52 protein-coding genes and 1 pseudogene (2 of these 53 cut by a window edge) are annotated in these 57,671 nt (G+C 42.3%); 19 read left to right on the top strand and 34 right to left on the bottom strand.

Annotated features, from left to right (window positions below; all coding sequences use genetic code 11):
• The 3 genes in view from H605_RS0112050 to H605_RS0112060 are tightly spaced (at most 38 nt apart) and all read right to left on the bottom strand, a layout consistent with a single transcriptional unit that may run on beyond the window.
• Nucleotides 1-1,642, bottom strand: partial view of an acyl-CoA dehydrogenase family protein gene (locus tag H605_RS0112050; protein WP_418346939.1) — the 5' portion only. The gene continues 158 nt to the left of window position 1, outside the view; 1,642 of the gene's 1,800 nt are visible here — the first part of the coding sequence; it begins with the start codon at nucleotides 1,640-1,642; its stop codon lies beyond the left edge, outside the window.
• 38 nt (nucleotides 1,643-1,680) lie between these two features.
• Nucleotides 1,681-2,856: an acetyl-CoA C-acetyltransferase gene (locus tag H605_RS0112055; protein ID WP_029054460.1), complete on the bottom strand. Its 1,176-nt coding sequence runs from the start codon at nucleotides 2,854-2,856 to the stop codon at nucleotides 1,681-1,683.
• A gap of 27 nt (nucleotides 2,857-2,883) precedes the next feature.
• Entirely contained in the window at nucleotides 2,884-5,307 is a 2,424-nt protein-coding gene (locus H605_RS0112060; protein ID WP_472548849.1) for a 3-hydroxyacyl-CoA dehydrogenase/enoyl-CoA hydratase family protein, read from the bottom strand.
• Nucleotides 5,308-5,475: 168 nt separating this feature from the next.
• On the opposite strand from H605_RS0112060, the gene H605_RS0112065 reads away from it, so the two are divergent.
• On the top strand, nucleotides 5,476-5,796 hold the full coding sequence (locus H605_RS0112065) for a thioredoxin family protein (RefSeq protein ID WP_029054462.1): 321 nt from the start codon (nucleotides 5,476-5,478) through the stop codon (nucleotides 5,794-5,796).
• Nucleotides 5,797-6,059: 263 nt separating this feature from the next.
• A complete protein-coding gene (locus tag H605_RS0112070) occupies nucleotides 6,060-6,575 on the top strand; it encodes a C39 family peptidase (protein ID WP_029054463.1) in 516 nt (171 codons plus the stop codon).
• Here H605_RS0112070 and H605_RS0112075 read toward each other — a convergent pair.
• Entirely contained in the window at nucleotides 6,564-7,451 is an 888-nt protein-coding gene (locus H605_RS0112075) for a 5'-3' exonuclease (RefSeq protein ID WP_029054464.1), read from the bottom strand. The genes H605_RS0112070 and H605_RS0112075 overlap by 12 nt on opposite strands.
• Before the next feature lie 116 nt (nucleotides 7,452-7,567).
• Between H605_RS0112075 and H605_RS0112080 the strand changes: the two genes are divergently transcribed.
• Nucleotides 7,568-8,101 (top strand): hypothetical protein, encoded by a 534-nt coding sequence (locus H605_RS0112080; protein WP_081657925.1) that lies wholly within the window; start codon nucleotides 7,568-7,570, stop codon nucleotides 8,099-8,101.
• Between the two features lie 40 nt (nucleotides 8,102-8,141).
• Complete coding sequence (locus H605_RS18685; protein ID WP_198040334.1) at nucleotides 8,142-8,621, top strand: hypothetical protein; 480 nt, start codon at nucleotides 8,142-8,144, stop codon at nucleotides 8,619-8,621.
• Nucleotides 8,622-8,980: 359 nt separating this feature from the next.
• Here H605_RS18685 and H605_RS0112090 read toward each other — a convergent pair whose 3' ends face one another.
• The 4 genes from H605_RS0112090 to H605_RS0112105 all read right to left on the bottom strand — a co-directional run bounded on the left by H605_RS0112090 (nucleotide 8,981) and on the right by H605_RS0112105 (nucleotide 12,458).
• Entirely contained in the window at nucleotides 8,981-9,667 is a 687-nt protein-coding gene (locus H605_RS0112090; RefSeq protein ID WP_029054467.1) for a DNA alkylation repair protein, read from the bottom strand.
• 24 nt (nucleotides 9,668-9,691) lie between these two features.
• On the bottom strand, nucleotides 9,692-10,105 hold the full coding sequence (locus H605_RS19740; RefSeq protein ID WP_051210569.1) for a CotY/CotZ family spore coat protein: 414 nt from the start codon (nucleotides 10,103-10,105) through the stop codon (nucleotides 9,692-9,694).
• Nucleotides 10,106-10,208: 103 nt separating this feature from the next.
• Nucleotides 10,209-11,228: a YheC/YheD family endospore coat-associated protein gene (locus H605_RS0112100; protein WP_029054468.1), complete on the bottom strand. Its 1,020-nt coding sequence runs from the start codon at nucleotides 11,226-11,228 to the stop codon at nucleotides 10,209-10,211.
• 6 nt (nucleotides 11,229-11,234) lie between these two features.
• Entirely contained in the window at nucleotides 11,235-12,458 is a 1,224-nt protein-coding gene (locus H605_RS0112105; protein WP_029054469.1) for an ATP-grasp domain-containing protein, read from the bottom strand.
• 312 nt (nucleotides 12,459-12,770) lie between these two features.
• Between H605_RS0112105 and H605_RS0112110 the strand changes: the two genes are divergently transcribed.
• From H605_RS0112110 to H605_RS17805, 3 genes are all read left to right on the top strand, one after another.
• A complete protein-coding gene (locus H605_RS0112110; RefSeq protein WP_029054470.1) occupies nucleotides 12,771-14,171 on the top strand; it encodes an FAD-binding oxidoreductase in 1,401 nt (466 codons plus the stop codon).
• Complete coding sequence (locus tag H605_RS0112115; RefSeq protein WP_029054471.1) at nucleotides 14,168-15,142, top strand: bile acid:sodium symporter family protein; 975 nt, start codon at nucleotides 14,168-14,170, stop codon at nucleotides 15,140-15,142. The genes H605_RS0112110 and H605_RS0112115 overlap by 4 nt, the downstream gene beginning before the upstream one ends.
• 182 nt (nucleotides 15,143-15,324) lie before the next feature.
• Nucleotides 15,325-16,461: a CapA family protein gene (locus H605_RS17805; RefSeq protein WP_051210570.1), complete on the top strand. Its 1,137-nt coding sequence runs from the start codon at nucleotides 15,325-15,327 to the stop codon at nucleotides 16,459-16,461.
• 75 nt (nucleotides 16,462-16,536) lie between these two features.
• On the opposite strand, the gene H605_RS0112125 is transcribed toward H605_RS17805, so the two are convergent.
• Nucleotides 16,537-17,109 (bottom strand): SCO family protein, encoded by a 573-nt coding sequence (locus H605_RS0112125; RefSeq protein ID WP_029054472.1) that lies wholly within the window; start codon nucleotides 17,107-17,109, stop codon nucleotides 16,537-16,539.
• Between the two features lie 347 nt (nucleotides 17,110-17,456).
• Between H605_RS0112125 and H605_RS17810 the strand changes: the two genes are divergently transcribed.
• Both H605_RS17810 and H605_RS0112135 read left to right on the top strand, forming a co-directional pair.
• The gene (locus H605_RS17810; protein WP_051210571.1) at nucleotides 17,457-18,086 is read left to right on the top strand and encodes a gluconate 2-dehydrogenase subunit 3 family protein; all 630 of its coding nucleotides are present in this window, start codon (nucleotides 17,457-17,459) and stop codon (nucleotides 18,084-18,086) included.
• A gap of 200 nt (nucleotides 18,087-18,286) precedes the next feature.
• Nucleotides 18,287-20,041, top strand: coding sequence for a GMC family oxidoreductase (locus H605_RS0112135; RefSeq protein WP_029054473.1), 1,755 nt, complete (start codon nucleotides 18,287-18,289; stop codon nucleotides 20,039-20,041).
• An 89-nt stretch (nucleotides 20,042-20,130) separates the two neighbouring features.
• Here H605_RS0112135 and H605_RS18425 read toward each other — a convergent pair whose 3' ends face one another.
• The 9 genes and pseudogenes from H605_RS18425 to H605_RS17825 form a co-directional block, all read right to left on the bottom strand.
• A complete protein-coding gene (locus H605_RS18425) occupies nucleotides 20,131-20,610 on the bottom strand; it encodes an OsmC family protein (RefSeq protein WP_051210572.1) in 480 nt (159 codons plus the stop codon).
• A gap of 548 nt (nucleotides 20,611-21,158) precedes the next feature.
• Nucleotides 21,159-21,551: a hypothetical protein gene (locus H605_RS0112145; RefSeq protein ID WP_029054474.1), complete on the bottom strand. Its 393-nt coding sequence runs from the start codon at nucleotides 21,549-21,551 to the stop codon at nucleotides 21,159-21,161.
• Nucleotides 21,552-22,001: 450 nt separating this feature from the next.
• Nucleotides 22,002-23,078: a S26 family signal peptidase gene (locus H605_RS0112150; protein WP_029054475.1), complete on the bottom strand. Its 1,077-nt coding sequence runs from the start codon at nucleotides 23,076-23,078 to the stop codon at nucleotides 22,002-22,004.
• Nucleotides 23,071-23,571 (bottom strand): sigma-70 family RNA polymerase sigma factor, encoded by a 501-nt coding sequence (locus H605_RS0112155; protein ID WP_029054476.1) that lies wholly within the window; start codon nucleotides 23,569-23,571, stop codon nucleotides 23,071-23,073. Before H605_RS0112155 ends, H605_RS0112150 begins: the two co-directional genes overlap by 8 nt.
• A 19-nt stretch (nucleotides 23,572-23,590) precedes the next feature.
• Nucleotides 23,591-24,880, bottom strand: a complete 1,290-nt coding sequence (locus H605_RS0112160; RefSeq protein ID WP_029054477.1) for a polysaccharide deacetylase family protein — start codon at nucleotides 24,878-24,880, stop codon at nucleotides 23,591-23,593.
• A 195-nt stretch (nucleotides 24,881-25,075) separates the two neighbouring features.
• Nucleotides 25,076-26,724, bottom strand: a pseudogene (locus H605_RS17820) (long-chain-fatty-acid--CoA ligase).
• 208 nt (nucleotides 26,725-26,932) lie between these two features.
• Entirely contained in the window at nucleotides 26,933-27,505 is a 573-nt protein-coding gene (locus tag H605_RS0112170; protein ID WP_051210573.1) for an SCO family protein, read from the bottom strand.
• A 72-nt stretch (nucleotides 27,506-27,577) separates the two neighbouring features.
• A complete protein-coding gene (locus H605_RS0112175) occupies nucleotides 27,578-29,338 on the bottom strand; it encodes a GMC family oxidoreductase (RefSeq protein ID WP_029054479.1) in 1,761 nt (586 codons plus the stop codon).
• A 23-nt stretch (nucleotides 29,339-29,361) separates the two neighbouring features.
• Nucleotides 29,362-30,141, bottom strand: a complete 780-nt coding sequence (locus tag H605_RS17825) for a gluconate 2-dehydrogenase subunit 3 family protein (RefSeq protein WP_051210574.1) — start codon at nucleotides 30,139-30,141, stop codon at nucleotides 29,362-29,364.
• 358 nt (nucleotides 30,142-30,499) lie between these two features.
• Here H605_RS17825 and H605_RS0112185 point away from each other — a divergent pair, with 358 nt between their 5' ends.
• Together H605_RS0112185 and H605_RS17830 are read left to right on the top strand one after the other, a co-directional pair.
• Complete coding sequence (locus H605_RS0112185; protein ID WP_029054480.1) at nucleotides 30,500-30,940, top strand: cell wall hydrolase; 441 nt, start codon at nucleotides 30,500-30,502, stop codon at nucleotides 30,938-30,940.
• Between the two features lie 169 nt (nucleotides 30,941-31,109).
• Nucleotides 31,110-33,695, top strand: a complete 2,586-nt coding sequence (locus tag H605_RS17830; RefSeq protein ID WP_051210575.1) for a CBS domain-containing protein — start codon at nucleotides 31,110-31,112, stop codon at nucleotides 33,693-33,695.
• Between the two features lie 161 nt (nucleotides 33,696-33,856).
• Here H605_RS17830 and H605_RS19245 read toward each other — a convergent pair whose 3' ends face one another.
• Both H605_RS19245 and H605_RS0112200 read right to left on the bottom strand, forming a co-directional pair.
• Nucleotides 33,857-35,191: a hypothetical protein gene (locus H605_RS19245; protein ID WP_029054481.1), complete on the bottom strand. Its 1,335-nt coding sequence runs from the start codon at nucleotides 35,189-35,191 to the stop codon at nucleotides 33,857-33,859.
• Between the two features lie 171 nt (nucleotides 35,192-35,362).
• The gene (locus H605_RS0112200; protein WP_029054482.1) at nucleotides 35,363-36,283 is read right to left on the bottom strand and encodes an HNH endonuclease; all 921 of its coding nucleotides are present in this window, start codon (nucleotides 36,281-36,283) and stop codon (nucleotides 35,363-35,365) included.
• Nucleotides 36,284-36,614: 331 nt separating this feature from the next.
• Here H605_RS0112200 and H605_RS0112205 point away from each other — a divergent pair, with 331 nt between their 5' ends.
• The 5 genes from H605_RS0112205 to H605_RS0112225 all read left to right on the top strand — a co-directional run bounded on the left by H605_RS0112205 (nucleotide 36,615) and on the right by H605_RS0112225 (nucleotide 39,896).
• Nucleotides 36,615-37,061, top strand: a complete 447-nt coding sequence (locus tag H605_RS0112205) for a LytTR family DNA-binding domain-containing protein (RefSeq protein ID WP_081657928.1) — start codon at nucleotides 36,615-36,617, stop codon at nucleotides 37,059-37,061.
• A gap of 10 nt (nucleotides 37,062-37,071) precedes the next feature.
• Nucleotides 37,072-37,494 carry a DUF3021 family protein gene (locus H605_RS0112210; protein WP_029054484.1) on the top strand — a complete coding sequence of 141 codons (423 nt, stop codon included), beginning with the start codon at nucleotides 37,072-37,074 and terminating at the stop codon, nucleotides 37,492-37,494.
• Nucleotides 37,478-38,389 (top strand): ABC transporter ATP-binding protein, encoded by a 912-nt coding sequence (locus H605_RS0112215; RefSeq protein ID WP_029054485.1) that lies wholly within the window; start codon nucleotides 37,478-37,480, stop codon nucleotides 38,387-38,389. Before H605_RS0112210 ends, H605_RS0112215 begins: the two co-directional genes overlap by 17 nt.
• A gap of 3 nt (nucleotides 38,390-38,392) precedes the next feature.
• A complete protein-coding gene (locus tag H605_RS0112220) occupies nucleotides 38,393-39,247 on the top strand; it encodes an ABC transporter permease (protein WP_029054486.1) in 855 nt (284 codons plus the stop codon).
• 97 nt (nucleotides 39,248-39,344) lie between these two features.
• Complete coding sequence (locus H605_RS0112225) at nucleotides 39,345-39,896, top strand: hypothetical protein (protein ID WP_029054487.1); 552 nt, start codon at nucleotides 39,345-39,347, stop codon at nucleotides 39,894-39,896.
• 248 nt (nucleotides 39,897-40,144) lie between these two features.
• Here the strand turns inward: H605_RS0112225 and sspO are convergent, their stop codons facing one another.
• From sspO to H605_RS0112250, 4 genes are all read right to left on the bottom strand, one after another.
• Nucleotides 40,145-40,300, bottom strand: a complete 156-nt coding sequence (sspO, locus tag H605_RS0112230; protein WP_029054488.1) for a small acid-soluble spore protein O — start codon at nucleotides 40,298-40,300, stop codon at nucleotides 40,145-40,147.
• Between the two features lie 998 nt (nucleotides 40,301-41,298).
• Nucleotides 41,299-42,876, bottom strand: coding sequence for an aminotransferase class V-fold PLP-dependent enzyme (locus H605_RS0112240; RefSeq protein WP_029054490.1), 1,578 nt, complete (start codon nucleotides 42,874-42,876; stop codon nucleotides 41,299-41,301).
• On the bottom strand, nucleotides 42,873-43,442 hold the full coding sequence (locus H605_RS0112245) for a glycerol-3-phosphate acyltransferase (protein WP_029054491.1): 570 nt from the start codon (nucleotides 43,440-43,442) through the stop codon (nucleotides 42,873-42,875). The genes H605_RS0112240 and H605_RS0112245 overlap by 4 nt, the downstream gene beginning before the upstream one ends.
• Nucleotides 43,443-43,601: 159 nt before the next feature.
• Complete coding sequence (locus H605_RS0112250; protein WP_029054492.1) at nucleotides 43,602-44,087, bottom strand: nucleoside deaminase; 486 nt, start codon at nucleotides 44,085-44,087, stop codon at nucleotides 43,602-43,604.
• Between the two features lie 176 nt (nucleotides 44,088-44,263).
• On the opposite strand from H605_RS0112250, the gene H605_RS0112255 reads away from it, so the two are divergent.
• On the top strand, nucleotides 44,264-45,397 hold the full coding sequence (locus tag H605_RS0112255) for an alcohol dehydrogenase catalytic domain-containing protein (RefSeq protein WP_029054493.1): 1,134 nt from the start codon (nucleotides 44,264-44,266) through the stop codon (nucleotides 45,395-45,397).
• Nucleotides 45,398-45,475: 78 nt separating this feature from the next.
• On the opposite strand, the gene H605_RS0112260 is transcribed toward H605_RS0112255, so the two are convergent.
• The 6 genes from H605_RS0112260 to H605_RS0112285 all read right to left on the bottom strand — a co-directional run bounded on the left by H605_RS0112260 (nucleotide 45,476) and on the right by H605_RS0112285 (nucleotide 52,103).
• Nucleotides 45,476-46,621: an acyl-CoA dehydrogenase family protein gene (locus H605_RS0112260; RefSeq protein ID WP_029054494.1), complete on the bottom strand. Its 1,146-nt coding sequence runs from the start codon at nucleotides 46,619-46,621 to the stop codon at nucleotides 45,476-45,478.
• Nucleotides 46,622-46,663: 42 nt separating this feature from the next.
• Entirely contained in the window at nucleotides 46,664-48,208 is a 1,545-nt protein-coding gene (locus tag H605_RS0112265) for a class I adenylate-forming enzyme family protein (RefSeq protein ID WP_037562000.1), read from the bottom strand.
• A gap of 115 nt (nucleotides 48,209-48,323) precedes the next feature.
• Nucleotides 48,324-49,445 (bottom strand): CaiB/BaiF CoA transferase family protein, encoded by a 1,122-nt coding sequence (locus H605_RS0112270; RefSeq protein WP_029054496.1) that lies wholly within the window; start codon nucleotides 49,443-49,445, stop codon nucleotides 48,324-48,326.
• Between the two features lie 42 nt (nucleotides 49,446-49,487).
• A complete protein-coding gene (locus H605_RS0112275) occupies nucleotides 49,488-50,639 on the bottom strand; it encodes a thiolase family protein (protein WP_029054497.1) in 1,152 nt (383 codons plus the stop codon).
• A 79-nt stretch (nucleotides 50,640-50,718) separates the two neighbouring features.
• Nucleotides 50,719-51,489 (bottom strand): 3-hydroxyacyl-CoA dehydrogenase, encoded by a 771-nt coding sequence (locus H605_RS0112280; protein WP_029054498.1) that lies wholly within the window; start codon nucleotides 51,487-51,489, stop codon nucleotides 50,719-50,721.
• 29 nt (nucleotides 51,490-51,518) lie between these two features.
• Nucleotides 51,519-52,103, bottom strand: coding sequence for a TetR/AcrR family transcriptional regulator (locus H605_RS0112285; RefSeq protein ID WP_029054499.1), 585 nt, complete (start codon nucleotides 52,101-52,103; stop codon nucleotides 51,519-51,521).
• A gap of 221 nt (nucleotides 52,104-52,324) precedes the next feature.
• Here H605_RS0112285 and H605_RS19145 point away from each other — a divergent pair, with 221 nt between their 5' ends.
• Nucleotides 52,325-52,498 (top strand): hypothetical protein, encoded by a 174-nt coding sequence (locus H605_RS19145; RefSeq protein ID WP_169535195.1) that lies wholly within the window; start codon nucleotides 52,325-52,327, stop codon nucleotides 52,496-52,498.
• A 261-nt stretch (nucleotides 52,499-52,759) separates the two neighbouring features.
• Entirely contained in the window at nucleotides 52,760-53,959 is a 1,200-nt protein-coding gene (locus H605_RS0112295) for a CynX/NimT family MFS transporter (RefSeq protein ID WP_029054500.1), read from the top strand.
• 100 nt (nucleotides 53,960-54,059) lie between these two features.
• Here H605_RS0112295 and H605_RS0112300 read toward each other — a convergent pair whose 3' ends face one another.
• The 4 genes from H605_RS0112300 to H605_RS0112315 all read right to left on the bottom strand — a co-directional run.
• Nucleotides 54,060-54,596 carry an Ltp family lipoprotein gene (locus H605_RS0112300; RefSeq protein ID WP_029054501.1) on the bottom strand — a complete coding sequence of 179 codons (537 nt, stop codon included), beginning with the start codon at nucleotides 54,594-54,596 and terminating at the stop codon, nucleotides 54,060-54,062.
• Nucleotides 54,597-54,835: 239 nt separating this feature from the next.
• A complete protein-coding gene (locus H605_RS0112305) occupies nucleotides 54,836-55,477 on the bottom strand; it encodes a metal-dependent hydrolase (RefSeq protein ID WP_029054502.1) in 642 nt (213 codons plus the stop codon).
• Nucleotides 55,478-55,627: 150 nt separating this feature from the next.
• The gene (locus H605_RS0112310; protein ID WP_029054503.1) at nucleotides 55,628-56,941 is read right to left on the bottom strand and encodes a short-chain fatty acid transporter; all 1,314 of its coding nucleotides are present in this window, start codon (nucleotides 56,939-56,941) and stop codon (nucleotides 55,628-55,630) included.
• A 211-nt stretch (nucleotides 56,942-57,152) separates the two neighbouring features.
• Nucleotides 57,153-57,671: the 3' end of an FAD-dependent oxidoreductase gene (locus tag H605_RS0112315; RefSeq protein WP_029054504.1), read on the bottom strand. The gene runs 1,140 nt beyond the window's last position; 519 of the gene's 1,659 nt are visible here — the last part of the coding sequence; its start codon lies off the right edge, out of view; its stop codon occupies nucleotides 57,153-57,155.

Here is a 57,671-nt window from a genome sequence, read left to right on the forward strand (position 1 = left end):
CCGCTTCGATACGTCCGAACGCTTCTTGACAGAAAATCTGTGTATAGAGAAGCTTCTGGTTCTCTTTTGCTTCACCATTCTTATTGATTGCCTTCTCCGTACGAAGCAATGCAGACTCCATACCGAATAGATCATTCGCAATATCTGCGATGTTTACAAGGATTTCCTGCTCCTGATCCAATTTCGTGCCGTAACGCTGTGCTGCAAGTCCTGCAACCAAGATACCGATCTTCTTCGCGTTCTTCACAAGCGCCTTCTCTTGAGCCAATGCCTCTTCGCCCACTTCTTCCGGCATAAGCATTAACAACTCTTCCTGCAATGCTTGTGCTTGTTGAAGCAACGGCAATTCGCCTTTCATTGCTTTCTTCAAGAACGTACCTGGAACGATCATACGGTTGATTTCATTCGTTCCTTCAAAGATACGGTTAATACGGGAGTCACGGTAGATACGCTCTACTTCGTACTCTGCCATGAAGCCGTAACCGCCGTGAATTTGAACGGCTTCATCGGAAATGTAATCCAACACTTCTGAACCTACTACTTTATTAATAGAACATTCAATTGCATATTCAGCAATGGAAGCCGCCACTTTTGCGCCATCTTTTTGCTCTTCAGGGCTCATCGCCGCGTTACGCTCTTCAAAGTACCCAACCGTACGATAGATCAAGCTTTCTGTTGCGTACAACTTAGATGCCATCGTACCGAACTTTTCTTTCGTTAAGTTGAATGAAGAAATCGGTGTGTCAAACTGCTTACGCTGATTCGCGTATTTGATAGCCAATTCAAGTGCCCGCTTTGATCCGCCAATCGTACCTACTCCAAGCTTGTAACGGCCGATGTTTAAGATGTTGAACGCGATCACGTGTCCGCGGCCAATCTCACCTAATAAGTTTTCAACCGGTACTTGTGCGTCTTCTAGAATCAACGTACGTGTAGAAGATGATTTGATACCCATTTTCTTCTCTTCCGGTCCTACTGAAACGCCTGGATATTCTTTTTCTACGATAAATGCCGTGAATTTGTCGCCATCTACTTTTGCGTAGACTACGAATACATCAGCAAATGCAGAGTTCGTGATCCACTGTTTTTCACCGTTTAGTACATAGTGTGTACCTGCAGCATTTAATTTAGCAGTGGTCTTCGCGCCTAGAGCGTCTGACCCTGAGCTTGGCTCTGTCAATGCATAAGCGGAGATTTTTGTTCCACTTGCAGAGTTCGGCAAGTACTTCATTTTTTGCTCATGGTTACCGAATAATACAATCGGCAATGTACCGATCCCTACGTGCGCACCGTGTGTAATCGAGAAGCCGCCTGCTACGGATAATTTTTCAGCAATCAATGCGGATGAAATTTTATCTAGTGCAAGTCCTTCATACTCTTCTGGAATATCTGCTGCTAGAAGACCTAGATCTCCTGCTTTCTTCAGCAATGTGACAGAGTTTTCGAATTCATGGTTCTCCAGCTTTTCAATCAACGGTGTTACATCATTTTTCACATACTCTTCCGTTGTTTTGGCGATCATCTTTTGCTCATCTGTAAAATCCTCAGGTGTGAAAACGCGACTAGCGTCCATATCCTCAGTTAAAAATGCTCCACCTTTTACGAATTCTGTCATAGTTGTTCCCTCCATAGCTTTAGTCATTGTATTTCCCCCTATTTGTTTGTATGTTTGATTTTATTTTATAGAACTTCGAATACTCCAGCTGCTCCCATTCCGCCACCGATACACATCGTGACGACACCGTACTTTTTGCCTTGGCGTTTCAATTCATTAATTAATTTCAAAGTCAAAATAGTTCCTGTCGCACCTAGTGGATGACCTGATGAAATGGCTCCCCCATTGACGTTCACTTTATCTGTATCCAATCCAAGTTCACGAATCACTGCAAGTGACTGAGATGCGAATGCTTCATTGAGCTCGAAAAGGTCGATGTCTTCAATAGATAGACCCGCTAGTTTCAACGCTTTAGGCACAGCGACAATCGGTCCAATCCCCATCACTTCCGGTGGCACGCCGCCTACTGCGAAAGAAAGGAATTTTGCCATGGGTTGTAAACCACGCTTTTCAGCGACTTCTCTATCCATTAATAAGACCATTCCTGCACCGTCAGATGTTTGTGACGCGTTTCCAGCTGTGACAGAACCTGTCGCTGCGAAAGCTGGACGTAATTTTCCGAGAATTTCAGTCGTCGTACCAGGACGTACGCCTTCATCCATTTCGAATAAAACCGTTTTTTCTTGATACTTACCGTCCTCATTGACAAAACGTCTCGTTACTTCAACTGGTACAATCTCATCGACAAATTTTTCTTCTTTAATCGCCGCTTCGGTACGTTTATGTGATTCCACTGCGAACGCATCCTGATCTTCACGGGAGATGCCATACTTTTGCGCCACTTGCTCCGCTGTATGTCCCATTCCCATATAGTATTGAGGCGCTTCTTCAGCGAGTTTAACGTTCGGACGAATCGTATTCCCCATCATCGGAACCATACTCATCGATTCGACGCCACCTGCTAAGATTGCTTCTGAGTGACCGAGCATGATACGCTCTGCCGCATAAGCGATCGACTGCAAACCGGATGAACAAAAGCGGTTGACCGTTACGGCAGGTGTCGTATCCGGTAATCCTGCTAGCGCGCCGATGTTACGCGCGACGTTCATTCCTTGTTCCGCTTCAGGCATGGCACAACCGATGATCAAGTCATCGATCGGCCCATCATAATTCCCCGCACGTTTTAATGTTTCCTTTATAGTCAACGCCCCAAGATCATCCGGACGGACAGTTGCCAAAGAACCTTTTCCTGCTTTTCCAATCGGTGTTCGAGCACCGGCTACAATTACTGCTTCGCGCATTCTGCTTCCTCCTTTAGCTATCTCTCATCAGTTACGTAACGGCTTACCCTTGACTAGCATATGCTGCATACGCTGTTGTGATTTCGGTTCTGCCACTAAACTTAAAAATGCTTCGCGTTCTAAATCAAGTAAGTATTGCTCATCGACACGTGTACCATATGGAATCTTTCCGCCAGACAGTACGTATGCGAGTTTCTTCGCAATTTTTAAATCATGTTCGCTAATGAATCCAGAACTGAACATCCCTTCAGCTGCAAGTAATAAGGTTGCATAGCCTGAATCGCCTGTTACAGGAACTTTCGCTCTCTTCGGCGCTACATAGCCCGCTTCAAATAATGACAAAGCAGCTTGTTTCGCGTCGTAGATTAGATGATCCGGATTGACACTAATGCCGTCTGCAAAGTCGAGGAAGTTGTTCTCTCTTGCTTCTTCAGCAGATGTCGACGTTTTCGCCATGGCGATCGATTCGAATACTTTATTCGCAATATGTTGATAATCAGTAGGTACACCGTTTGGCAAACCTTTCAGGTGCTTCTGATATAAGTTGACGTTACCGCCACCACCTGGAATCAAGCCTACCCCTACTTCAACGAGTCCCATATACGTTTCCATAGATGCCTGAATATGTGCAGCTGGAAGACAAACTTCTGCTCCGCCACCTAGCGTCATCTGGAATGGTGCCGCAACAACTGGCTTGCCACTATATTTAATCTTCAACATCGCGTTCTGGAATGAACGGATAACAAAGTCGAGTTCAAAGATATTATCATCTTGTGCTTCCATTAAAATCATGCCAAGGTTCGCACCGACACAGAAGTTTTTCCCCTGATTCCCGATTACAAGTCCTTTGAAGTTCCGCTCCACTTCATCTACCGCGATGTTGATCATCTGAATGATGTCCAGTCCGATCGCATTCGACTGCGAATGGAATTCTAGTAAAGCTATTCCATCTCCAAGGTCAATCAAGCTTGCGCCAGAGTTCTTCTTGATGACACCGTGCTTCTTCTTATACTGCTTCAAGTCGATCGCTTTCTCATTTACTTGCACAGCTTGATAGTCCGAGCCATCGAAGAAGTACGTATCGCCATTCTCTTCTTTATAGAAAGTTTCATAGCCTTTATCGAGCAATGACTGAACGAGTTCAGGGATTTCCTTGCCTTCTTCTTTCAGCATGTCCACAGACTTCTTCACGCCGATTGCGTCCCATATTTCAAACGGTCCTTGTGTCCAGCCGAAGCCCCATTTCATTGCGTTATCGATTGAAACGATATCGTCTGCAATTTCCCCATGAAGTTGTGCAGCATATAGCATCGTCGGTGTTAATGTATTCCACAAAATCTCGCCTGCACGATCTTTTGCATACAGTAACGTCTTCACTTTATTAGCTAGTCCTTTTTGCTGCTTTGCCATTTCTATTGAAGGCGCTTTCATTTTCTGCGTAGGAACATATTCAAATGTCTTCATATCCAATTCCATAATGTCTCGGCCTTTTTTCACATAGAAGCCTTGCTTTGCTTTCGCGCCGATCCAGCCATTATCGATCATTTTCGTGACGACCTCAGGTAGCTCAAATATTTTCTGTTCTTCACCCGTTGTCTGATCGTAGACGTTTTTCGCCACGTGCATATACGTATCCAGTCCCACGACATCTAATGTACGGAATGTTGCAGACGTCGGACGGCCGATTAATGTACCCGTAATCGAGTCGATTTCCCCGATTGTATAACCGCGTTCGAGCATTTCATGCAATGTTACTTGTAAACCATACGTTCCGATTCGGTTACCGATGAAGTTTGGAGTATCTTTCGCAATTACAACTCCCTTTCCTAAACGATCTTCACCGAACACTGTCATGAACTCTACAACTTCAGGTGATGTCGTTTCTGTAGGAATAATCTCAAGCAATTTCAAGTATCTTGGAGGATTGAAGAAATGTGTGCCAAGGAAGTGCTTCTGGAAATCTTCCGAACGTCCTTCTGTCATCGCTTCAATACTGATCCCCGATGTATTGGATGAAATGATGGTGCCTGGCTTTCGCACATTTTCAATCTTTTCATATAAACTCTTTTTAATATCCAGGTTTTCTACGACGACTTCAATGATCCAATCTACGTCTTTCAATTGATCCAAATGGTCCTCAAAGTTTCCTGGTGTAAGTAATGATAAGCTTTTCTTCGTTGTCAGAGGAGCCGGTTTCTGTTTTTGTAATTTCTCCAACGCTGTTGCCGCAAACTTATTGCGGAACATTGGATTGTCATACGTTAATCCTTTTGCCTCGTCATCTGCACTTAATTTCGGTGGTACGATATCTAGTAAAAGTACGGGAATACCAATATTCGCTAAGTGCGCTGCTATACCAGAACCCATAACTCCAGATCCTAAAACTGCCGCTTTTCTAATTTGATAAGTCACGTGCAATCCTCCCCTTAAGTTCTTTGAATGAACGCTCATTCATTTATAGAGTAAAAAAATATGCGTTGCCTATAATTGCTAGTATAAATCATTTGAAATTATTTCGCAATATTTATTTCATATTTAATCAGACTTTTTAAAATAAGCAATTTAATACCAAACATTCATGATTCATTGTACACTACATACTGAATGGAGGCGATAAAAATGAAAGAAATTAAATCAGCAACTGAGTTTGAAGAAATCATTGCGAGTGACCAGCCAGTACTTGTGAAATTCGAAGCAGGCTGGTGCCCAGACTGTAAGCGTATGGATATGTTTATTGATCCAATCGTTGAAAAATACGATACATACACATGGTATGAAGCGGATCGCGACGTTATTCCAGAAATTGCTGAGAAATATGAAGTGATGGGAATTCCAAGTCTGTTAGTCTTCCAAAATGGTGAGAAGCATGCACATCTGCATAGTGCGTTTGCAAAGTCCCCTGAACAAGTTGAGGAGTTTTTAGACGAAGTGAAGATCTAAAGATGAAATGTGAAAATGCTGAGAACCTAAAGGTTCTCAGCATTTGCTTTATTGAGCGGTTGTTGGGATGGGTTGAGCGGTTGAACGGAAAGTATGAGCGATTGAACCGCTAGATAGAGCGTATGCACAGCTGGATAGAGCACTTAGCGAGCTACATTGAGCGCAAAACAGAGTTCATAGAGCGCTTAAGCAACAAGTATGAGCGCCACACACCGCGCGCCCCCTACCAAACCACAATATGTTCCATAAAGGAGGAGTTCTGCATGTCCAAATACATAGAAGTACAAGGTAAATCGCAGTATGATAACGACATTGAACCAAGCTACCGTCCGTCGGCTTGCGGGCCTGTTACAGCGTATGTGTTGCTGCGCCATTTCTTACCTACCGAACAAATTCCTTCCATTAATGAGCTGTATCGAACATTAGGGAGTACGAAGATTGGTTTGCCTACTTGGCGCTTTGTTCGTAGGCTCAACAAAATGCTCGGCTCGCAATGGAATGTGAAAGTTTGTAACCTACAGCAGGCTATCGAGCAAATCGATGAAGACCGCCCTGTGGCTGTGAAGTTTGATAAATGGTTCAAGTTCAAGTGGCGTAGTCGTTTTTCATTCGATTATCACTGGGTCGTGATGGTTGGGTATGAGTATATAGAGAATCAACTACATATTCTCGTTCATGACCACGGTGGCAGAAATTGCGCGAGCCGTGTGCGCTCCATCCCCTATGAGCCGAATCATAAGATTTTGACGTTCGTTAAGATCGAATCGTTAAAACGGTGAAACAGGTAGTCCTTGTTTAGCAATCATGGAATAGCCTTGCTCTTCCATTACTTTGGCAGTTTCTTCAGTGAACTCCGGAATGAGCAAATCTTCTAGCGGATCATCGAGTTTGATATCACAATGAATCGTTGCGAGATCCCTTGAAATCATCAGCATCTCTTCTTCTGCATTCAGCTTCTTCTGCACACCTGCCGTTAGTTTTTCTCTCGCTGCGAGCACGCCATCGACCGAGCCATACTCCTGTATTAACTTCAATGCCGTCTTCGGACCAATCCCCTTCACTCCAGGGTATCCGTCGCTCGAATCTCCAGTGAATGCTTTCATATCAATGAATTGCTTAGGAGTAATCCCATACTCTTCTATAAAACGAGCTTCCGTGTATTCATCATACTGCGTGAAGCCTTTTTTCGTTAGCGCAATCGACACATCCGGCTTCAATAGCTGAAGTAAATCTTTATCGCCCGACACCACTGTCAATTTTGCTTCGTCTTTCCACGTTTCAATTAGCGAACCAATTAGATCATCCGCTTCCATGTTCTTGATTCCATAACTCTTCCACCCTAGTGTTTCCGATACTTCACGAGCCATATCGAACTGCGGAATTAATTCCGGTGCAGGTGCTGGGCGATGCGCTTTATAGTCTGCGAATAATTCATTACGAAATGTTTTCGATCCCATATCCCAGCACACCGCTAAATGTGTCGGTTGGAAAATCGAGATAGCACTCATCGTATGTCGCGCAAATCCTTGTACGCCATTCGTCGGTACATCCAATGCATTGCGGAAAAACTGCCCACTATGTGCCGTCGCAAAAAATGAACGGAACAACAACGCCATTCCATCCACTACTAAAATATGAGGTTTATTTTCATTCATTATATTCCACTTCCTTTATCTTTAGTTTAGCACAGCTATCGCATGAAGAGACAATAAGGTCAAATAACCAACAGACTGCATATGATAAAACGAACAATAAAAGGAGGCGTAATGAGTTGAATCCACAAGATGAATTTATGAGGTACCCGCAATATTCAGATCAATATTGGCAAGGTGCCGATCCACAAGGCTTCTCCACAGCACAATCGTTTTTCCCTTGGCAACCTTGGTTCCCAGGTATGCAGGGATCTCAAGGGTTCCCAGGTATGCAATGGTTTCCGAGTTTACCGGGCTTTCCTTCATCACCCAGCTTTCCACAGCAACCTAATTTCCCTGGACAGCAGCCAGGTCGACCTGGGTATCCAAGCTCACCAAATCAAGGCGGTCAGGCGGCTGCTCCAAATTCCCCGCCACCGAATCAAATCCCAAGCTATCCAGAATTTCAGGCGTTCGCGGTAGACCCTGGTGCCATCTCAGGTTGTTTGTATCGCTTTACGTATGTATGGACTTCACGACGTAATGGCTTTTGGTTTTATCCGACATTTGTCGGTCGACAATCCGTCGCAGGGTTTCAGTGGAATCCACGCAGATTCCGCTGGGAGTATATAGGCATTGATTTACAACGTATTGATCAGTTTCGTTGTGTGTGAAATTAGTAGAAATGAAGGAGTGATAGTTTGAGTCAGCAGGATGAAGGCATGTGGTATCCGAAGCTGCCTGACGGTTATCCAGGGCAGCAGTATGATGCACATCATCAACAGAGTCACTCGCAGCACGGCCAACAACAGCAAGGATGGCCAGGTGGATATCCAGGATACCCGCCACCCAATCAACAAAATCCGCAATGGCCACCTAGTTATCCGGGGCACCAACAAGGATATCCACCGCAACATCAACCCGGTTATCCAAGTCAGCCAGGTTATCCCGGTTACCCTCAACAACCCACTTATCCAGGGCATTCGGGGTATCCCGGACATCCTGGTCAGCACGGTCATCCCGGACATCATCAACAGCATGGACAGCATGGACAGCACGGTCATCACCAAGAACACCATCACCATGGGCAGCCAGGAGGTCAACCGCAGCAAAGTGCACCGACTTCCGCTCCTCCAAGCCAAATACCGAGCTATCCTGACACTCAACTACGCGCAGTTGATCCCGGCGGCATAGCAGGATGCTTGTACCGTTATACGTATGTATGGACTTCGCGAAACAAAGGGTTTTGGTATTACCCAACATTCGTTGGCAGAACCTCTATTGCTGGGTATCGATGGGACCCACGTCATTACCGCTGGGAGTATTATGGGTTGGACTTACAGAAAATAGATTCATTCAGATGTACGTGAAGTGAAATAGGATAGATGAAGACATTCTAAGAGAAACCTGATTTTTTGTCAGGTTTCTCTTGTTTTGACTACTTCGCTATCTGCACAATGACACTTTGAAAATATAGTAAAAAAGGCAAGTTTGCTATATGGTAAAATGTTATACACATAACCAAAAAGCCTAGTCATAAGACTAGGCTTTTGTTAACGCCTTTTCATACTCCGAATCACTTTTTTCATATCTTGCTCCACACGCGTCGACTCTGTGATTTTCTGTAACGCTTTATTATACGTAAACAAATCCAATGAATTCTCCTTAGCCAAATAATCCATTGTTTTATCAGGGAGCTTTACAAAACAAATAGACAACGCCCAAGCAACCGCCATTTTGACGTAGTATCCTTCATGTTGCACACGATCTAGCAAATCGAGTACTCTATCGATATAGTCGGGCTCACTATAATAAATAAGCAGCATAACAATTCCGAAGCGCAGTTCATACTCTTTCTCAGAATCCATATATGGTTGGAGGAATGACCAAACACGTTCTTTATTGTGCTTGGTCACTTTTAACCCCGAACAAAAACTATCGCAAACGGACCAATTATCTATTTTCGGGACAAATTTCGCTACATACATCAAAAGCTCTTCCAAGTCCGCTTTCACGTAACCTATGACCAAGCCTTGTAACATCACTTCTTCAAAATACTTATCATTCGCCGTCTGTAGATACACCCGCCAATCATCTTTCGCAATCTCTTTTGCGAGTTTACGGAGCTCTGGCATACGCACTCCAAGTATATGATCGACATTCGGAATGAGTGCTGATGAAAACTTCTGATAGTCGGAATCAATTCGTTCAACTAGTTGTCTTCTAATGGTCTTGTGCATATCGTATCACCTTTTAGTTTATATTTATTTTTTCGGCTCAACAGTAGGTAGTTTTTTATCAACTAGCTTAGGGGAAAATGGTGTGATTGCGCAAAAACAATTGATATTGACTATAATACAGCTTTTGGTCTTCTTGAGGGAGTACAATTCTTCGCAGGAGTCCACTGGATTTCCTTCCAAATCGACTGGCTCTAGTAAGGTTAAAGTTGCACAGCATGTATCTATATCGAGCTTTTCCAATCTAAAATACGGGGTCTTTATACAGTGATAATGGGCGCTGAATGGTTTGTGTAATTCACAATCATGAAGTGTAAAGGGGATCGTATCGTAGAGAGGAAACGAACAGACATATTGAAATCCATGACAAAATTTCCCCAACAACTCTTGCTCTTCCAACAATTTTTTCATCTCCACACATATCACACTTGGTTTATTCATTTATACCCTTCCCTTCTTATATACCTATCTACTATATATATGACAAGGCTGAAAGATGGGTTAGGTGCGGTCAAGCATTAATTAGAAATTATTGGAATACACATCAGGTAGTTTTATTCTGTTTCGCAACATACACTGCATAAGGAAGTAGGTTCTTTGCTACTTCAAAAACAATTTCGTCATTTCCCGGTCTCCAATTCACTTCGAATATCCAGAGCTTATTATTTTCATCGACACCAATATCAATCCCGAGCTCATCAAATTTCACATCGAATGTACTTTCAAATTCATTAGTGAATCGGTCAGCAAACTTTTCTAAAGTCTGCCTCATATTCCTTCGTTCATCACCAAATTCTCTTTCTAAAAACGACCTCAATACCCCCATACTACCACCACGTGAAATATTACTAGTCACTCGATCCATTGTGCCGATCCGAGGATAAATAAGCGAAATCATCCATTTACCCTCCCCGTCCTTTTGAACATGTAGTCTAAAATCATACGGATTTCCTTCTTTTGTTCGGCAGGATATATATGGCTGGACTAAATAGTCTGTCTCACTGATTATATCTTGAAGATCGGAAATAAGTTGTTTTCGATTAGTGGTTGTCTTCTCTGTGTCAACTATCTTATGAAACTGCTCGCCATCTTGCTCGATAAACCAAATCCCCCTTCCCTGACTGCCGGATACTGGTTTAATCATCACTTTTTTATATTTCGTCAATGCATTCAACACAATCTCAGGTTGTTCGACCCGTACGGATGGAATTAAATAATCCTCAAATTCCGGCATTTTACTGATCCTTCTATAAACACTCATTTTATTGCCAACAGAGTGTGAAGTAAAAGGGATTATATCACTTAATTTTGTGTATACGTCGATTTCCTCATCGGTTTTCATCGCACATGCATTGTAAATGACGTCTGGAAACAACAAGTCTTTTTGAATCCACTCGCCCTGTTCATATACATAACCTGAAATTACTTTCGTCTTAAAATTTACGTTACGTGGTGAAAAATAGTAAAAATTCACTCCTTCCATTTTAGCAACAGCTGCCCAAGCAAAAGCTTTCTTTACTTTGCTCGGGTGTTTCTTTGAATGCAACATCCCCACTGTAATCATCTGCGCTCACTCCTCATCCGTTTCTATATAAAACTTAATATTCTTCGCTGCCTGCAAGGCGTTTCGTTTCGCTTTTGATGCTGAATCACCGGAAGCTATGACATAGCCATATCGATTTCCCATCGAAATAGGTGGTGTCATGAATGTGCCTTTGCGCGGCTTCACGTAGACTTCCCGCACTCCTTCATACTTCATTGCATTATTTTTTCCTGTTACTTTCAACAACGTGCCATAAGCATTCACGGTAATATAGTGCGTATAAATATGATTTTCGTGCCTTCTTTTCAAATTTACTTCTTCACCTATAAATAGCTTCAATGTTTCTTCCATTAAATTAATTCCATACGCCTCTTCTATCATGCGATTCATGGCGCCACCCGATATTCTCGGATTCAACTCAATCAACTTCCAGGTATCCCTGACATATCGTAGTTCAAGGTGACAAGCTACATTTTTCGCTCCAAGATCCTTGCAAATGGATTCCACTGTTTTAAAAAGCTTGGCATATAAGCTTTTCTCTAATGATAGTTGAATATCATAACCTGTAATGATGAACTTCAGATCTTTTTGAATATCCTGTTTTATCACCGCAATTAAATGAAGCTTCCCATTCACTACTACTAATTCAACTAAATACTGCGGGCCATCCAAATACTCTTCAACCACAATTTGCTGGGCAGGATGGACTTTCAACATACTCTTCATAACACGCGTCATTTCCTCTTGATTATCAACTAGATACACATCTCTTGATGCCTTTGAAAGTGGCGACTTGATAATGAGAGGGAATATCTCTTGCTCGCTGATGAATTGTTTCAAATCTGTCGACGGTTCAAAAATGATAAATTTTGGTGTCGCTTCGTTTTTAGCTAATGCGGTTCTAGTTAACACTTTATCCTCCATTTTCAGGTAAGCATCAACGGAAATTTTTGAATAACAAAATTCATTCGCAAGATGGGCAGCCATCGATACAAATGGATCTACGAAACTGAAAATCCCTCTCAACTTCATTCCCGACTTCTTTAAATCATGAATCTGTTGTCGAACTATCTCTTCTGTTATGCCGTCAACGTGAATCATTTGTGTAACTTCCGGAAATTCCTCTCTTTGTTCGAGATACTTCTTATTCTGGGTTAACAACACCGTGGCATAGCCTATCCTTTCTGCAGCCTTTATGGCCTCCCTGCTCGAACCACTCTTCGTGGTTTCCACAAACAAAATAGTATCCATTTCACACTCTCCTTAGCTAAAGCCTGTTGATCATTTGTATGGGTTAATGAAAATACAAACAAAACAGTCACTTAATCTGGCGTTCTTCTATTCATATGAAAGGTTACAGCTAGTCAGATAGGCCTCGAACATGCGTAAGTATAGTTTTTATGCCTGTGAAACTTTGAATAAAAATAGTAAATTAAGCAAATGATCATTGAATTGTTCAGATTAGTAAGTATAATAGTATAATGTCCTGTAGAATAGTTTAAATATTCTAATCAGTAGAACTACTTTCAACAAAACTAATTCACCATTAAGGGGAGATCAACTATGACAGCGACTACTGAAAAAATCGTCCAGTCTTTACAGGAAGTTTTAACCAATGAACAAGTGACCATTAATGAAACCGTGCGTGAACTTCACGGCAAAGATGAGTCCTACCATACAATGAAATTACCTGATATCGTCGTATTCCCTTCTTGTACGGAAGATGTAAGCAAGATTATGCGCGTATCAAAGGAGCTAAATGTAGCTGTCATTCCATTCGGACTTGGCTCGAGCCTAGAAGGTAGTGTCATTCCGGATAATGGTGGAATCACCATCGACTTTTCAAACATGAATGCCATTCTAGACATACGTGCAGAAGATTTCCTCGTGACTGTACAGCCAGGTGTCACGCGGACTCAATTAAATAAAGAATTGAAGAAACATGGTTTGTTCTTCTCTGTTGACCCAGGGGCAGACGCGACACTTGGCGGCATGGCAGCAACGAATGCTAGCGGCACGACATCCGTTAAATACGGCGTGATGCGTGATCAAGTACGTGACCTTGAAGTAGTAACAGCAGACGGAACAGTCATACATACAGGAAATAAAGCGGCTAAGTCTGCATCTGGTCTTCATTTGAACGGATTATTCGTTGGTTCGGAAGGAACTCTAGGGTGCTTCACCGAGCTGACATTGCGCGTCTATGGTATTCCTGAATTTACAACTGCAGCTCGTGCTTCTTTCCCGACTGTCAAGGATGCAGTAGAAGCAGTTGTTTCGATCTTACAAGCAGGTGTTCCAATCGCGCGTGTTGAATTAGTCGATGAATCCTCGATGCGTCAAGTAAATATATTCAGCGAAACGAATTATCAAGAACAGCCGACACTATTCCTTGAGTTTCATGGCAATGAAGCGGGACTTCAACAAGACGTCGAATTTACGAAAGAAATCGTGGCGGATCACCACTGTGAACATATCGAATTCGAAACAGATAATGCGGAACGAAATCGCCTGTGGGAAGCACGCCACAATCTGGCATACGCTTATATCCACGGGAATCCTGGTAAAAAATTAATGGTTACAGACGTCTGTCTGCCGATTTCAGAACTAGCAGAAGCTGTCAATCATGCGCGCGAGGTAGTTGAGTCGCTTGACATGCCTGGAGGAATTGTCGGCCATGTAGGCGATGGCAACTTCCACGTCTTGCTGATGATAGATATGAATGATCCAGCAGAACTAGCGAAAGCTGATGAATTAAATGAAAAGATTGTTCACTACGCACTTGAACGTGGCGGGACTTGCACAGGAGAGCACGGCGTCGGAATTGGCAAACAGAAATACCAACAGCAGGAACATGGTCCTGCACTTCTCGTTATGCAGAAAATTAAACAGGCTCTTGATCCTGATCACTTGCTCAATCCAAATAAAATTTTTCACGTTGAATCCGAGGTGATCGAACTATGAAAGCACTCGAAGCAATCGGCTCTATCGCAGGAAAGTACTTTGCCTTTTGGGTCATCCTAGTCGCCTTGATCGCGTTCATGTTCCCTACTCCTTTTCTCGGATTAGGTGCATACATTACGATTTTACTCGGCGTTGTCATGTTTGGAATGGGATTGACGTTACGAGCAGTGGACTTCAAAATCATTTTGACAAATCCGCTACCCGTAATCATTGGTGTAGCGGCACAGTTTGTCGTTATGCCGTTGGTTGCATTCGGTCTTGCCTATTTATTGAAGCTGCCACCTGAACTAGCTGCCGGTCTGGTATTGCTTGGATCCGTTCCCGGGGGTACTGCTTCAAACGTTATGGTCTATCTAGCAAAAGGAAATCTCGCATTATCAGTTGCAATGACATCCCTTTCTACTTTATTGGCACCACTTGTCACGCCACTAGTATTACTATGGTTAGCTGGCCAATGGTTGCCAGTCGATGCGTTATCGATGTTCAAATCGATTGTACAAGTCATCATTATTCCGATTGCACTAGGTTTACTCATTCAACGATTCTTCCCTAGGGCGGTTGCCAAAAGTGTATCCATCGTCCCGATCATTTCGGTTGTCGCGATCCTTATTATTGTTGCTGCGGTCACTTCTGCAAATGCAGGCAACGTCGTGAGCTCAGGTTTCATCGTATTTATCGCTGTGTTCTTGCATAACGGTATCGGATTACTTCTCGGTTATTTGATTGCACTTGGACTTGGATTGAACGAAAACGACAGACGGGCCATTTCACTCGAAGTCGGTATGCAAAACTCAGGTCTTGGTGTAGCACTCGCTACTGCTCACTTCGGTCCACTTGCCGCACTACCAAGCGTATGGGGTGCGATCTGGCATAATATCTCTGGTCCAATACTTGCGACGATCTGGTCGAAGAAGCCGACTGCGAATGTCGAAGAACAGAAAGTCATGATTCAAGCAAAGACAAATTTATAATAAGAAGAAAACGTCAGACCTCGATATCCATGTCGAAGTTTGGCGTTTTATATACAAAAAAGTAGATTAAAATATTTTATTATGATTATTTGCAAATTTAATTGTTTACTATTCTCCTAGTGTGCTATCGTTAGTTTTGGAGATTTACAAAGAATAGTAATTGTAGATATGGAGAGATTAGCGTGAAGAAGAAATGGCTTGTTGCAACTTTGGCCTTTGTTTGGATTATAGGTGGCGTAATTTTATGGAACGAGTGGAATGACAGAGAACGTGCATTATCTGACAATGCGGATAGAAAAGCTCCGAAAGTGACTGCACAGGATTCGTCTAAAAAAGTGACTGAAGTAGAACCAGATCAAAAACTAGAAGAAACGATTATCAATACGGCGACAATCGGTATGGCTGGCGATGTATTATTGCATAATCCAATTTACACGTATCCTAACTTTGATTTTGCATTCGAAGCAGTAAAAGAGAAAATGGCAAGTATTGATTTTCTCTTGGCGAACCAGGAATCTATGCCTGGGGGTGCCGAACTTGGATTATCTACCTATCCAAAGTTCAACAGTCCAAAACACATACTACCCGCTTTACAAAATGTTGGCGTCGACATGGTTACATTCGCCAACAATCATACATTTGATAAAGGTGAAATAGGCGTACGCAAAGCGATTGAACATGCGCAAGAATACGGCATGCAGTATGTAGGCGCGTATGAATCATTTAAAGACCGCAAGACTCAACGGATTGTCGAAGTCAACGGTATCAAAATCGGAGTGCTCGCCTATACGTACGGCACAAATGTAGAACTAGACTTGCGTGGTAAAGAATACTTAGTTAACTACATCGATCGTGAACGGATGGAAAATGAAATTCAGCAAATGAAACCTATGGTAGACGTTACAATCGTATCTCTGCACTGGGGTCCTGAGTATCAACTGGAGACATCGGATGATCAAGCAGAACTTGCGCAATTCGTTTCGGATGCGGGTGCTGATGTACTATTCGGGCATCACCCACACGTCTTACAACGCTACGGAGAAGTGGGTAATACCAAAGTGTTCTTCTCACTTGGTAATTTCTATTCTGCCCAACCGTTCGACTATACGAACTTCGGTGGAATCGCAAGACTATCTGTAACGAAAGAACAAACAGGTGATCAAAAGACTGTAACTATCGAAGATCCACGCTTCTTACCGACTGGCGTCATTAAAGATCAAGAGAACCGATTTAAAGTTGTCCCTCTTCATGAAGCCAATTCAACCATTCATTACAATGAAGAATGGGTGGAAAACCATGTCGGTGTACCGAAATGGTAACTAGATAAAGCAAAATAACGCCTTTCTAATCACTTGATTAGAAAGGCGTTATGTATTTTATTGAATAACATTTTATTATTTACCTAACACTGTCTTGACATCCTCTATCAACAATTCATTCTCGGTCGCTGTTAGACCATCATACCTTTTCACAATTTCACCATCAGGATTAACTAAATAAAAATAATAGCTGTGCGCACGTTGATCTAATGCTCCACTTTCCAATATAGAAAGGAATGTGTTTTTAGACAATTCTTGAATGGTTTTAAAATCATAGCCCGTCAAAAAACTCATCGTACTAAGATCCGCTCCAAAATCTGCAGCATAATTCCTTAATACATCTGGTGTATCATTTTCAGGATCTATACCGAACGAGACAATACGGGGTTCCAAACCTTCTTCTTTTAATCTTTCTTGAACACCGACCATATTAGCGGTCGTTCTTGGGCATACTGTAATGCAGTTTGTATAGGAGAAGTAGGCAATCCACCAGTCGCCCTTTAAATCCTTCAAGCCAAGCGGTTCGTTATCCTGTGTAGTGAATTCAAAGTCTGGGATTGTTTCAGACATATTCGTTTCAATCTTCTTATTGCAGCCGCTTAGAATAAGAATTGTCGTAAATAAAATAACCGCAATTTTTACTTTCATTAAGATCCTCCCTCTTTAAGTATGTCGCAATAAATAAAGTGATGTTCTACAACTAACTTCTATCTATTATTGCTCATTTTTCATTCATTGATCTCATGTCTTGAATGATTGTATCATTTTTATTCCAACTTATCGTACTTGACCTGTTTAGTCGAATCAAATACATACCGACACTGTATCACAATCTACTACTTCTTCACTTACTATATCAAAAAAACTCAATAAAAAATGACAATTGAATATGTTGTAGTCTAAATATGATAAATAAAGGTAAGAATAAATAGGACGCTTTATGTGAAACTCACAATGTTCAGTAAAAAAGCTTTTACTTATAAGGAGGGGTTAGAGTGGCAGATCAGCAACCACCCAAAGACATAAATGGGAAACCGCAACACGAGCAAGATATGGGTCGAAGAATTTTTTTGAAAAACACTGGGCTTGTAGCGGGTGGACTCGTCGGTGGATCTCTTTTCGGAGGACTAATTTCTGGCGGTTTGGATAAGAAAAATGAGGAAACGCCTCAAAATGATAGCACTAAAGGTATCGAAGTAACACAAGCTCGTCAATTCTTCACGCGTCATCAAGATTTCAAAGTATTAAATGCAGCGACAGAAATAGTCTTCCCTGAGGACGAACTCGGTCCTGGTGCCATTAAGCTAGGAGTACCCTATTATATCGACAAACAACTAGCTGGACGCTGGGGCGTCAATGCATACGATTATCGACACGCTCCATACGCTATTGATTTAAAGGAAGTCGATCAAACGGCAGGACCAGGCGGTGAACAATCGATTTTGGATCGCGGCATGATTTTCTTGCTAGGACTACGTAAAATAGACGAAGAAAGTCAAAAGCGTTTCGACGTCACTTTTGACCAAGCAACCGAGGAGCAACAAATAGAAATCATGACGGACGTCGAGGCAAACAACGTGAAGATGAGAGGTGTAAAAGCTTCTGAGTTTTTCATTTTATTATAACAAGCGACATTAGAAGGCGCTTATTGTGATCCATTGTACGGAGGCAATATTAATATGGAAGGCTGGAAAATGAAAGAGTTTCCGGGCGCAGTGGCTTCCTACGCTAATTATATTGAATCAGACGAATTTGCCAAACTGGATCCCGTCAGTCTAAGAGATTACCAAGGGCACTAAAATAGAAACGGTGAGGAGGATATGCAATGGTAAAAAAACTTAAAAAAGTAGATGCAGTCATCGTGGGTTCAGGGTGGGTCGGTGGAATTGCGGCGGCTGAACTAACAAAAGCTGGATATAATGTGGTCATATTAGAACGAGGTAAAAATAAAAAGCATGAAGACTTTATCGGTACGAAAGACGAATTACGCTATTCTAAACGCTATGAACTCATGCAAGAATTGAATAAAGACACGATTACTTCACGTAACTCCATAAACAAAGAAGCCATACCGGTTCGGAATAATATGAACGCACGTCTCGGAAACCATACAGGAGGTGCAGGTGTTCACTGGAACGGAATGTCTTTCCGTTGGATGCCGTATGATTTCGAAATATATAGTAAGACTGTAGAGCGTTACGGTAAAGATAAAATCCCGAAAGAATCGACGATGCAAGATTGGGGCATTACATACGATGAGCTCGAGCCGTATTTTGATCAATATGAAAAAACAGCAGCCATCTCAGGTGAAGAAAACCCACTTGGTGCTTCACGTTCTGATAAGTATCCGAATCCACCAATGAAGGATACGCCGAATATTCGTCTGTTCACCAAGGCAGCAAAAGCACTCGGTTACCATCCATATCGCATCCCATCCGCTAATGCTTCACAAACATACACCAATCCAGACGGTGAAACGATCAACGGTTGCGTATACTGTGCCTTTTGCGAAGAATATGGTTGTGACTTTGGAGCGAAAGCAGATCCGATCGGTACGGTGCTCAAGACGGCACATAAAACGGGTAAGATGGAGATTCGTAATGACGCGTTCGTTAATCGAGTAAGCCACGACGGAAAGAAAGCGAACGGGTTAGTCTATACCGATACAACGACTGGTGAAGAATTCGAACAACCAGCAGATATCGTAGTACTTGCAGGTTTCGTCTTTACGAACACAAAGCTGTTGTTACATTCTAAAATTGGACAGCCCTACGACCCAAAAACAGGACAAGGTATGATCGGCAAGAACTTCACAGGCCACTTCAACAACTTGTCAACGTATATCGGTGCACGTGGATTCTTTGAAGATAAAAAATTCAACAACTTCATGGGTGCTGGCGGAATGGGTTCTTCAATTGGCGACTTCAGTGGAGACAATGAAGATCATACAAACCTCAACTACTTGCATGGCTATGAAGTACACTACAGTCAGCTTGGTTCACGACCTATTGCGAATAACGCAGTGCCATATGATACACCGGGTTGGGGTAAAGAATTTAAAAAGAATTCAATAAAATATTATAACCGCAACCTATTTATCACTGCACAGTCTGGCTTCTTGCCAAACAAAAATTCGTATATGGATTTAGATCCAACATATAAAGACGCACTAGGCAATCCACTTCTTCGTGTCACGGTGGAATATGCAAAACAAGACATCGAACGTGCGAAAGCAGGAGTCGCACGTTGTGAAGAGATCATGAAAGAAATGGGCGCAGACAAAATGAACGTCGATGTAGTAAAAGACGATACTGTATTCGACCATAAATTCTATACGGATCACTTCTTCGGTGGTGCGATCATGGGAGCTTCTCCTGAAAACTCTGTAGTCAACACCTACTCTCAAATGTGGGACATGGAAAACCTATTCGTTGTAGGCGGATCTTCATTCCCTCATACAGGTAACTACAACCCAACCGTTACGATTGGCGCATTCGCATATCGTGCAGCTGAAGGAATGATTAAGTTCTTAAAAGAAGGCGGCAATGTGGCGGTTACACCACTTGAAAAGAACGCTTAATTTTGGATAAATAAATATGCCATCACCTTATCTGAATGGACAAGGCGATGGCATATCTTTGGGTCTGAATAAATCTTTGCTCAATCATTTCACTTAATATGCAATGTAACGTCTTCCCTCAAACTAGAAAGGATCGGTGAACGTTCAATTGCAATAGCCGCGATCTCTGCCAGTTGTCCTTTATTCGTAGTAGACTCAGCAGATAACACGATCATCGGCTTCATAATACCGCTATTGCCGCTTTTAATCCCTAGAAATGGCGCTTTATCGCATACTCCAGTGAATACAATTTCCGCTCTGTCTACAGTCACTCCCTGATTATACGCTTCTAAATGGAATGTAACCCCGAAACTAGTAGTGGCCGCAGCGATTAATAATTCAATCGGCATGACTTGTTTTTCTCCTGGCTTTGCAATACCTTCCAGATTAATCTCCTGCAGGTCTTTCGTTTCGAGAAACATCATTTCCCCTACTACATACTGGCAAGTCCCCTGCCATTCACTGATTGCGAGTGACGGATCTTGCTCTATCAATTTCTTCATTTCATTCATAATTTTTGTAGTACTCATTTTCAATGCCTCCAGATTATCCTTATGGTGTCTATTATACATGTACAACATCTTTTTGCTAATTAGAGGCGTATTTCCGTTGCCACACACTTTTCTCATGGGAAAATTCATTTCTATTTCCAGCGTTAAGTACAGTACCTAAACTCATGATGTGTTGATCGTTAACCAATATCCTCTCTACCTATTGTATTACCCCCACCAAGACTGTAGCTTATCTCATGTGTCATAGACGTCTCCCCCTTTGCACACTATATAGAGTCAAAAAGAAAAAAGAATACAGGGTGTGGAAATATTTTTTTCCACACCTATTAATTTTTTTGATAGTTTGTTTAAGTTCTTAGGTTATTGCTAGTAACAAAACTGTCCCATAGAGTAGAACAAAACCCTCCATTGAGGCGACTATTTTTACCTACTCGTCGTTCCTATATGAACAGTCATACATCCTATTTTGCTAGTTGATAATTTTATCAATAAAAACAGTAGACAAATTTCATTAAAAGTTTGTCTACTGTTTTTATTTTTCTTTATTTTTTTATTATTTTTATACTTTATTTTTCAAACATACTCTCAATCAGATCTTCCATATCCTCTGCAGCATGCAGTTCTTTCGACTGAAGGGCATCCAGCTCACCGCTCTCCATCGCTTCCACGCTAAATTTCTCCGTCTTCTCTTCTACACAGTTGACGAATACTGTATAGGCTTCTTTCAGTTCATTGCCTTCCGTTTCAAACGCATTCGGTACTTCCAATGCATTCATATCGGCCAGAATCTGCTTGAACTCTTCTACTTTCTGCAACCATTGTTCTTTCATTGCTGGTATATCCAGCTCTTGTTTTGAAATGAATTCTTCGGAAATGCCTTCATACTCTTCTGACGCTATGATCAAGCGTTCGTGTAATCCAATGATTTTCTGTAAGTAATCTTTTCTGCTGAGTGCCATCGTATCATCTCCTTGTATGAGTATACATATTTAGTATTTCATCATGTAACTCCCAATGCAAGCAGAAGCGTATGAAGAATTTCTCTTACTTCTTGAAGATGAACTGTTTTCACTCACTACCCCTACAACAGACTGCGGATTCAAAATATATTTCCTGCGCGACGTAGAGTAGAACGGTCTTTTTATCTTTCAGTTAGACTCTACATAGAGCTTTATGTATAAACACCAGACCGACCCTATATAGATAGCGGTTGGTTGACGGCTTATGCAAAACAGCTGCCGGTCTGGTATCTTTCTATTTCTTACTTCGATCATGCTTCCCATTGTTCTTACGTAATCAAACCAGGCTGGCTCTATAAGCGAGCGGTTGGTTGACGGCTTGTGCTGAACAGGTGCCATCCTGGTTTGTGTGATAGTTTTGGCATCACCTCCTTTACAGCATATACTCCATTATTTTTCCACTATCCATTGTCCAGAGCTTGTATCCCTTCCCATAGTGAACACTTGCTCCACGACACCTTCACGTCCATATTGATAACGTATTTCCACTTTGTCATCAGCAATCGGAATAGCCTTACGATAAGCTGCTTCAAGGAATAGCTCTCCAATTCGGCTCGATTGTGCGAATACCGAAGACTCAGGTAGTTTCTCCAATCCCGTAAGCTGATCATATAAATATAGGTCAAAGTACTGTTCAGGTGTATAGTCGCTCTTGAGTTGATCTGTCAGATAATCTATATAGATCGATTCGGTTTTTTCTTCGGTTGCCACGCCAATCAGTTTGCCGTAAATCTTGTGTACAGGCGTAACAGTCGCCCCTTGTACAGTATCTTTTGCCGGGAAATGGTTCAATAATAAATATTCCCGAGCGTTCAACAGCTGATCATATCCTCCAGCAATTGTGACGTTTTGTTCCTTATACTGATCCATCAATTCGGATGATAACTGGTTACCGTTGACATTCAACTTGCCATCTTTCAATACCACACGATCTCCAGGGACTGCAACGACTTCATAATAGACACCTGTATACGTCGGTAAGTGACTATTCGTATTCGTAAATGTCCGTACGATGTCGCCTGGTTTATAAACGGAGGCATCGTACAGATCCGCCTTACGTTCTATAACTGGGTGATACGTATCTGGGCTCCACTGGAGTGAAAAGGATTCATCATCTACGTACAATAGACCGTCCACTTTCTTCACTACAGGTAATGAAGAAAATTCTTCGTAATCAACAGTAGATAACTGATCTTTCTTTTGTAAGGCAGAAATTAAAGCCATATCGTCAAGTGGATCATAAGGCGTACCCGGACCTTTGTCAGAAGATAGCTGATTGTCTGAAACTACATTAAACACTAGCAACAAGGTGACTACCGGCAGTGCCGCCGTGACTAGCAACGCTTGCCAAGAAAACTGTCGCCTTCGCGAAGGTTGAAGGTTTTCATGTACCCGCTGTTTGATTCGGCGCTCCTGTTCCGTTGTATCTCCCATCATCTGGTCCAGTTTTCGTTTAAAATCATTCATAGGTTTCTACCTCCTCTTCCGCAAAAAATCCTTTGAGTTGCAACTTCGCTCTTCGTAATCTCGTCTTGACAGTATTTTCATTGAGCTCAAGAAATTCTGCGATTTCTGCGACCGATTGCTCGTCATAATAATATAAAAGTAATGGCTCACGGTATTTCAATGGCAGCTGGAATAAATGCTTTTCAAGTGAAGCAAGTTGCTCTTGTTCCAACAATTGTTGCTCTGAGCTTTTGGTCGATACAAAAATCGTTTCGAACACTACGTCTTTTTTGTGCTTCCAGGAGCGTAAATAATCTTTTGCACGATTAGCGGTCATTTTGGTTAAATACGTTTTAATAGAAGCTTCATTACGGAATTGGTCACTTTTCTGGAAATACGTAACGAAGACTTCTTGCACGACGTCTTCCGCGGTCGACCAATTTTTCACGTATAAATAAGCGATTCGTACTAAATAACGCGAATGCTCATTCATGATTTGATCCATTTCATTCATTTGGGCTAATCACTCTCTTCTATGGCCATCTCATGTCTCCGTCAACATACGTTGCAAAATCCTTAAATGACCTTTTTTCTGTCATGCCAAAGCGGTTCACTTCATAATTAGACAATTCCATATTGGCATAACCTTCGACTGTTGTATAGCCGATCAGTAATCCTACTTCTTTAGCCGCCGCAATGAACTGTTCATTATATTGTCCATACGGGTAGGCAATAGAAACAGCTGAAGGTACGTGTTGTAAATTTGTCTGCAAGTCTTCGATAATTTCTTCTTCCGTATGTTCGAATACTAAACCTGCTCCGCTTTCTACACCTAGTTCATGCAGTGCACATGTATGGGCTTCGAACTGAAATACATCTTTCATTTCGTTTAAGTCTTCCACATTCAAATACTTCAGTAGTCCTCCACCATCAAATGCCGGACCGTCTTTTTCTCTATCGATACGGGCAGAAATAATATGTTGTGGCGATGTAAAGCCGTATTGTTTCAAGACGGGATAGGCATATTCTTTGGATGACAATAAACCATCATCGAATGTAATAACCAATGCTTTCTCCGGCACAATGAGTCGGCCCTCCAAGTAATCATACAACTGTTGTGAGGTCAATGTCGTAAATTGCTCATCTGCCAAATACGCCATCTGTTTTTCAAAGCTTTCGAGTGAAATCGTGCTCATCTCCGTCTTCATTTGTTTACGAGGTAATACTTGATGATAGAGCAGTACTGGGACTCCTTCATCCATCTTTACAGTCGACTTATGGATATACCCTGCCCGCTCACCCACTTTGATGAGATACCAGTCCTTTTCTTCCTGTATAACAGGGTAGCGATAGCCTTTTCTTAATTGGATCAAGACATCACTTTTACGGTTTGCTTCTGTATACACAGGTGTTTGTTGGGCAGTTTTCACAGCGCCCAGTCGTTCGTTATGTACAGGAACTTTCATCACGTTCTTTTCTACCTTTGCCTGACCTTTACGAATGAAAGCTGGCATCTTGCCTACTCGAATTTCGTAATATTCCTCATCTTCTCCTATGAGCGCAACCGCTTGATTGGCTTGCAGTTCGCCGATTCGGATGAGATTCTCTTGCTTCATATAAATGGGTTGGTCGTTTGTTAGCGTCAATACCTGTTCAAATTCTTTCTCTGTAATGAACGGTTTACTTTGTCTAGTTTCTGCAAAAGCTGTAGCTGATTGCTCATGGAACAATGGTACTTCATTTAAATTCCACTTCGCTTCATTTCCCATTATAAATAACAGTAAGCTTGCAAGTACTAGCACACAGCTATATATTTTCTTCATGTGAATCCCCCTATTGTCATTTGCGCACCCTACAGACGGAGGATTCCGGAAAAAGTTTCAAAAGTTTTTTAAAAGTTTTTAGGAGATGATCGTTCTCAATCAAAACTCGATCAACTTTTCTTGAATTCCTTTACTTTTTTACAATAAAAAGCACTCCTTCGCTCGTAGAAGAACGAAAGAATGCTAACCACTTGATTAATTCACTTTACGACCCGTTTTCCCTACCTTGTCCCAGTAATCGTCGCGTATTTGTACTTTCAAGATCTTTCCTGACGCTGTTTTTGGAAGTTCTTCCACAAACGTCACGCCTGTCACCGCTTTAAAATGCGCTAGATTCGACCTCGTGAAGTCCATAATATCTTGCTCAGTCGCTACTGCACCGCTCCGCAATACGATATACGCATGCGGTGTTTCTCCCCACTTCTCATGCGGCACGGCAATGACCGCAGCGTCTAGAACAGCAGGATGGTCATAAAGCACACCTTCGATTTCAATAGAAGAAATGTTTTCACCGCCACTGATGACGATGTCTTTCTTGCGGTCGACGATATTGACGTAGCCGTGCTCATCAATCGTCCCCATATCCCCCGTCATCATATAACCATCACGCAACACTTCGTCAGTCGCCTCTTTATTTTTCCAGTAGCCTTTCATGACACCATGACTACGGACTGTGATTTCACCTGTCTGCTGACCATTCTTGGCTACTTCTTCTCCATAGTCGTCAACTAAACGGACATCTACACCAATCATCGAATAGCCTGCTTTGGCTCTTAACTGAAGCTGCTCTTCATCTGTTAAATGTTGGACAGTTGAGCGAATCGTTGAGAACAAACTTAATGGTGAACTGTTAAATGTTGGACAGTTGAGCGAATCGTTGAGAACAAACTTAATGGTGAAGTTTCCGTCATGCCGTATACTTGAATAAACTCCCAACCAAGTTCTTTTTCGACCCGTGAAATGAATGACGGTGGCGGAGCGGAGCCTGCAACAATTACTCGAATCTTATGATTGAACGTCGGCTTATGCTCTTCGCAATACTGAAAAATCAAATTCAATACAGCCGGTGCCATATGCAAGATCGTGACTTTATACTTCTGAATCGCTTCGATAATAGTCTGCGGTGACGTTTTGCGTAAGCAAACTTGAGAAGCTCCGTTCGCCGTATAATAAAATGGTGATCCCCATCCGTTCACATGGAACATCGGAAGCACATGCAGCAGAACATCGTCATCGGTCACACGCAAATGATGCATGGCACTCATAGCATGCAAATAGTTGTTCCGGTGTGTTAGCATAACCCCTTTCGGATTACCTGTCGTGCCACTCGTATAAAGTAAACTGCACACATCATCTTCTTGCACATCTGCCCGGTCAAACGATTCCGTAGAGAATGATTCGAGCCACACGTCATAATCTACCGTTTCCTCGTCATCCTGCTTATGATGAACAATAATTTTCTCTACCGTATCGAGCGAGTGCTCAATCGGTTTGATAAGATGATATAAATCCTGATCAACAAATAATAACTTCGACTCGCTATGATTTAAAATGAATACATAATCCTCAGGCTTCAATCGTGTATTTAACGGCACCATGACGCCACCTACTTGATAGAGTCCATAAAATCCTTCAAGCATTTCAATAGAGTTTCCACATAAATACGCTACATGATTTCCTTTTTCAATACCCAAGTCACATAACCCGCGTGACAACTGATTCACTCGACCGTTTAACTGCTCGTATGTAAAAGAACGACCTTCTTCTCCAAAAATCGCTTCCTTACCCCCATACAACGTAACAGCACGATCTAGAAATTGCGTCAAAACTAATGGAACATTCATCTGCATACCTCCTCATTCTGTTCTATTACAATTGTATAGTAAACGCTTCCACTTTACTATATTTTCTAATATTTTAGTAGAAACATTCTTCTACCGGTATTTTCATCTATATAATCTGTAGGATGCTACAAGTTAATCCTACAAAACAGGCATTCATTTACTCTCTATCAGAGTAAAGAATGCCTGTTTAATTGCATAAACAAAAACTCTACTTCCCTAAAACTTTCTTCACATCCGCCACCAGCAAATTATTGTCTGTATCGCTCATACCGTTATACTGCTTGACGATCTCTCCGTCAGGATTAATTAAATAAAAGAAAAAGCTATGCGATCGCTGGTCAAGTGCTCCCTTTTCCAGAAAAGCGTTAAACGTATGAATCGATAGATCTTGAATTTCTTCAAAATCATAACCCGTTAAAAACGTCATCGTCTCTAGGTCAACACCATAGTCCTTTGCATATTCTCGTAAAACTTCTGGTGTATCATTTTCCGGATCAATGCTGAATGAAATAATACGAGGTGTTAAACCGTCATTTTTTAATTCTTCCTGAATACCTACCATATTAGCCGTCGTTCTCGGACAAACGGTCGTACAGTGCGTATAAGAGAAATAGGCAATCCACCAATCGCCTGTCAAATCATCCAAGCCCAGTGTATTCTCGTCTTGTGTAGTGTAGTCGAAATCTGGTATCTTCTCTGACATATTCGTTTCGATTGTATTATTACAGGCACTCAGAAAAAGAGCGGCTGCCAAAAGTATGAGGACGGATCGTATAGTCATAGGCATCTTTCCTCGCTTTAATATGTATGAAAGAAAGGAGAGAGGTTGTGATCCCTCTCTCCTCTTGTCAAATTATACTTTTGCTGTTTCCTCTTTTTTAACCAACTGGCCTCCGCCGTTCTCTAAGAACTTAATCATACCTTCTGCGGCACGATACGCTAGAGCGCCAACTGTTGCTGTAGGATTGGAGCTACCCATAAGTGGGAATGAAGAAGCCCCCACTACGAATAAATTATCCATATCCCATACTTGTGAGTAGTTATTTACAGCAGATGTCTCAGGATTGTCTCCCATCACTACACCGCCACCTGTATGGTCAGATAATGACGTCTTATCAAATTCCGTTTCCTCTGTAATTTCAGGAATATTGATATGATCTGCACCCATTTGCTCCAGTAACTCTTTTCCTCTTTGGTGAGCATATCTGACAATGTTGCGGTCTTGATCATGGAACTTGCTCGTGACACGCAGTAATGGATCGCCGAATATATCCGTATACGTCGGATCCAAGTCCATATAGTTTTCGCGCCAAGCGAGGGCACCGTTTTGTTGCTGAACGTCTATTCGACGGTTCGCATAGAAAATAGACTTATCCTTGAACTCTTTCCCCCAAGATGGAACACCTGCCGGGACATGGTTATTCGTAATCGGTCGGTCTCCTCTTTGAGACGTACGCAAACAGAAACCATGCAAGAAATCGAGTTTCGTATGATCGAGTTGCTCCACGTTGAAATCATCCATCGTCACGCCAAGTGCGCCGGTACCTGCATAGCGATTGAATTTCTTCTCATCGAAGAATCCACGTACACGCGTATGCGTCAAGTTCCGTTGGTGAGCAGTCAAATGGCTACCAATCACGCCTGTTCCATCTTTCGGATTATACGGCTTGCCAATTTCAGATAACAGCATAAGACGAGTATTCGTAAATGTAAATCCGGCAACAACGACTATATCTGCCGGTTGAATGAACTCTTCTCCAGTTTCCGTATCTACATATTTAATACCTACCGCTTTTCCGTTTTCATGGATAATCCGAACCGCATAGGAATTATTACGTAATTCATAATTACCGCTTTTATGTGCTGTAGCTAAAACCGTAGCAATTGGATCCGCTTTCGCCCCAAAGTCACAGCCAAACGCTTCACAAAACGCACAGTACACACATCCGTTGATCGTCTCTCCGTCCGGATTCGTATACGTCTCGGATATGTTAGCAGAAGCTATACGGTACGGATGATAGCCTAGTTCTTTTGCCGCTTTCGTAAAGGTACGAATGATATCCGTTTCTTTCATTGGGGGTGTCGGGTAATCATCCGAACGCTGACCAGGTCGCAATGGATCCGGTTCACCAGAAATACCAGCTGTTTTTTCAAACTGGTCGTAATACTTCTCTAGTTCATCATATGTAATACCCCAGTCTTGGAGTTGCATATCTTTTGGAATGATTTTTTCTCCATACTTTTCTACCGTCTTCGTATGCATTTCGAAATCCGTTGGCAGCCAACGATATACCATGCCGTTCCAGTGAACACCTGAACCACCAGTAGCTGTACCATTAATCGCATTCGTATCGTTACTTCGGTTAGGAGTCGCTGTCTCATCGAGCGTATTACGGATTGTCAACGTTTCTTTGTTCAACTCTTGGAACATGAGTTTCCGCACATCGTAGCGAAGTTCATCTTTTGCACCGACAAAATCTTCTCGCTTCTGCGCTTTCCCTCTTTCTAATCCAACTACCTTATATCCTTTTTTCGTTAATTCAGCTGCCGCAATTCCGCCTGCCCAGCCTGAACCTACGACGACTGCATCTACTTTATCTAATGTTTTTACCATTCTGTTCTCCCCTTTCCTATAAATTATTTAGGTTGATAGTCTGTCAGGCTCACTTGATCCATTTTCACGAACTGATCTTCTTCTATCATATGGGCATATGATGCGATAGCACCTGGATATTCTTTCATTTTCCAGCCTTTCATATCTCGATTGCCTCCATATAACGGATCACAATACGCACCTTCAAGTGTAGTAGAACGCAATAAATTAAAGAATCCTTTCGAACTAATGCCTTTGACTTCCACTTTGTCATCTGCAAAGTCCGTCATGATTTCTAATTGCTGATCTTCCGTCGCTTTAACGAAATTCGTATCAAATCGTTTTTGACTCTCGGCATCCATAGTACGTAACCCATTAATGAAAATCTGCCCGCGATCAAGACTAGAGTCAGAGGCTGCTGCTTTAGAACCTATAAAAGGACCTTGTCTGTAATCGCCTACATTGGATCCATAAGGACCTGCCAACTGTTTATCGATATAATAAGGAACGCCTAATTCAATCGCTCCTGGACCGTTATCATCCTCAGGGAAGATTCGCTCCACTGCCTGCTCTAAAATAGCAAAATCGGCAATACGCGTGAAGTACATACGCGCTTCTTCATATCGCTTTTCTTTACCGCTTCCTTTATCCGCAGCGGTATTCGAGTTACTATCATTTTTAGATCGACTGCTAAACAGACCACCTAGTAACGCACCACCGGCTACACCTCCGACAGCAATTCCTGTGTTTTTGACGAAACTGCGGCGTCCCGGATCCGTTACTTCATTTGTATTCTTCGGGTTGTTCGAATTATTATCAGCCATTAGCTTGTCCTCCTTTTTTATGTAAATAAGTCCACACTATACTAGCGATGCATACTGGAATATACTTGCAACCATTAGAATGGTATATGTGTATGCAATGAAGAGATCATTATGTATTTATTCGCAACGCTAGTAGATAAAAGAATATTCAACTCTCCAGTAAGTTGTAAGAAAAATACTTCATTAAGGAAATGTACTGTTCCATGCACAGTGTACGACCTTTGTCTGTATTTTTCAAACTATTAAACTTTACCCTGTTATTAGAGAAAATAACACTATGATTAGGTCGAGTGTAATTATTTTTTAAAACGTAACATCTCTGCCCCTTGTTCTCATACACTATAATGAGGTGAAAAATATGGCGAGAGTAAAATACAGAGATTCAGATGTCTCATTAATGGCTAGAATGATGAGAGCCGAAGCCGAGGCTGAAGGTAATCAAGGAATGTTATATGTCGGAAATGTCATCGTGAATCGTGCAGTAGCCGATTGCCTGGACTTCAATGATGTACGGTCCATATATGACGTGATTTTCCAAATACAAGGCAATAATTATTCATTCGAAGCGGTACAAAAAGGAAACTTATTCTATCAACGAGCGCGGGAATCTGAAAAAAGATTAGCTGAACGAACTCTCACTAACTGGCGACAACATCCTGCTCACTATGCACTATGGTACTTTAATCCATATGCCCCCTGCCCGCCTACTTGGTATGGTCAGCCATTTACCGGGCAATTTAAAAACCACTGTTTCTATGAACCGCAACCCGGAACGTGCGATAGTGTGTATATGGGATAAGACAGGTACCATTTACTAGTCTTAATTGAACATTCTGGTCGGGGATGATAAACTGGTGCTATGAAAACAATCGAACGTAATGAGTAACCACCTTCCACTTGGTCAGGGTAGAAGGTGGTTACTTTTTTATTAATTATAATGAGTAACTTTCACACAGGAGGTACTACTAGTGCAAATTATTACATCTCACGTCAATACCGACTTTGACGCACTTGCTTCGATGATCGCAGCCAAAAAACTGTATCCAGACGCACAACTAATTATTTCAGATAAGCTGGAAAGCCGCGTACAACGTTTTTTAAATATTTATCGAGACGTCTTCGACTTTGTCCCGAGCGCTCATGTGGACTGGGAACAAGTGACGGAAATGATTATCGTCGACGTTGCATCTTTATCTAGAATAGGCAAACTTCCTGACGATTTCGATGCATCTAAGCGAAAAATTATCGTCTATGATCATCACCAAAAAGGTGAAAATGACGTGCAGTATGATGAAGGTATCGTGGAATTAACTGGCGCTGCAGTCACTCTGCTTATTGAGGAAATACGTAAACAGAATATAGCTATCTCCAGTTTTGAAGCGTCATTATTCGGACTTGGTCTGTATACAGATACAGGGAAATTTACATATGCAAATACGACCGTGCGGGATATGAAGGCAGCGGCCTATTTACTTGAACAGGGAATGAGCCTAGAAATGGTCGGTAGTTTCGCGGAGGAGACGTTAACATCCGAACAGCAAGATTTATTGGATCGGCTACTTACCCATACGGAAATTCATGAAGTCGAGGGTCTGGAAATTGCGGTTAGTACGCATGAATTGGATCATTTCGTGAACGGCCTTGCCTTGATTACAACAAAGGTCTTAGGGGTTAAAGGAACGGATGCGGTGATAACCGTCGTGAAAATGAAGAATTCCGTATTCATAGTGGGTCGTGCAAGCTCAGAACGCATCACATTGCAACCCATTCTAAAAAAACTTGGTGGTGGCGGTCATCAACACGCCGGTTCCGCTACGGTGAAAAAAGGAGATAAAGAAGCGATTCTTGAAGATATCAATAGCAGTTTAGAAACAATGCTGCGACCAGCGATTACCGCAAAAGAGTTGATGACCACTCCCGTTAAAACACTGACACCCGATACAACGATCGAAGAAGCGGGGCGTCGCATGTATCGCTACGGACACTCGGGCTACCCGGTTGTCGAAAACAAAAAACTAGTCGGCATTATTACTAGACGAGATCTCGACAAAGGGAATCATCATGGACTCGGACATGCGCCTGTAAAAGCGTATATGACGACTAAAATGTACACGATAGGACCGGAAGCTTCACTCGAAGAAATTCAGGAACTCGTCATTGCACACAACATCGGTCGTTTGCCTGTCATCGAGGATGGAGAAATAGTCGGCATTGTGACTCGATCGAATATTATCCAAGTACTGTACAGCGATATGACGGCAGATAAAAAAGCACCAGATACGCCACCTTCTACTGAACTGATTAATAAAATGCAAAAGCAACTGTCGGGAGAAGCTTTCCAGCTGTTAAAAGAAATCGGAGAAACAGCGAGTCGCATCGACATGCCTGTCTATTTAATCGGTGGAATTGTTCGGGATATTTTATTGGACAGGCCGAATTTCGACATCGATATTGTGGCGGAAGGTAATGGAATCGAATTAGCGAACAGGTTAATGGAAACACACGGTGGCGACGTTTTGGAACATGAAAGCTTTGGCACAGCGACATGGAATACGCCATCCGGTTTGTCGATCGATCTCGTGTCGTCTCGACTCGAATATTACGAACAGCCTGCCGCTTTACCCGAGATTGAGACATCCGTTCTTGAGGATGATTTGCAGCGACGTGATTTCACGATCAACGCCATGGCCATCCGTCTCAATGCCGAAGCGTTCGGTGAATTGATTGATCCGTTTGGTGGACAGAATGATCTACGCGAGAAGAAAATCAAAATACTTCATAATATTAGTTTTGTCGAAGACCCTACTCGGATCTTCCGAGCTGTACGCTTTGAACAACGTTTCGGATTTTCGATGGACGAACAGACGGAAAAATTGGCTCTTGAGTCTATCGATAAAGTAATCCATTTGTCACCTCAACGTATTAACGAAGAGATGATCCGTTTATTTACCGAAGGCAGTCCGCAAGAAGTCATCCGACGTCTATTTGAACTGAATGTTTGGCAACAGTTCGGTGTACATGAAAAACAGTTGGATGCATCGGTCGCTACAGCTGAACATCTAGAACAGATTTACAACGAACAGGTGCGTAAGATTACGAATTTACAGATCGCTGAAAAACCTAGCTGGTTCAATTACTTTTTACTACCCTTCTATTGTAATGATAGCTTGTATGCCGCAGAGAAATTTACGTTGCGAAAAAACAGAAAAAAGTTATTGGAAGAAATTATGGCGTTGCAACGACATGAACAGTGGAATGAATTCACACAAATTGGCGACTATCATCTATTTTTACACGACTACTCCGATGAAGCTATTTTGTTTACCCTAGTGGCTGATCAAGTACCACATCAGGGATCCGTTATGGAGTATTTATATCATCGCAACAAACTACAAAACTATTTGAATGGCGGCGATTTAGTCAAAGCGGGACTCAAGCCAGGTCCAAATTTCTCTAAAATCTTGCTACACTTGGAAGTGAGTCAACTTAATGGAGATGTTTCTACAAAAGAGGAAGCCGATCAGTGGTTGGAAGAGTATGTATGTACGCTATAACCAATAAACACAGAACAGCCCACACTTTCAAAATGAAGTGTGAGCTGTTTTATTTTCATTATGTACTTTTCTAAAGCCAGAATAATTCCCCCAAAAAACACCTAGAAAGTTAAAGGGTCACTTTAACCTTCCAGATGTTCCTCATTTACTATCGGTTTGCTTTACTTCGAATCCGCTCTAAATCCTGCTTTATCATAACCGTATTTATCATAACCATTTCTATTGTAGCCTAACTTATTAAAGCCTTTTCGGTCATAGCGGTCTTCATCATAGCCCGACTTATCATACCCTTCATCATCTTGGTTCGTTCCATTTCGGTGGATACCTTGAGGAGTAAAGCCATTGCAGTCGAACCCTTTTGTATCATACTTCGTACCATTCGCATGCTTGCCATCCCGATTAAAACCATATCGATCATAGCCGAATCGGTTGTAGCCTTCTTTATTAAAACCATTTTTATCATAACCTTGCAAATTAAAACCTTTTTTATCATACCCTTGGCGATTTCGGCCATTCTTTCCGAAACCTTCTCGATCGACCCCTGCTTTATTAAAACCATCGCGATTATAGCCTTCACGATCCAAGCCATGTTTATTAAAACCTTGTGCATCATAGCCTTCCGAATCATAGCCAAGCGAATTTAAGCCTGATGCATCGTATCCTGCTCGGTCAAAGCCATCTCGATTGTAACCGTGCTGATCATAACCCGCTGCATCATACGTCTTCTCGCTAATATGTGCACCATCGCGTGTAAAGCCTTCACGATTGTATCCTCTTTTATTGAATCCTTGTGCATCAAAGCCTGCTTGATCAAAGCCGTGATCATCGAACGGACTGTTATTTAGATGAACGCCTTGAAAATCAAAGCCTTTTCCATCATACATCGTGCCGTTCATATGCTTGCGGTCACGATTGAATCCTCTTTCGTCATAGCCGAATTTATTATAGCCCTGGCGATTAAAACCATTCTTATCGTAACCTAGCTTATTAAATCCATCCGTTCCATAACCTTGGGCACTCACACCGTATTTATTGAAACCGTACTTGTCATAACCTTGCTTGTTGAAACCCGCACGGTTAAAACCATGGATATCATAACCGTCTCTGTTATAGCCATTCTTGTGAAAGCCCTGTCGATTGAAACCATCCGCTTTATAACCTTCTCTGTCATAGCCTTGGACGTTATAACCGCTTTTATTATACCCGTCTGCGTCATAACCATACCGATCATAACCCGTTCGATCAAAGCCGGCTTTATTATAGCCCGTGGCCCTAAATCCTTCTTTGTCATACCCTTGATTATTATAGCCATTTTTGTCAAAGCCTTGTGCATCAAAGCCATACTTATCAAAACCACTGGCATTAAATCCTTGTTCATTAAACCCATGACGGTCATAACCAAACTTATTAAAGCCTCGTCTGTCAAAACCTTCGCTATTATAAATCGTCGTATCTCGTTCTACGTTTTTATCTCTTAACGGATCACCATAGTTCATGTCGTACCTCCGCACAATATGTTATCGAATTCACTCTCTCTATGCATCATACTACAAAAAGAGGGTAAACTCACCAAGTTTTGCAAGGGCTGCAGATGAAGTATGGCGAATTGAACGAAACTGGAGCACTTATAGCCGATCACGGACTGAATGTTTGGCGTGACGGTAGGTTTACTCTTTAAACATATGCTTCTTATGCCATTTCAAATATGGCTTATTCTTCTCCGTTCGATTCACTCGCATCTTGCTGTGCAATCCATACTTCTCGTAATCCCCTTCAGGAATTCTAGATGAAATATGTATCTTGCCTGTTCCGTCAAATGCAATGAAGCCATTATGATAGAGCGCATCATGATTGCGACAGAGAAGAATCCCATTATTTGGATCGACACGTTCGTTGTTCGTGCAATCTTTCCATGGTTTAGCGTAGCTGGCTTGCAATAATTCCGGTAACTCGATATCGCATAGCGCGCACTGATCATTCCATAGTTGCATGAGCTCGTTGCGGAAACGCTGATGGCCCATTCGCACTTTTGTTTTCGTTTCCGATTCGGTTTCAGCAAGTACTGGAATGAGGAAATCATGCTCCGTCTTCTGAACAGTGCCCATAACAAACTCCAATTGTTCCTCATCGATTTCGTAAATATTCAAATCTGCAATCAACTCAACTAATTTAATAGTCAATTCTTCATTGCATGGGAAGAGATAGCCTTGATTTCCATTACCGTTCTCTTGAAACGCAGAATACTTAATCGGCAATAATGGTAGAAGTTCATCTAAACAATCCACAATCGTTAACGGTTGATCGAGTTCGTGATACTCCACTTCCACTAAGTACCCATTGGCATTTTCACTGTCTGACAACGGAATTATCGATGGCTTTCGTTCCTCACGGTAACTTGACTTCGCCACACTAATTGCGACAATATCCCCTTTTACATAATGAAAGATGCGATCACCTTCGCATACTTCTTTCATCCGTTCCCAAAAATGATGATCATTGCCTATACTGTCTTGCTGTAATGACCAAAGCACACCCAATTCTTTCTCTTCATCGTATGTACGTCCTTGCATCACGATATAACTTTGCATCGTGCTTCACTCCTTTGCGAACTGACACGCTTCTTCTCTCTTGATTATACCGAAACTGACGACCTTTCAACAGTCGATTGATGGGATTGCATGGTGTCATCTGTATATCACGTTAAAACAGTGACTAGCAGACTACACAATTCTAAGACTTTCACGCTAGGAAAACTTGTACTCAGTGCAGTTCATTCATAACGTCTTACATCTCTTACTACTATGACGAACAGCAATAGCTGTTTATGCAACTAAGCCCCCTCTACATGCAGGTCACTACAAAAGCCATTGTTCGATTTCCATCCCCATGATACGATTCAGCCATGAACAATGAATAGAGGTGATTACCATACGGCTGAAAATTGAAGAATCCAATGAATTTCAGGAAATTGAAATCACCATTAGATGTCCTGAAGTGGATGAGCGCTTATCCCATCTCATACGTCAGATCAATCAGATGATGTATAGCTTTACAGTTACAAAAGATGACGCTGTGTATTCTATACAATCCAGTGATGTTCTATATATCGAGACAGTGGACAATGCATCCTTTTTATACACACAGGACAACGTCTATGAAAGCGAGCTGCGGCTTTATGAATTTGAGAATCAATTGAAAGATACGCGATTTTTACGGATCAGCAAACATATGATAGTGAATACATCCAAAATTGAAAGTGTTCGTGCGTTATTGAATGGGCGATTTGAAGCAATCTTAGAGAACGGTGAAATGGTAATCGTGAATCGTCATTATGCAAAAATATTTCGAAAGCATTTCCTAGGATGAGGTGAAGCAGTTGAAAAATCTTTTACTCTATATAAGCGGGGCTTGCTTCGCATTTACATTCAGCACGATCGTCTATTCTCTTTTCCGTTTTTTTGGAATCTACCCTCCACTGACAGAAAACATGACCCTTTCTATGCTAGTCATTTCTATCATCATTACGATTCTTATTTTTCTTTCACATCAATTACCAATAGAGAATCCGATATGGGTGTATGTGCTTGAAGTTAGCTGCGTCATGACTGTGATGATCGTAGCCGGTGCATTTTTCGACTTATATCCTTTCGGGCTCTATAACGTAGTGACGGCTATACTGGTGGGGCTGATTGCGTATGGTTCTGTTATTGTACTGATTTATTTACACAATAAAGCAGACGAGTTAAAAATAAATCACACGATCTTGCAGAGGAGGAATCAAGATGCAAACGATCATTGAAGTGGAGAATGTGAGTAAATCGTTCGGTCAGGTGAACGCTGTTGACGATATGAGTTTCTATGTAACGAAAGGAAGTCTATTTTCATTTCTGGGAACGAACGGCGCCGGTAAATCCACAGTGATATCTATTATTTTAACCGCACTCCAACCAGACAGCGGCTCCGTCACGGTCAACGGATTTACGGTTGGTAAAGAGGATGAAGTAATTCGGAAAGAGATCGGAGTCGTATTCCAAGAAAGCGTACTAGACCCGCTGTTATCTGTGCAAGAGAACTTGGAAATACGTGCACAATTATACGGAATGGCAAAGCAGGATCGGCTAGCAGCCATACAGCGCTGCGCTGATATTGTAGATATTCATTCCATCTTAAAGCGACGATACGGCAAACTATCTGGTGGCCAGAAGCGAAGAGTCGATATCGCACGTGCCCTCCTCCATCAACCAAAGATTTTGCTGCTCGATGAACCGACAACAGGACTCGATCCACAAAGTCGTCAGCAAATCTGGAAAATGATCGGACACTTACAAAAAGAGCATGGCATGACCGTTTTTCTGACGACACATTATATAGAAGAAGCCGCCAATTCGGATTTCGTTATCGTCATAAAAGAAGGACGGATCATTGCCAAAGGAACTCCAGTAGATTTAAAACAGCAATATTCTGCAGACCGCTTATTTATGACGACGACCGATCACATTGCATTGCGCACACATTTTCAACATGATCATGTGCAGTATCAAGAAGAAACGGGTGGATACACAATCGACTTACCGACTACGATAGCAGCCATTCCTATACTCACTAAATACCAATCGTTTATTTCGTCTTTTGAAGTACGAAAATCTAGTTTGGATGATGTCTTTATTCGTATTCATGATCGAAAGGGTGTATAGACCATGCTGATTTTTGCCAAAAGAAATTTACTACTCTATTTCCGTGATAAATCTGCAGTGTTTTTCTCATTGCTAGCTGTCTTCATCTTGATTGCACTCTATGTATTCTTTCTTGGTGATTTGATCGCTGATGGAGTGCCGGACTTTCCAGCGAAGCATTGGCTCCTGCTGTCTTGGATTATCGCTGGGGTCATCACGGTGACGAGTGTGACGACAACATTAGGAGCATTCAGTGTGATGGTAAATGACCAAGCAACCAACGCCTATAAAGATTTCTGTGTCACGCCAATCAAACAATCCGTATTACTCGGTGGCTATATAATTAGTTCACTCTCCATAGGGTTTCTCATGTGCATCATGACTCTTCTTGTAGCGAACGTTATGCTTTTCGCCACTGGTGAGCCTTTACTTTCATTCACACAACTCATTCAATCGGTAGGCGTACTATTTCTAGCGGTTTTGACTGCTGGTTCAATGATTTCTCTACTCGTCATTTTCTTTAAAACCTCTAATGCATTTGCCGCTGCTAGTACATTAATTGGGACTTTAATCGGTTTCCTTACCGGCATCTACATTCCAATCGGCACTTTACCTGCCTATTTACAAAGTATGATACAATTTTTCCCGATCTCACATATCGCCGCTCTACTTCGCCAAATTCTCATGGACGCTCCAATGACTGAGGCATTCGCTCAAGCACCCGTCGAAATGAAAGAAAGCTTTCAGTTGAACATGGGAGTAGTTTTCAAAGTAAATGGTTGGCAAATCTCTCCTTTAGTCAGTGTCATGTATCTACTACTAACCACTATCATTTTCTTTATACTTTCAGCTAGTGTGATGAAATACGCTAGAAGATAGTGTTTAACTAGTAAAAGATACGAGGTCCACAAACAATTCGGAATATTTATGCTATGATACGCATAACCAATACCACTCTACTAAAAGAGGTGAACAAATGAATTTCATTGCTTGGACAATTATTGCTTGTGAAATAGGCTTTTGGGTCGTCATTCTTGCCGGTCTCATCACACGATATGTATTTAACAAAAAACGGCTCGGCTTATTTTTCCTAGCATTAACACCAGTCATCGATTTACTATTGCTAGTCGTCACGGCTACCGATCTTTATAACGGAGCTGTTGCCACACAAGTTCATGCCATTGCGGCGATTTATCTCGGTGTATCCATCGCATTCGGAAAAAGTATGATTCGCTGGGCGGACGAACGCTTCCTTTACTACATCAAGAAGCAAGGCACAAAACCTGCGAAGAAAACAGGATATGCCCATGCACGCCATTCCGTGAAAGGTGCGTTACAACATGTACTAGCATTGATCATCGGTGGCGGTTTCTTGTTTATAATGATTTACCTCATTGGAGATGCCAATAAAACGGAAGCACTCTCTCAAATGCTGAAGTTATGGGCGCTCATTGTGGGCCTTGATATGGTGGTCTCACTCTCCTACTTCATTTGGCCACGGGCTGAAAAAGTGAATCGGTATCGGTAACCTGCTGTTTTTATGGAGATACCGGTTCGGTAGATGGAATGGATTTTAAAAATGCCTGGCATCTGGGGACGCAATTCGTACATGAGTGGATGTCTCTATTTTATTTTTGAATTAACGTGTAAGGCAACTATCGATAGTAAATTGGCCTATAAGACGAATTATTAACAGCATCAAGTAGCCCCCATCTCACTATAGATGGGGGTTGGTTGTATCATGTGAAAAACGTAGTAAAGACGGAACACCTAAACTCATTGCCGTTTCTTCGTTTTCTTACTATTATGTCTTTCTGCTGGTGTCAAAGGTTTGTTTGCAAGTTCATGATCAAACTCCCTTGATAAATCCCTCCTAGCCGTTTGCTCATCACTAGCATTACCATTTGAATTGTTCTTCGGACTGTTGCTCACTAAATACACCTCCTTGATTTTAGTTTGCCACACGGAATCTTTAGTATGCACTTTTGTTAAATATTATAGTAATGGTATTCACATTAAAAATAGTTACAAGAACTGCAAAACTATTTATGAAATCTATCCGTTTGTAGGAGACTTCGGGATGTTCAACTTATGAAAGGTACTACTCTTTTCTGCCAAGTTCAATTTATCAATAACTATGTAGAATCTGATTTCTGGAGTTAAATGAAAAGCCTTATCGGAATTCATCAGTGGAAGCGATGGATCACTTACCTTATTTTTAAAACGAAATTCATCGAGGAATAGAGTGGGCGTATAAAACATTGGAGAGTGAAAAAGCGGCCTTACTAAATGAAGAACAAGCTGATTAAATTAATCATAAGGTTTTTAAGATTATCTTCATTTCACTGAAAGAAGCTGCGATTCTTTAAGAAGAATCGCATCCTTTCGACGAACAATGTAAAAAAACATCATGACACTGATTTTATAGAAGTAGTATGAATAGAGGTAGAGCAAATGACATTTCTAAGCAAACTTATTATCGCTATACTTTCCGCAATCATATTTTCTTTAACTTTAGCTTTTTACGAATACACCCCCTCAGCGCAACAACAAGCTGACGTTGGGTATTTCCCTTATGACGCACTATTCGTACTATGTTTCCTTTATTCCATACCCATTTATATAATTGGAGGAATACCGTATTCGCTTTATGTAGATATATATTTCGAAAAAATCAAGTTTCGTAATGAAGTTCAGAAATATATAATGTACTTCCTGATCTATATAGCCGGTGGATTATTAATTGTAGGGATCCTGTTATTCATTTCGGTACTAATTGATGGAGATGTTTCGGGCTTACTAATATCCAATGTTTTCATACTTGGTGTTTGTGCCTCTTTATTATTTTTCCATATTTCGTTACTTTTCAATAAAGTGTTGAAAATACTGGCGAAATGAAAGGGATTGTTGTTTTGTATAATCGATGGACGTTACCCAACTCCTAGCAAACAACGCAACAATTCCAAAAATCTCTCCATCTCTTCATCTGACGGTTCATTCATTGTCGCCACTTGCAACCAATTACGCTCTTGTAAGTAACTACTTTCATAATGTGTGCGGTAGCCATTCAGAAGTAAATCGTCACCGAGACGCTTAGAGCTTTTCCCTTTGGGGAGTACGAACGTCAGAATACCTGGATTTGCACACTCTTTCGACGCCAACACCTCTACCCCCATCTCTTCAACGCCTTCACGCAAGCGATCTGCGCAATAGCGAATACGCTGAAAACGTTGTGGCGGATCAAGCAATATATTATCAAGCGACTGATGCAACGCAACTACTATATTAGACGACTGTGTATACGGAATTCCTTCATATTTCTCATATTGACCGAGATCCAAATAGCGCGGAATCGTTTCATCCGGCTCTATCACGTCTTGATGAAACACTAGACCAAGCCCCGCGTACGAAGCCAGTCCTTTACCGCTAACAGAAGAAGCGAAATCGACGTCACGGAAATTCACAGGCACCGTTCCGACTGAACTCGCACAGTCCACTGCAATTCGGACAGCGCGTGCACGACAAAGTGCTGTAATCTTTTCTAAATCATGTAAGACACCCGTCGACGTTTCACAATGAACCATCCACAGCCAACTATATTCTTGAGAATCCAATTGCTCTGCCAATTGATCGATCGATAACACTTCTCCCCATTCTTGCTCTAAGCAATCAAAAACTAAACCAAAACGCTTCGCATGATCGCACAACCGTTGACCAAACTCCCCATTGACTACAATAAGTCCACGCCCCCCTATTCTAGACAACTGAGCCGCCACCGCATCATTCGCAAGCGTCCCTGTTCCTTGTACTAACTGAACGTGTTTCGCACCCGTTAAATCGAGTAATTGACGTTTTACAGTCGCGAACAATCGTGCATATTCAGCCGAACGATGGGAAAATGCTTCATTAGCAAAAGCTGCTTTAACATTTTCAGCAATTTTCGGTGGACCAGGCAGAAAGTTCACGGTCGGTGCAACAAGACGTTTCGCTGCACTTTTTTCATAGGCGGCGAACGACGAAATCATTGGCACATATTTTGCTTCCTCCGTACCGACCGGATCGGCAAATGGCTGAAAGCCCATATGATGATAAAGCTTCAGCTCACGCACCGTACCCGAAATCACAGCTGCATCATATCCTGCATGCTTGCACCAATTCACTAGCCCCTGCATCAAACCAAAAAAAGCACGACCACGACGATGCGCTCGATCCACTACAAGCAATCTGATTTCCACAGGATGTTGTGGCTTGTGTTCAAGCCACCCCTCAATCGGACCGATCTTTTTATCCAATGAAAACGGACGAGCCGAACGCAATGCCAACATCCCGACTATCTCATTTTCTTTCAAACAAACGATATATGTATTCTCCTCATGAAACGGATCGACCAACAAACGCTGTTCATTGGATGCATGCTGCGGAATCTCTTCCACAAACGCCCGATAATTCAACTGATGAATTCGCTCCGCATCTTGCGGAAGTACGGCAAGCCGATAATAATAGGTCATACTGATTGCCTCCCTTGCTCGTTAATGAAATAACTACGATGTGTATAGATGACTAGCGCAAACAAACAGAATGCTACGATCCCCGCCCATTGGCCGTAGCCAATAAAAATTGCTGGAATAATGGCCGACAATCCAAGCAGCGCGGCTTTTGTTTTCTGACGAATCCACGAGTATAACAGACCCGAAAAAATAAGGATTAACAGCAAGATAAGTGGCTGAAAGACTATCATGCCACCGAGTAAAGAAGCCGCCCCTTTTCCTCCACGAAAGCGATGAAGCAATGGAAAACAATGCCCAAGCATGACCGCAAAAAGCATCAACAAGACGATAGCCGGACTGAATCCCAGTGCGCGCGAGACAATGATCGGCAATGCCCCTTTGATCGTATCAAGAAATAACACAACAAAGAACATCGACTTCCCAAGCACTCTTCCCGCATTACGCGCTCCCGGATTACCACTGCCTTCTACACGCAAATCTAGTCCTAACCTTTTTCCTATATATAGCGCAGGCAATATGCCACCGACTAGGTACCAGAAGATGAAGAAACTTATGAGTTGTATCAAATTCCAACCTCCATCCCCGCTGTATTTACTTTCACGACATAATTAGTTACATAACATTATAGTTTGATTATATAGTGAAATAAAACGCATTCCTATAGTTTCTCTGGTTGATATAAAAAAAGAGAGCCAAAACAGACGGCTCTCTTCGCATAATCTACTTCAAGTATTCTTCTGAAAGTACTGCCGTTGCAACTCTCGTACTTGCTCCGCATACTCTTCTACTGGCCCAACTACTTCGATAGCAGGCACCATTTCTTGAATCGGATAACTTTTCACAGGGGCAGGCGTCGTAACACCCATTTCTTTCTTCCACTGCGTTAACTGTTTCGATGAACTAGCATAAACAATCCGTCCCAAACCGACTAAACCATGAGCTGCTGCACACATCGGGCAATGTTCACCTGACGTGAACACGGTCGCCTTCGCTCTGTCATCTGCGTCCATATGATCTGCAGCCCACCGCGCTAAAGCAAATTCAGGATGCTGCGTCGGGTCGCCACCACTTGTACGGTTATGGTCTTCAGCTAGCACTTCACCACTCGCTGAAACCAACACCGAACCAAATGGCTGATCTCCTTTATGTAGCGCGATTTCTGCTAATTCGACAGATCGTTGTACATGCTTCATTTCATTTTCTTGTAACATGAATGAATCCCTCCTTATTCTTCACTTCCCTTTATAGCACTTCGTTTAACATACATACACAGTTATGTTTACCATTCTTCCTTCCACTAGGTACCAATACTCATATCCTAGTTTCCTAGTTTACCTAGAAAAAAGACGGGTACCAAATAAGCACAACGTAAAAAGGATGTGATGGTATGAAAGCAGTAACATTTCAAGGAAAGAAATCAATGGTCACGAAAGAAGTGAAAGCTCCAAGTATCCAAGAAAATAGTGATGTAATCGTACGCATTACGACAAGCGGTATTTGTGGATCGGATTTGCATCTGTACCATGGCGGGATTGTGCCCGAGCAAGATTATGTAGTCGGACATGAGCCGATGGGAATTGTCGAAGAAGTAGGTTCTGAAGTAAAAACAGTAAAGAAAGGCGACCGAGTCGTCATTCCATTTAATATAGGGTGCGGTGAATGCTTCTTCTGTCAACATGAAATGGAAAGTCAATGTGATGAATCCAATCCGCACGGAGAAGTTGGAGGGCTGTTCGGATTTGCTGAGCCGAACGGAAACTTCCCAGGTGGCCAAGCCGAGTATTTACGTGTTCCATACGCAGACTTCACTTCATTTAAAGTTCCAGAAAACAGTGAGCTAGATGACGAGCATCTCGCCTTACTATCTGACGTCATTCCTACAGCCTATTGGAGTGTCATTCATAGCGGGTTGAAAAAAGGCGATACCGCAATTATCCTCGGCTCCGGCCCTATTGGATTAATGGCACAAAAATTTGCTTGGATGCAAGGTGCTAAACGAGTCATTTCAGTAGACCATGTCGATTATCGTTTGAAGCATGCGGAAAAGACGAATAAAGTAGAAACGTATAATTTTAAAGAACATGATGAGATTGGCAAATTATTGCATGAAGAAACGAAAGGCGGCGCAGACGTCGTCATTGATTGTGTAGGTATGGATGGAACAGTGCAACCAGGGGAAACATTTGGTTCTAGTGGAGATAATCAATTCGGAACGATCAGCCCGATCGTCACAGCTTCACAAGTCGTACGGAAGTTTGGTACAGTTCAATTAACAGGCGTTTATGCGACAGATGCAAACAACTTCCCACTTGGCGATTTCTTTACACGCAACGTTTCCTTGAGTATGGGCCAAGCACCTGTCATTCACTTAATGCCTGAGCTATTTAAAAAGATCGAAGCAAAAGAATTCGATCCGACAGATATTATTACACACAAAGTAAAATTGGAAGACGCAGCAGATGCTTATTCTATTTTTGATAAGAAAGAAGACGGTTGTATCAAAGTATTGATTCAGCCTTAATATAAAAAACGCGATGAGTTGTTCATCGCGTTTTTTTGTACCCTAATATGCTGATCCATCCTACTCGCCTGCTTTGTTTCATAGTCCCATATTCTTCGCGATAATCACTTTCATAATTTCATTGGTCCCAGCATAGATCGAATGGACCGCCACATCGCGATACCTTCTGGCGATCTCGTATTCTTCCATATAGCCGTAGCCACCATGAAATTGCATACACTGGATCGCCACTTCTTGCGCTAAATCACTCGTCCACCATTTCGCCATCGATACTTCATCTACTACGTTTTTCCCTTGCATATGTTCGATAATTAATCGATCAACAAATGTTTGACCAATCGTTGCCTTCGTTTGCATCTCTGCCATGTTAAACTGCGTGTTTTGGAAATCACCGATCCGCTTGCCGAAAGCCTGTCGCTCTTTCACATACGCTAACGTGATATCGATCATTTTCTGCACAGAAGCTACACTTTGAATGGAGCACATTAAACGCTCTTGCTGCAGTTTCTCCATCAAATAGTAAAACCCTTTCCCTTCCTCGCCCAGAAGGTTTTCTGCCGGAACCGATACATCTTCAAAAATCAATTCACTCGTATCATTCGCATGCTGCCCTACTTTATTCAGCTTCTTCCCTCTTGTAAACCCCGGCATTCCTTCTTCCACTACGAGCAAGCTAATGCCTTTATGAGCAGGTGACGCTGGGGGGTCGGTTTTACAGACGACAATGACAAAGTCAGCGGAAAAGCCATTCGTGATGAATGTCTTTTCCCCATTAATAATATAACGGTCTCCCTTTTTGATCGCAGTCGTCTGAACTGCAGCGAGATCAGAGCCTGTGCCTGGCTCCGTCATCGCAATGGCACTAATCATATCTCCAGTTACTGCTTTCGTGAGCCAACGTTCTTTCTGTTCGTCCGAACCAAAGGATTGTATATATGGAATGACAATATCATTATGCAATCCAATTCCACCGATGCCGCTTGCCACTTTTTCAAACTCTTCACTAATGACGACAGCATAGCCAAAATCCGCGCCTATACCGCCATATTTTTCTTCAACTGACGGTGCGATTAATCCTTGGGCGGCAGCTTTCTTCCAAAATGATCGAGGCACTTGCTTTTCTTTCTCCCAATCATCTATATACGGTACGGCTTCCTTTTGTAAAAACTTCTGCACTGATTTCCGGAGCTGTTCATGCTCTTCCGTCATAAATGGTCTCTTCATATATCTGCCACTCCTTTACTCCCCATTAAAAAGCTTCTATTTTTATACGTGAGGATTAACAGGTCGATTAGAAACCAGTGCTTCCCGAATACGATATTTCAAAACTTTTCCTGACGCGTTCCTAGGTATTTCTTGTTCCTCGATAAATTCAACGGGTACTTTATAATCCGCTAAATGGTCTTTACAAAAAGCTTTCAACTCTGCGTAGTCGAGCTTTTCATTTTTCTTCGCTACCACAATCGCGACTACTTTCTCTCCCCACACTGGATCCGGCAAGCCAACTACCGTCGAGTCTAGCAATTGAGGATGTCTATACAGCGCCTGTTCTACTTCTGTCGAATAAATATTCTCTCCTCCAGAAACGATCATATCTTTCATTCTGTCTACTAATGTAACGAAGCCGTCTTCATCGATTGTTGCCAAATCCCCGGTATAGAGCCAGCCGTTTCGGATCGCTTTCGCAGTTTCCTCTGGCTTATTATAATACCCCTTCATAACCATCTCGCTTTGGATAATAAATTCCCCCACTTCACCAGGGAGTATATCCTCACCATGATCATCCACAACGCGTATTTCCGTATTCAGTGAAGCTTTCCCGCCAGTACCGATCTTTTCTTTATGATCTGCTGGTAGAAGAAAAGCACCGCCACCTGGTCCTCCTTCTGTCTGACCACACATATTGTAAAACTGATCTGTGCTGAAAAGCTTCATTATCTGTTCCAATAAAGCGACAGGCATCGGTGCTGCGCCATACCCGCATCGTGTAACAGAAGAAAGATCGTATTGCTCTTTGTCTGGAACTTGTAGCAAGAAATTATACATCGTCGGTACGCCAAAGAAGAAGCTAATTTTATACTGATCGATAGCTTGTAATACTTTTTGAGGTTCGAAGTTTTGATGGACGACTTGTGTGCAGCCTAAATAAATTCCTGGTACAAGAAATAAATTTAATTGTGCAGAATGAAACAGCGGTGCGGCGTGAAGCAATATGTCATCGGGATTAATTCTGAGGATTAAAGAGGTGTTAAAAGCTACATGAAGTACGCGGTGATGATCAAATAACGCGCCTTTCGGATAGCCAGTCGTACCGGATGTATATAATATTTCTGCATCATCCGCTTCATCGACAGAGATCTCGGGATCATCTGTGGTGTCTTGTAATACATCTTTGTAAAGGACTTGGTCGTTAATTGCTGTTGCGCCTGTTGTGATTTTCAAATTGATCTTGTGATTCTTCGTTGTTGCTTGATCAATTAATGAAGCATACTCTTCATCGAACAACACAACACTGGCGTCACTGTCATCCAAAATATACGACACTTCAGTAGCGGTTAAGCGGAAATTCACAGGTACCGTAATAGCTCCTGCTTTCAATATGGCATAGTAGACGATAATAAATGTATCTGAGTTTTTCATCATGAGCGCTACTTTGTCACCTTTTTTTACTCCATGGTGAATGAGTCCATGTGAAAGTTTATTCACCTCTTGATTCAGCTCGCGATACGTATAACGTCGATCCTCATAGATAATTGCGGTTTTCTCAGGTATTCTGCGTGCATTACGGGAAAGTGATAGGCCGATATCCATTAGTATTGTCCCCTTTCTCTCACTAAACTCATTGACATACAGTTTCTATTTTCCTGACGCGAAAAGTCTCCTCTTCATTACCAATGGCCACATCATATAAATCGAGTTCTTCTTTCTATTCTCCGAGTACCGCTACTGTATGCTCTCCTAGAGAAGGAGCTGGACTTTGAATTTTTCCGGGCGTTCTTGACAACTTTATAGGTGTTGCGATATGCGTCACTGGCCCAATTTCTGGATCTTCTACTTGTTGGATCATCCCCCGTGCCTTAACTTGTGGATCCTCTAGTACTTCATCGAATGACAGGACCGGTGTTACACAAGCCGCGACCCCATCGAATATTTCCATCCATTGCGCGCTCGTCTTCTGCAATAAAATCGCAGTAATTTCTTCTTTCATTTGCAGCTGAACATCTACTGGATCATGCAATTTCTCCGCAAATTCTTCTTTACCAATAACATCGCAAAATGCACGCCAAAATTTTAATTCAAATGCGCCAACAGCTAACCATTTATGGTCTTTCGTTTCGTACACCGCATACGACGCACGCTTGCCACTTAAGTCTAGTTCACCTCTTTGTGGCTGTTGACCCGTCGCAAGAAACCCGGGAAAGAATGTTGGCATCCAAGAAAGCACGCCATCCATCATCGAAATATCAACCATCTGCCCAATACCTGTTTTCTGTCTTTCAAACAATGCCAGCATGATCCCCATCGCTGCCGGATACGCACCCCCTCCAATATCTGCAATTTGCGTAGCAGGAATTTGTGGCGCACCGTGTCGTTCTCCCATCACATCGAGTAGCCCCGCATAACCAATGTAATTCAAATCATGACCGGGCTGAGTAGCGTATGGGCCGTCTTGTCCGTAACCCGTGATCGCACAATACACAAGCCCTGGATTGATTTCGCTCAATATTTTATAATCCAATCCGAGCCGTTTCATGACGCCCGGCCGGAATGATTCAATCACAACATCCGCATCTTTCACAAGCTGCTTAAAACACTCTTTGTCTGCCACATCTTTTAAATTAAGACAAATACTCTTTTTACCACGGTTCAATGAATGAAAAAGCGCACTCACTTCCCCTACCTTAGGCAATTCCGCCCGCGCATAGTCTCCTATGCTAGGTTCTTCCACTTTGATCACCTCTGCACCAAAATCTGCGAGAAGCATCGAACAGTATGGACCCGGTAACAAGCGGGATAAATCCAGTACCTGTATAGAATCTAGTGGCATAGAAATCTCTCCTCTTTACATATCTTCATTCCTCATTAGCAATTAATCTAAACGTTCCACAATCGTCGCATTCGCCATGCCGTGCCCTTCGCACATCGTCTGCAGTCCGTAACGGCCGCCCGTTCTTTCCAATTCACTCATCATTGTGATCATCAATCGACCACCACTTGCGCCAAGCGGATGACCTAGAGCGATTGCCCCGCCATTTGGATTTAGCTTCTTTGGATCGGCACCTGTCTCTTTCAACCAGGCAATCGTCACAACAGAAAAGGCTTCATTGACTTCAAAAATATCAATATCATCGAGTGTAAGTCCGGACTTTTCTAAGGCCTTTTGAGTAGCAGGTATGGGTCCCGTCAGCATGAGCGTCGGATCGGAACCTACCACTACCCGAGTAAGTACTTTAAACTTTGGCTTTAATCCGAGTTCTTCCGCCTTTTCGCGGGACATTAACAGAATCGCATTTGCCCCGTCGCTAATTTGACTGGAGTTTCCAGCCGTCACATCACCACTTTCCCTAAAGGGAGTTTTCAACGAACTGAGCTTCTCCATCGTCGTATCTTCTCTCGGCCCCTCATCATCCTTCACAATCATGTTCGTGCCGTCAGGAAGTGTGACCTCAATCGGCATGATTTCTTTATCAAACCGACCTTCCTTCCGTGCAATGACAGCTTTCTCATTGCTTTCGAGTGAGTAGCGGTCCATTTCTTCTCTTGAGATCTCCCATTGCTCAGCAATTCTTTCCGCTGACTCGCCTTGGTGAACCATTTCGTATTTTGATGTAATTTCTTCACTAAATTTCACGTCTAGTCGACTGCTCCCCATTGGCACCCGAGACATGCTTTCGACGCCCCCTGCCACAACCACATCCATATCTCCGCTAATAATCGCTTGTGCTGCGAAATGTACAGCTTGCTGGCTTGACCCACATTGTCTGTCCACTGTCGTTCCCGGTACTTCAACTGGATATCCTGCCTGCAAAACGGCAACCCGAGCGATATCAAAAGATTGTTCCCCTACTTGCGATACACACCCGAAGATGACATCCTCTACTAGCCCCGCATCAATTCCCGCTCGTTTGATCACTTCCGCCAGCGGCTTGGCTGCTAAATCTTCCGCCCGCACCGTACTCAATACACCATTTCTTTTTCCTACCGGCGTTCTAACCCATTCCACAATTACTGCTTCTCTCATACTAAACCCCTCTTTCCTACATTCATTTGTAAGCCCTTACATTTCATTAAATACGTTTTTCATTTTCTATACACACTTATTACTTAGGCTGCATACGGACTGCTCCATCTAGGCGTATAACTTCCCCGTTCAGCATCGTATTTTCGCAAATACTTTTCACCAATTGTGCGTATTCTTCCGGATAGCCGAGCCGTGAAGGAAAAGGTACCATCGCTCCGAGAGATTCCTTAGCTTTCTCAGGCAATGAAGCGAACATCGGTGTTTCAAACAAGCCTGGTGCGATTGTCATCACGCGAATACCTTCAGAAGCCAAGTCTCTCGCAAGGGGCAATGTCATACTGACGATCCCGCCTTTAGATGCTGCATACGCCACTTGACCAATCTGGCCGTCAAACGCGGCAACAGACGCCGTATTCACAATGACTCCTTTTTCGCCTTTACTATTTGGTTCATTTTTCGTCATATGCTCGACAGCGAGACGAATCGTATTAAACGTCCCGATTAAATTAATTTGAATGACCTTGCTGAAGTTTTCCAGATCATGCGCACCTTTTCTGCCGCTATATGTTTTCTCCGCCACAGCGATGCCTGCACAATTCACGACTGCATTAATTTTGCCAAAAGTATTCACCGCATGCTCCAACGCCGCTTGAACACTTTCCGCGCTGGTGACATCCATCTTGACGTATAATGCACTATCTCCAAGCTCCTTGACCAATTCATTCCCACGGTCTTCTTGCAAATCCAAAATCGTTACATTTCCTCCTGCCGCAATAATCTCTCTTGCTGTAGCTTCTCCAAGTCCCGAAGCGCCCCCTGTAATAACCGCTGACACGTGATCCATGTTCATATTTACTTCGCTCCCTTTGATATATAGTCCTACAATAGAATCTTTAATAAATAATCTGCAATAGAATTGGCCAATTCTTCTATACTTTTACTACCTTTCGGAGAATACCAGATCACCGCATTATTCATGGCTCCTAGAATTATATAATTCACAATCTTCATATCTACTTGTACAAAACTTCCGTCCTCCATCCCTTGTTGAATAAGTCTGTTCATACAATCACTGTATTGATTTCTAAGGTGTAGAATTTCTTGCAAATGCTCACCTTCAAACACTTGATCCGGTTTAACGCCAATAAAGAAATCCGTTCTTCCTGTAATGACATTTTCCATGTGGACGACCATCGCCTTGCGCAACTTCGCAACAGACGTAAGTTCTTCCGCCAACACATTTTGAAGTTGCTCCATACTTTGTTCCAAAAGTAGTTTATGACTCTCATACACAAGTGATTCTTTATCTTTAAAATAATAGTAAACGGAACCCTTAGTCATAAGTAACTTCGCTGCAATATCTTCCATCGTCGTGGCATGATATCCCTTTTCCGCAATAACACTCATTGCGGATTTCCTGATCTCTTCTTTTTTCCTTTCCACTTTCTTCTCTCGTAACGACATGACTTTCTCACTTCCTTCACACTGCCATTTTCTACCTTATATATATTATGAATTTTCTGATTTTGAATGTCAAGTCAAATTTCAACGTTGGAGTATACTTGGAGGTGCCAGGTCCCGAAACAATTCTGAATTGTTTCTAAGTTGTGTCGGGACCTGGTACCCCAAGTAAAATATTTGTGATAAGATGATTAATACTAGTACTACAAAAAGGAGCGTGCAAGATGAATAAACATCAGAAACGCACTGTTTATATTTCAATTATCGCACTTGCTTTCTTCTTGGTATTATCTCTACTCACACAGCAATGGGGTTTCTTTTTGTGGAGTTTATTACCTGTCTTTATCGTGTTAATGACGACGTTTTCCACAACTATCGACAAAAGAAACAAAAGGTGATGAAAGATTTTTGTCCCAAGGTGCGTTTTATAAAAAATGCGGTTAGTAGCAAAATTGGAGATTATTAAATGAAAAATGTCAGATGCTTTAGCTAATTATAAATCATGCGGAAATCTGGCAATACCTAGTAAGCTGTTTATACCTAATCACATACTCATGAATTTCTCTCGACTTGTTTTGAGATCCCTTTTCGACTAAAAGGATCCTGCCCTTCAATTTCAGGCAGTGTACATTCCCTCAGTCTAAAAAGGAGTTGGTTCCATGAATAGATATAAATATGGTCAGTTAAAAAGTACCAATCAAGTTCTCCTAATTTCCGCAGTCCTACTCGTTGCGTGTAATTTACGTGCCGCCATCACTTCTGTTGGACCTATTATCGGTCTACTACGCGAAAGTCTGTCTCTTTCCAATGGGAGTATAGGTATTTTAACGAGCTTACCGTTAATTGCCTTTGCGGTCATGTCCCCTATAGTCCCCAAGATTAGTACTAGATTTACCAATGAAACTACACTCATTGCGGGGATGTGTACTCTCTCTTTTGGAATCATCTTGAGGTCGATTCCATTCATCCCATTACTTTTTATTGGCACGATGTTAATCGGCGTGGGAATTGCTATTTCAAACGTGTTACTTCCCGGTATCATTAAAGAACGTTTTCCAAATCAAGTGCCACTGATGACGAGTGTATACACGACGACAATGAGTTTATTTGCGGCTTTAGCTTCGGGAGTTAGTATTCCGTTAGCTGTCGGTGCTGGGCTAGGGTGGGAATTTGCATTAGGTATTTGGATTGTACCTGCGCTTGTAGGTATTGGAATTTGGGTGTATTTCGTTAAACAACGAAAATCCGCCGACGAAGTGAACATGTATTATGTGAAGGCTGATGATAGTAAAATGTGGCGGTCGCCGCTCGCTTGGCAAGTAGCTATCTTTCTCGGGTTACAAGCTTTTTCATATAACGCGCTAATGACATGGCTACCGGAAATTTTAATCGATTACGGTGTAACGAGTAAGTCTGCTGGTTGGATGCTGTCATTTAACCAATTAATCGGACTACCTGCCAGTCTACTCGTACCGATCATTGCAGGTAAATTCACATCACAACGAGGCATTATTTTAATTTTATGTACGTTGGCATTTGGTGGGTATATCGGGCTTCTATTCGGTGAGAGTTATGATGTCATGATTTGGAGTGTTGGATTGATAGGAGTTGCCTATGGTGGATTATTCCCTCTTTCCTTAGCTTTTCTAGCTATGCGTACAACTACCGCAATGCAAGCAGCAAAGTTATCGGGAATGGCGCAAGCAATCGGCTATTCACTTGCTGCAATAGGGCCCGTTTTATTAGGATCTCTCGTGGACACGACGGGTACTTGGACATTTTCCTTATCCATATTATTATTTGTTACGGTATTAACTCTAATTGTTGGATTTGGTGCTGGTAGAAATCGAGTTCTATAAGTGCCTGGTCGTGACACGATTCCACATAAGTGCCAGGTCCCGAAACAATTCTGAATTGTTCTTGAATTGTGTGGGGACCTGGTACCTCAGTAATCAGCTTCTACTTATCTAAATTCTCAATAGCATAATTAGCTTCTTCTTGTGTGAATTTTTCACCATACGAAGAAGTCAGCTGGTCTCTTATTCCTTCTGGTGACATACTCATCGTTTCTTGATACGTTTTTGCTTTTGCTAAGGCATTTTTATTATAATCAGCTTGGAGATTTTCCATTGCGTACTGGGCTTCCTCCTCAGTAAACTTTTCTCCATTTTCAGAAGTTAATTGTTCAGAAATAGATTTTTTAGACATATTCATTGTTTTCGCGTATGTTTCGGCCTTTTTCAAAGCGGATTTATATTCACTTGGTACATCATCCTCTACCGGCTTTTCCTCTTTTACTGGTTCAAAAATATCGGTCTTTTCTTCTTTGGGAGTATCTTGTACTGGTTCAGTAGTAGCCTGCTTACTTGCTTCTTGGCTTGCCACCTCATTGTCCTCATCACTACTGTTGGTAGCAGATATAATAATGATAAGTGCAATCACCCAAACCCACCACTTTTTATAAAATGGCTTTTTCTTCTTTTGATTTTCTTCCAATTCAATTCCCCCATTCAACTATCTTGATTTCACCGTACAGACGGCAAATTTCCAAAAAAGTTTCAAACTATATCCATTTGATTTTATGTACTAGGTTCCAGGACTACTCTGAGTTGTTCGTAAGTTGTGTGAGAACCTGGTACCCTATAAAAAAAAAGTACCATCCCCACACAATTCTGAATTGTTCTCGAATTGTGTGGGGACCTGGCACCCAATCAAACCGTGTCCATACCCAGCCCCTAAAACTCCCGATTCCACAAAGGCATAAACCACTTAACCCCCCGTCGATTAACAGGAAGCACCTTCATATCCGCTAGCAAATGACTAATATACCCAGCAAGCCCCGCAGCAACTAGACCGTCAATCGGCCATTGCGCATACACATGCTTCAAAATATATGCATAAAACACAATACCGATTATAGAATGCGTATAGGACCTATGCGGCAAGAACGACGCAATAATAATATAACTACCAGCAAGTAAAATACCGAGCGACTGATCAAGGACAAAGCCGAGAAGCATGACAAGGATCCCAGTGATGGTGAGCATCCGTCGTTGTGTAATGATACGCGACACAATAAGCAGTAGAAGTCCGATACCACCATATACATAAATATCTTGGCTCAGTCCCTCTGTAAATACTTGATAGATGAGTGTCAGCAAGATGACGATGCCGGCAGTCTCCATAAGCCATTTGCTTACTTTCTTACTAAGTGTAATGCTATTGCTCGCGAGCCCGTTCGTGTCAAGATCCGGAACAACGCCGGATATTCCGCCGACCGTCGCGCCAATTAACGCAGTCTTGATATCCGGCTGCACAGCGTATCCCGCAATAGCACCGACCGCTGTGCCGATAAATAGATGTGAAGTGCCTTTCATATGTAAACCTCTCTAGTTGTATAGTGTACGGTCGAATCAAGAACGTATATTCGTTCCGTCATTTCTAGTATAACGATTGCCGAATGAAATAGGAAACATTCCGTTACGATAAAAAAAGACTGAGCATGATCCCAGTCGTTTCAAATTTACTTAGAAGAAATATAATCCGATACTAATAATAATCCCACTCACTACAAGTACGAAAATACAAAAGCCCATAATATCCTTCGCACGAAGTCCTGCGATCGCAAGTGCCGGCAACGCCCAGAACGGCTGAATCATGTTCGTCCATGCATCGCCCCATGCAATCGCCATAGCGGTTTTCGAATAGCTAACACCGAGTGTTTGCGCAGCATCCAACATAATAGGAGCTTGCACTGCCCACTGACCGCCACCGGATGGCACGAAAAAGTTCACCAGACCTGCCGCAAAGAAAGTAAACAGTGGAAACGTACTTCCCGTAGATATGGAAACAAACCATTCGGACATCACACCAGCTAATCCTGAAGCAACCATCATGCCCATAATACCCGCATAGAACGGGAATTGAATGATGATGCCTCCAGCTGTTTTAACCGCCGTCGTAACAGCGGCAAGAAAACGTTTCGGCGTACCATGGAAAATCACGCCTAGAATGAGGAAAATAAAATTCACAATGTTTAAATTCAAATCGAACCCTTTGGTAATGAAATGCTGAATGAGATAAATGAGACCAAGTGCGCCGATCAGCATAGAAATAATCACACTGTTTTCAAGTTTGCTAGCCGGTGTGTGATCAGTATCTTTCTCCACTTCGATATGTTCTTCTAAAAGCTTCGGATCCACCGTAACGGTATGTTCTGGCTTTGGCATCATGAAACGATTCAACAACGGAATGGCAATAAGTAGCGCCACGACAATGATCATATTATACGTAGAGAAAATCGTTTCAGATGTATGAACGACACCCATTATGTCAGCGAATGGATGATCTTCAGTCGCGATTGACAGTGGAATCGATCCTCCAAGACCTCCATGCCAAATAATCATACCGGAATAAGCACTTGCAATTAACAAACGGTAGTCAACATTCGGTACTTTCGTTGCGATTTCCTTCGCAAAAAGAGCACCAATGACCAGACCGAAGCCCCAGTTAATCCAACAAGCAATCAATGCTACAACAGAAACGAGTATAATTGCGGAACCAGGTGACTTTGCCACACCTGCAAGCGTGCTTAGCAACTTCTTGAATACTGGGCTAATTGCCAAAACATAACCTGCAACTAGAACAATGACCATTTGCATCGTAAATGACAAAAGCCCCCAGAAGCCATCTCCCCAATGCACGACCATGTCGAGCGGACCCGAATCGGTGAATCCAAGACCGAGCCCGAATACAACCAACGTTAAAATAGCAACGAAAATATACGGGTCTGGTAAATATCTCTCCATTAACGTGTTGGACCATCTAGTTAACAGTTTCATACTACATCCCCCCTGTGTTTTCTCGTACAGACTATTTGGTAGATTTATTAGATAAAGTCTTTGTCGTTAGCGTATTTTTTCACCATTGACAACTAAAAGTGGATAGTAATATGTTTTAAAATGAATTTTTACTATAGTCAGGATGTATCACCTAGAGAAGCTTTAAGACGATTTAATTTGTATGAGCACCTGGTACGTTAACTCCATACTTCTAATTCTCCTTACAATGAAGGGCTGCGATATGACCGAATGTCATGCCAGGTCCAATTGTCGCGCCAGGTCCCGGGTATGATTCACCCATCACGGCAGCTGAGCAATTGCCACACGCGTACAGTCCCTCAATTGGCGTTCCGTCCTCTTTCAACACGCGAGCGTGAGTGTCGATGACGACGCCGCCTTTCGTTCCAATATCACCCGGATAGATCTTCAATGCGTAGTAAGGTCCTTTGTTGAGCGCATCGAGGTTCGGGTTTTTCAGTGTGGGATCACCGTAGTACTGATCATGCTTCGTTTCGCCCCGATGGAAATCAAGGTCCTTTCCTGTCTCCGCAAATCCATTGAACCGCTCCACTGTCTTCACTAGATTTCCTTTTGGTATCGCCAATTGCTCTTCCAATCCTGCAATCGTTTCGCTTTTTAGTACCACACCATGTTCATAGTATTCTTTAGGGAAATCTTGTCCTGGGAACAATCCCGCGAAGAGATGACGTTTTTTTGCTTTATGATCTAG

Source organism: Sporosarcina ureae DSM 2281 (assembly GCF_000425545.1).
Lineage (GTDB): Bacteria > Bacillota > Bacilli > Bacillales_A > Planococcaceae > Sporosarcina > Sporosarcina ureae.

Excerpts from the sequence above, each read along its gene's own strand:
- H605_RS0112215 (WP_029054485.1), top strand. The coding sequence starts at position 37,478 with ATGCAAACGATCATTGAAGTGGAGAATGTGAGTAAATCGTTCGGTCAG.
- H605_RS0112150 (WP_029054475.1), bottom strand. The coding sequence starts at position 23,078 with ATGAATGATTTTAAACGAAAACTGGACCAGATGATGGGAGATACAACG.
- H605_RS19145 (WP_169535195.1), top strand. The coding sequence starts at position 52,325 with ATGAATAAACATCAGAAACGCACTGTTTATATTTCAATTATCGCACTT.
- H605_RS0112310 (WP_029054503.1), bottom strand. The coding sequence starts at position 56,941 with ATGAAACTGTTAACTAGATGGTCCAACACGTTAATGGAGAGATATTTA.
- H605_RS0112305 (WP_029054502.1), bottom strand. The coding sequence starts at position 55,477 with ATGAAAGGCACTTCACATCTATTTATCGGCACAGCGGTCGGTGCTATT.
- H605_RS0112220 (WP_029054486.1), top strand. The coding sequence starts at position 38,393 with ATGCTGATTTTTGCCAAAAGAAATTTACTACTCTATTTCCGTGATAAA.
- H605_RS0112265 (WP_037562000.1), bottom strand. The coding sequence starts at position 48,208 with ATGGATATCGGCCTATCACTTTCCCGTAATGCACGCAGAATACCTGAG.
- H605_RS0112115 (WP_029054471.1), top strand. The coding sequence starts at position 14,168 with ATGAAAGCACTCGAAGCAATCGGCTCTATCGCAGGAAAGTACTTTGCC.
- H605_RS0112260 (WP_029054494.1), bottom strand. The coding sequence starts at position 46,621 with ATGAAGAGACCATTTATGACGGAAGAGCATGAACAGCTCCGGAAATCA.
- H605_RS0112200 (WP_029054482.1), bottom strand. The coding sequence starts at position 36,283 with ATGCAAAGTTATATCGTGATGCAAGGACGTACATACGATGAAGAGAAA.
- H605_RS0112275 (WP_029054497.1), bottom strand. The coding sequence starts at position 50,639 with ATGAGAGAAGCAGTAATTGTGGAATGGGTTAGAACGCCGGTAGGAAAA.
- H605_RS0112175 (WP_029054479.1), bottom strand. The coding sequence starts at position 29,338 with ATGGTAAAAACATTAGATAAAGTAGATGCAGTCGTCGTAGGTTCAGGC.
- H605_RS0112145 (WP_029054474.1), bottom strand. The coding sequence starts at position 21,551 with ATGGCACTCAGCAGAAAAGATTACTTACAGAAAATCATTGGATTACAC.
- H605_RS0112280 (WP_029054498.1), bottom strand. The coding sequence starts at position 51,489 with ATGAACATGGATCACGTGTCAGCGGTTATTACAGGGGGCGCTTCGGGA.
- H605_RS0112075 (WP_029054464.1), bottom strand. The coding sequence starts at position 7,451 with ATGAATGAAAATAAACCTCATATTTTAGTAGTGGATGGAATGGCGTTG.
- H605_RS0112240 (WP_029054490.1), bottom strand. The coding sequence starts at position 42,876 with ATGACCTATTATTATCGGCTTGCCGTACTTCCGCAAGATGCGGAGCGA.
- H605_RS19245 (WP_029054481.1), bottom strand. The coding sequence starts at position 35,191 with ATGAACTATGGTGATCCGTTAAGAGATAAAAACGTAGAACGAGATACG.
- H605_RS0112105 (WP_029054469.1), bottom strand. The coding sequence starts at position 12,458 with ATGGATACTATTTTGTTTGTGGAAACCACGAAGAGTGGTTCGAGCAGG.
- H605_RS0112270 (WP_029054496.1), bottom strand. The coding sequence starts at position 49,445 with ATGCCACTAGATTCTATACAGGTACTGGATTTATCCCGCTTGTTACCG.
- H605_RS0112295 (WP_029054500.1), top strand. The coding sequence starts at position 52,760 with ATGAATAGATATAAATATGGTCAGTTAAAAAGTACCAATCAAGTTCTC.
- H605_RS0112090 (WP_029054467.1), bottom strand. The coding sequence starts at position 9,667 with ATGCACAAGACCATTAGAAGACAACTAGTTGAACGAATTGATTCCGAC.
- H605_RS0112065 (WP_029054462.1), top strand. The coding sequence starts at position 5,476 with ATGAAAGAAATTAAATCAGCAACTGAGTTTGAAGAAATCATTGCGAGT.
- H605_RS0112135 (WP_029054473.1), top strand. The coding sequence starts at position 18,287 with ATGGTAAAAAAACTTAAAAAAGTAGATGCAGTCATCGTGGGTTCAGGG.
- H605_RS19740 (WP_051210569.1), bottom strand. The coding sequence starts at position 10,105 with ATGAATAAACCAAGTGTGATATGTGTGGAGATGAAAAAATTGTTGGAA.
- H605_RS0112100 (WP_029054468.1), bottom strand. The coding sequence starts at position 11,228 with ATGATTACAGTGGGGATGTTGCATTCAAAGAAACACCCGAGCAAAGTA.
- H605_RS0112285 (WP_029054499.1), bottom strand. The coding sequence starts at position 52,103 with ATGTCGTTACGAGAGAAGAAAGTGGAAAGGAAAAAAGAAGAGATCAGG.
- H605_RS0112160 (WP_029054477.1), bottom strand. The coding sequence starts at position 24,880 with ATGAAGAAAATATATAGCTGTGTGCTAGTACTTGCAAGCTTACTGTTA.
- H605_RS0112110 (WP_029054470.1), top strand. The coding sequence starts at position 12,771 with ATGACAGCGACTACTGAAAAAATCGTCCAGTCTTTACAGGAAGTTTTA.
- H605_RS0112170 (WP_051210573.1), bottom strand. The coding sequence starts at position 27,505 with ATGACTATACGATCCGTCCTCATACTTTTGGCAGCCGCTCTTTTTCTG.
- H605_RS0112060 (WP_472548849.1), bottom strand. The coding sequence starts at position 5,307 with ATGAGCGTTCATTCAAAGAACTTAAGGGGAGGATTGCACGTGACTTAT.
- H605_RS17825 (WP_051210574.1), bottom strand. The coding sequence starts at position 30,141 with ATGGCTGATAATAATTCGAACAACCCGAAGAATACAAATGAAGTAACG.
- H605_RS0112125 (WP_029054472.1), bottom strand. The coding sequence starts at position 17,109 with ATGAAAGTAAAAATTGCGGTTATTTTATTTACGACAATTCTTATTCTA.
- H605_RS0112055 (WP_029054460.1), bottom strand. The coding sequence starts at position 2,856 with ATGCGCGAAGCAGTAATTGTAGCCGGTGCTCGAACACCGATTGGAAAA.
- H605_RS0112155 (WP_029054476.1), bottom strand. The coding sequence starts at position 23,571 with ATGAATGAAATGGATCAAATCATGAATGAGCATTCGCGTTATTTAGTA.
- H605_RS18425 (WP_051210572.1), bottom strand. The coding sequence starts at position 20,610 with ATGAGTACTACAAAAATTATGAATGAAATGAAGAAATTGATAGAGCAA.
- H605_RS0112185 (WP_029054480.1), top strand. The coding sequence starts at position 30,500 with ATGGCGAGAGTAAAATACAGAGATTCAGATGTCTCATTAATGGCTAGA.
- H605_RS0112250 (WP_029054492.1), bottom strand. The coding sequence starts at position 44,087 with ATGTTACAAGAAAATGAAATGAAGCATGTACAACGATCTGTCGAATTA.
- H605_RS0112255 (WP_029054493.1), top strand. The coding sequence starts at position 44,264 with ATGAAAGCAGTAACATTTCAAGGAAAGAAATCAATGGTCACGAAAGAA.
- H605_RS0112070 (WP_029054463.1), top strand. The coding sequence starts at position 6,060 with ATGTCCAAATACATAGAAGTACAAGGTAAATCGCAGTATGATAACGAC.
- H605_RS0112225 (WP_029054487.1), top strand. The coding sequence starts at position 39,345 with ATGAATTTCATTGCTTGGACAATTATTGCTTGTGAAATAGGCTTTTGG.
- H605_RS18685 (WP_198040334.1), top strand. The coding sequence starts at position 8,142 with ATGAAGGCATGTGGTATCCGAAGCTGCCTGACGGTTATCCAGGGCAGC.